Source organism: Psychromonas algicola (genome assembly GCF_004378355.1).
Classification (GTDB): Bacteria; Pseudomonadota; Gammaproteobacteria; order Enterobacterales; family Psychromonadaceae; genus Psychromonas.
On sequence record NZ_SNUB01000002.1, the window covers coordinates 1 to 57671 of the forward strand.

Here is a 57671-nt window from a genome sequence, read left to right on the forward strand (position 1 = left end):
AATATTGTTGATGAAGTATGTAAGGCATGGAATGACTTTGTCAGCATCCCTCTAAGAGTAAAAAGCATGTGCTTTAGAGACTGGATGAAACTGACCAGTTAATTTTACAGATTGGTATTAAACAATCCCTGTTGACTAATGTCGACAGGGATTTTTTCGTTTTAATATTTCAAATTTTAAATATTTTTATGAATCCTAAGCTTGTTTTTGGTAGCATCATTACTCCCTTTGTTAGAGAAATAATCATGTCTAAAAAAATAATCCGTATTGCAACTCGTCATAGCCCTTTAGCAATGTGGCAAGCTAATTTTGTAAAAGCAGAGCTCCTAAAACATCATCAAGATTTAACGGTTGAATTATTACCTATGAAGACTAAAGGAGACATTATTTTAGATACTCCTTTAGCAAAGGTCGGAGGTAAGGGGTTATTTGTTAAAGAGTTAGAAGTAGCGATTCTAGAAGATCGTGCTGATATTGCAGTACATTCAATGAAAGATGTACCTGTTGATTTCCCTGAAGGCTTAGGTTTGAGTGTTATTTGTGAAAGAGAAGATCCTCGTGATGCCTTTGTATCAAATAACTTTAAAGAACTCTCCGAGCTACCTCAAGGTGCCGTTGTCGGCACATCTAGTTTAAGACGCCAGTGTCAAATTCGTTCATTACGACCTGATCTCACTATTAAAGATTTACGTGGTAACGTAAACACTCGTTTACGCAAGCTTGACGACGGCGAATACGATGCCATTATTCTTGCTGCTGCAGGGTTAATGCGCTTAGAAATGCATCAACGTATTGCGAGTTATATCGAACCAGAAGTAAGCCTCCCAGCGGTTGGACAAGGTGCTGTCGGTATTGAGTGTCGTTTAGATGATCAACAGACTGTGGATTTATTAGCGCCGTTAAATCACGATATTACCCGTTTAAGAGTCACTGCTGAAAGAGCGATGAATCTTGCTCTTGAAGGTGGCTGTCAGGTACCTATTGGTAGCTTTGCATTAATAGATGGCGATCAATTGTTCTTACGTGGATTAGTAGGTAGCGTAGATGGTAAAGAGATTATTAGAAAAGAGATCACTGGCCATGTGGATCAAGCTCATGAATTAGGTGAAACACTAGCTCATCAATTATTGGATGCTGGGGCTAAAGCCATTTTAAGTGAAGTTTATAAGTGAAAACTGAATCACGCCTGCTGATCACTCGTTTTTCTCCTAAAGCAGAATTATTGGCGCTGGAGTTGAATAAGGTTGGTTGTTTTTCAATTGCTCAACCCTTATTAAGGATTGAAGCTTTAGAAGACGCATTAACTACTGAGAAATTTGTTAATGGGTATTATGATGTTGTTATCGCTGTTAGTGGTAACGCTGTAGAATGTACTAAACGATTGATAAATAAAGAATGGCCCAAAGCCACTTATATTGCTGTAGGTGTTTCGACACAAGCTTTATTGAATGGCGTAATTGAAAACGAAGCTTTAGTACCAGAAGATAGTGCTGATAGTGAGGGCTTATTAAACCTTGAATTATTACAATCTATACAGGGAAAACGTATTTTAATATTACGAGGCCAAGGAGGACGTGATCTTTTAGATAAAACCTTGGCTGCGCGTGGTGCAGAGGTGACATTTTTAGAATCCTATAAACGCGTTAAACTTGATCTAAATGGCATAGAGTTAGTTAATAATTGGCAACAAGCGTCAATAAATGGTGCTATTATCAGCAGTACTGAAATTTTAAATCAATTATTTACATTAGTACCGAATAAATATAAAGATTGGTTGTCGAAGTTAATTCTTTATGTGCCAAGTAGTCGTGTTGCTCAGCAGGCATCATTATTAGGTGCAAGGCAAGTTGTCATTCTACCTAGTCTACGGACAGAGAGAATAGTGGAATTTTTTAAAGAAAATAATGGGAAATGTAAGTAACCCATTCGTTTTAAATAGGAAAGTTATGACTGATACTAATATAGATACTCAAGATATTTCGACTGAGCCTGAAGTCGAGATGACATCTAAAAAACCTTCTCGTTTACTTGCTGTTATTACTTTATTGTCTATTGTGCTTTCTGTTTGTGCGATAGCTGGGGCTTATTATCTTTATACAATAAATGCGTCTAACAATATTGCTTATCAACAACAAGCTCAACAACTTACTTCTAAAATTGAGTCTCAAGCTGCTTTACAAAATACACTACTTGAACAATCTCAATCAATGACAGCAGATTTTAAAAGCAAAGTTGAACAATTGAATCTACAACTTTTAGATGTTCAAAATAAAAACAAATTATACAGTTCAGATGTGCAATCATTACAGCGTAGTCTTGCTGAAACTAATGTACGTCACCCTAATGATTGGATCTTGTCTGAAGTTGAATACTTAATTAATTTATCAAGTCGTAAACTCTGGTTGGAGCACGATTTAATTTCAACAATTGCGTTATTAAAAGCTGCTGATCAGCGTGTTATAGAAATGCGTGACCCAAGCTTAAATCCCTTACGTAGAGCATTGCTTGAAGATATTAATATGCTTGACGAATTACCAGAGCATGACGTAGATAGTACGGTGTTAAAATTATCTAGTTTAGAGCGCCGCATCGATAAGTTATTAATTTCTGGCCTAGAAATGCCTGAGATTAAAAGCAAGAAAACCGATGAACTGTCACAAGATGTAGGTGATTGGAAAGCAAACCTAAATAAATCATGGCACGCCTTTATTGAAAGTTTCATTATTATTTCTCATCGTGATGTGTCTGTGGAAGCGTTACTTTCACCAGAGCAAGCTTGGTATTTAAAAGAAAACCTTAGAAATAATCTTGCTAAAGCTGAATTTGCAATTTATAGAGAACAGCAAGCGCTTTACGATTTTTCATTACAAAATGCACTGCAGCTTGTTGATCAGTATTTTGATATGACTGATAAAAGTAACCAGTCTTTTTATGCTCAAATTGAAGCGCTTAGCCAGCAAAAAATTACTTTTACTTACCCTGATCAATTCAAAAGTGCCCCTGTACTGGCACGTATTATTGAGCAGCGTTTGACTAAATCCCTTATGCTTCAAGAAGCGGAGTAACTCATATGATTAGATTGTTAATTATTATCGTTGCTTTATTGGCAGGCCTTATCTTTGCGCCAGAATTAAGTGCTAACAGAGGTTACTTACTTGTTTCTTTCGATCGCTATACCACCTATGAAACCACTATCATTAATGCTGGTTTTATTGTCCTATTACTTTATGTCGTATTACTTGTTTTAGAATGGATTTTACGAAAGTTATTATCGATGAGCAGTATTACTCGTGGTTGGCTTGGAGAGCGTAAAATACGTCAAGCACAACGCGACAGTTTACTAGGAATGCTAGCTTTATTAGAAGGTAATACAAAACAAGCTGAAAAATTACTATCCAAATCTGCGGCTCGTAGCGATGCGCCTGCATTAACATATATTGGTGCTGCTCGTGCTTCCCATCAAAATGGTGACTTTGTAAAGCGTGACAAATATTTAGACTTAGCGAATAAAGCACCGGGTTGTAAATTAGCGGTGGGTTTAGTCTCTGTTGAGCTTCAACTAGATGCGAAACAATTTGGTGAAGCACATCTTACATTAAAAGAGTTAGATGAAAACTTCCCTAAAAATAAGCAAATCTGTCAGTATTATTTATCTATCTATCCAGGATTAAATGAATGGCAAAAACTGATCACGTTAATTAGTACACAACGCAAACTACTTGGTTTGAATGATCAAGAATTTCTTGAGTTGGAGCTACATGCTCATCAACAATTATTCCAACAGCTAGCTTCAGAAAGTGGCTCTGCATTATCCGATTATTGGAATAAAAATGTTTCAAGAGCAATGCGTAAAGAATTATCTTATCAAAAAGCAATATTATCGGCTTATATTGATCACGGTTGTGGAAAGTTAGCACAGGAGTTTTTATTAGATAAACTTCAACATCACTTCTCTTTACCGCTTTTAAGTTACTTGCCTCAAATCCAAGTAACTGATCATTACGCTTTAATTACTTTCCTTGAGAAACAGTTAAAACGCAGTGAGTACGCGGGATATACTCATCAAGCATTGGCGCATTTGAAGCTTAAAGAAAATCGTCCTGAAGCGGCAGTTACTCATTTTGTGGAAAGTGTTAAAACATTGCCCAATGTTGCAGACTACCAATTATTAGCTTCTTTATTAGCAGATCAAGGCAAGCCTGATGACGCTAACTTATATTATCGCCAAGGTTTAGAATATGCAGCCAAGCCGGCAGGTTTAGTTGAGTTAAACCAAGAAAACTAGTCCTAAGCAACTCGTTTAAATAGAACGAACCCACAAAGATATTTATGATTGAAGATATTTTATTCTTTAATCATAAATATGTCATAGCGAGCGGGTATAATAAGTATTTATTTACTTTTTATTTAAACAGGTTACCCAATGAGTTTACATCCCACTTTTCCGCTTCGTCTTGAACAAGGCTCAGCACAACTAATCCTAACGCCTTGTCCTGGTACGAAAGATATTTCCTTAACGTCTTCATTAAAACAGCTAAAAGATAGTGGTGTGAGTGCTGTTGTGACATTAATGACTTCTGCTGAGCTTAGTGCATTATCTTTATCTGACATTTCAACTATTACCCGTTCATTAGGTATGCAGTGGTTTCATTTAGCTATAGAAGATGATTGTGCGCCTGATGCGAGTTTTAGTGAATCATGGAAAACAGCTGGTCCTGCTATTCATGAGTTATTAAATCGAGATGAGCATATAGCGGTTCACTGTAAAGGAGGTTCAGGACGCACAGGTTTAGTTTCTGGACAGATATTAATAGAGCGCGGTGAGGAACTCTCCCAGGTTATCGAGAAAATACAAAAGCTAAGACCTAATGCTTTTAAGTTAGAGAAACATATCGACTATATTAAATCGGTAGAGAAAAACGTCATAAATAGTTAAAAATATCTCATCTAGAGTGGCGAGAATGTTTGTGATGTTATAATATAACAAGACTATTTCAATTGGTTTTAACTATGTTACTCATTTTAAGCATTTTTGCCTTGTTCTTGGGCCCTATCACTTACCGTTTATTACAGCGACAACCTGGATGGGTAGATCTTTTAGATGCCTTCATTTTTGTCAGTATCTCTGGTTTAGTTCTATTTCATATCTTGCCTGAATTATTACATGAAGGTGGTTTGTTTGTTTTAGTGTTAACGGCTTTAGGCTTGTTAGCGCCTTCTTTAATCGAAAAATACTTCCATCAAGCAGCCAATAAAGCACATAACACGACTTTATTTTTAGGTGTGTTAGGGTTGGTTTTACATGCAAGTATAGATGGCACTGTGCTTTTAGCGGATCAAGCAAATCATACTGAGTGGTTATTGGCATTAGGCGTTTTATTGCATCGTTTCCCTGTTGGTTTAACCATTTGGTGGTTATTACGTCCTCAATATGGTGTTGTTTTACCTTTTGTAGTGATCATTAGTATGTCGATAGCCACTTTACTTGGCGCTTCTTACACAGAATTCTCGGTCGCACAATTAGATGGTGAACTATTGGCTTGGTTCCAAGCATTTGTAATGGGATCAATCATGCATGTTGTCTTGCATAGACCATATCTCCATAACCATAAAAAACATCATGATAAAGAAGCTAAAGAGCATAAATATGCGGCGGGTGTGGGTAGCTTCTTAGGATTAGTCGCTTTAGGTTTTGTTTTGTTACCGCATTGGTTGGGCTATGTACAACATGTTCATGGTGCTGAAGAATCTCCTGTTGAAATCACTTCGGTGTATCAAGATCATGCCGCACATGAAGGCCATGAGCACGAAGCCGATGAACATGACGCGCAAGGCCATGAGCACGAAGCCGATGAACATGCTGCACATGAGGGTCATGATCACGAAGCCGATGAGCATCCTGCCCACGAGGGTCATGAGCACGAAGCTGATGAGCATCCTGCCCATGAAGGACATGATCACGAAGCTGATGAGCATGCTGCCCATGAAGGACATGATCACGAAGCTGATGAGCATGACGCCCATGAAGGTCATGATCATGAAGCCGAACAACATAACACTGCGTTAACCTTAAAAAACTTTGCAAAATTAGCTTTATACAGTGCTCCAATGCTGCTTTTTGCTTATTTATTAAGTGGTTTAATGCATTACTTTAAGCCAGACTTAAATGTTTTACCTGAAGAGAAAAAGAAAGGGTACTTTAAAGATGCAGTGAAAGGTGCGCTTTATGGTTTACCTTTACCTATTTGCTCTCCTGCCGCGAGTAAAATGCATCAACAATTATTAGGCTTAGGTGTTAATCAAACTTTTGCGACGGCCTTTTTAATTGCAACGCCAATTATTGGTTTTGATGCGCTTTTAATTTCAATACCTTTATTGGGAGAACAATTGGTCTTATTACGTTTTGTTTTTGCCATTATCTTTGCGGTCTTTATTGCATGGCTATTAGGTAGACATTTTAAAAAGCCAATTTCTAATGTGGTTGTACAAACCTGCGCAGGCGCAAAACCTAATTCTCGGTTTATTACGGCTATTAAACAAGGTTATCAACACCAGTTAGATCATACCGCTCCTTGGGTTATTTTTGGTTGGGCATTAGCGGCAACACTGTCCGCGACACCTGCTTGGGCTTTCTTTGAGCAAGCATTGTGGTTACAGGTATTAGTGATGGTTGCTATCGCCTTTCCATTTGCATTATGTGCAACAGGTATGACGCCTGTTATTGCTGTGATGTTAATTGCAGGTTTATCACCGGGGGCAGCCATTGCTTGTTTATTAATTGGTCCAAGCATTAGTTTAGATCTATTGAAGCAATTAAAGCATCAGCAAGGTTTCTTTGCTGCTTTTGCTTTTGCTATGTTGATGCTAGTGGGATCATTCTTAATCGGGTTATCGCTAAATCAATATATTGATGCATTCCCATTACCTTGGTTAGGTGAGCTTGTTGCAGATTTCTCTTGGTGGAATTACGCGAGTTTATCAATTATTTTAGTGTTGTATTTTGCATCGCTATTGCGTCGAGGTGCACGTGCATTTATTGCTGAGTTATTACCGAAAGGATTGCTAGAGCACAATCATCATCACCATCATTAAAAACACTCCCCTCATCATATTTGGTGAGGGGAATGTTTATTGATTAGGCAAATCTAGTTTCTAAATAGCTAATAATATCTGAAGACTCATACATCCAAGTTACTTCATTATTTTCTTCAATGCGTAAGCAAGGTACTTTAATTTGCCCACCTTGTTCTGCAAGCTTTTGTTTATTTTCTGCTTTTTTTGCATCAATTAACGTAATATTAAGTGCTTTTCTACGCATAGCGCGACGGACTTTTACGCAAAAAGGGCAAGCTTGATATTGAAATAATTGTAAATGTTGAGTTTCTTGATCAACTTTTTGTTGTTCAGCCACTGGTCGTTTTAGTTTTTTAGGTGCAAAAATAAAATTTAAAATTAAAATTAAACGGCCTAATAGCCAACGAATTATTTTCATTTTTTTCTCTTTGTAGTGATATTGTTAAAACAAAAGTGTAACCGATCCCTTTAGGGTATAAAAGAAGTGTGTATAAAAGAAATTTAGGTTCAAATAATAAACAACTTAATCTGCTATTAAGGAATTAAATGACGACTCCAGCATCTCCTTGTGTTTCTCGCTGCTGTTTAACAGAAGAAAAAATTTGTTCAGGTTGTTACCGTAGCCTTTCAGAAATAATGGAATGGTCGAAAGCTTCCAACAAACGTAAACAAATAATCGTTGTTAACGCAGAACAACGTCAGCATCAACAAAATTAATTAATAAACTTTATTGAAAATGGAAAAATAATGAAACAAGAAAATACGATAAGTATTTTAGGTAGTGGTTGGCTAGGGCAACCATTAGCTGAACATTTTAAAAAATCCGAGTATTGTGTCCATTTATCAACGCGCTCGTTAGATAAAGCAAAGCAACTAGAGGCGTTAAATGTTGAACCCTATATTGTTGATATTGAAAGTCTGACTGATACTATTCAGCCATTCTTAAACGCAGAAATATTAATCATCAATATCACTTGCAAAGCTTTGTCTGCTTATCAACATTTATTGAGCGAAATAGAAAAAAGCCCGATCAAAAAGGTGCTGTTCATTAGTTCGACTTCTGTTTATCCAAGCCACTACGGACTTTGTAAAGAAGATGAACCATTATCCGAAGAAACAAACTTAAGATGCATTGAGAAGCTGTTTACTGAGAGTACTCATTTCGAATGTACTGTGATTCGTTTTGCTGGCTTAATTGGCGCTAAACGCCATCCAGGGCGTTTCTTTGCATCAGGTAAAAGTGTTACAGATGGCAATGGGAAAGTAAATTTAATTCATCAAGATGATTGTCTTAAATTAATCGACACAATTATTGCGCAAAAAGCATGGGGAGAAATTTTCAATGGGTGTGCAGATAACCATCCAACTAAAAAAGATTATTACTGCAGCATGGCTAGATCATTAGGCTACCCTGAGCCGGAATGTGTGATCCTAGAAAACAGCGCAACTAAAGTAGTGTGTAATCAAAAGATAAAAGACCAATTGGGTTATGAATTTATATATCCCGACACTTCAAAGATAGTTTGGTAAATTAATTTTTTCTCCTATTAAAAACTCCCTCACTTTTGTTAAAGGTGCTAATTTTACAATTATGGATTGGCTAGCTTGGAACCAACTTCCCGTCACTTTGGGTAATATTGTGGGAGGTTTAGGTTTTACTGCAGTGACTTTGTATGTAACGCACGCTAAAACCAAACCTGCACGTAATGCTTAGCTTATACCGACTGTTTAATATCGACTGCTTAATAGCGAATAAGGAATATAACACTTCAATAAATACTAAAAAGGCGCTGAGATAGTTATATCTCAGCGCCTTTTTTATCATTAAATAGAAGCCTAATGAAACAGCGTTGCTATGTAATGAAAATTAAATAACGCTTGCTGTCATATCTTGGTATAACCAGAACATGTAACCGATATAACCTGCTAATAATAATAGACCTTCAAAGCGACCTAAAATGCCACCTTTACCTTTACGCCAAGCGATAGAGAAGATCATTAATGCGACCGTTAGGGCAACCATAACAGGGTAATCTCGAGTTAATACTGCAGGATCAAATTTATCCGCATGAATTAATCCAGGTAATGCCATTACACCTAGAATATTAAACATATTTGAACCGATGATATTACCTACGGCCAAATCAAATTCTTTTTTACGAGCTGCGGCTAGTGTTGTTGCTAATTCAGGTAAGCTTGTACCAATTGCAACCACTGTTAACCCAATAATCAAATCACTTACTTGGAAGAATTCAGCAACTTCAACTGCACCCCACACTAATAAACGAGAAGAGCCAATAAGAACGGCAATACCAATGATTAGCCATTTTAAAGCAACACCTTTACTTACTTCTTCAGGTAACTCGTCTAAAATTTCTTGTGGTAAGTTATCTTCACCGTGACTTTTTGCTTCTTTGATTGTAATACCTAACATAACAAACAACATTGCAAGTAATAACATGCCATCTATGGTGCTAAGAAATTGATCTAGTAATAAGTAATAGCTTAATCCCATGATCAGCAGTAATACTGGCATTTCACGTTTAAGCAGTTTTGAATTGATATGTAGTGGATAAAATAAAGCGGTTAAACCTAACATTAAACCAACGTTAGTGACATTAGAGCCAATTGCATTACCAATTGAAAGTCCTGTGTTGCCATCCATTGCCGCCATTGCTGACACTAACATTTCCGGTGCTGAGGTGCCTAAACCTACAATAACAACACCTACAATAAGTGGTGAAATTGAAAAGCTGCGGGCTGTATTAGATGCGCCTAAAACGAATTTATCTGCACTCCAGATAAGTAGTGCAAAGCCAGCTAGGATAGCCAACACGGGATATAATAAAGTAATCAAAATTTCCTCCTGAATTTTTTGAGAGATGCATACTCATTATCCCCTTTATTGGTAATGAGTATATAAAAAAACGCTGAGCACTTTCATGCTCAGCGTTTTTTTAAATTTATTAAGTCAATTGGTATTTAACCACGACCTTCTGCAATAGCAGCAACAGCAGCTAATTCAGCTGCTTGTTTTTCATGTTTTTCTTGACGGTCTTGAATATCCATTAATTCATTAGTGATCAAGTTTTCTTCGATTTCACGTAATGCGATCACGGTTGGCTTGTCATTCTCAGGGTCAACTAAAGGTGTTTTACCTTGTGTTGCAAGCTGACGAGCTCTACGAGAAGCCATTAAGATTAAATCAAAACGGTTGCCTACTACATTTACTGCATCTTCAACGGTTACTCGTGCCATTGTTGAACTCCAAAAGTTAATTACATAAAAACGGGCGCTTATTATATGTGCTAAACAGTAATTGATCCAGCACCTTGATACAGAGATTTTACTTTTCTACCTATGTTAAATCAATATATCGGCTAACTTTGTGCTTTAAACATTACGGACACAATAATTCTTTAATGGTTTGGCGATGTTTAATTGCTTGTTTTGCTTGCTCACTTCTTAGTGAAAGTACAATGGCAGAGAATTCTTGCATCGCAATATCAAAATCATCATTGACGATTAAATAATCGTATTCATCATAATGCGACATTTCTGATTGCGCTTCTTGCATACGCTTAGCAATAATCTCTGCACTATCTTGACCACGTTTGTTTAAACGCGCTTCTAATTCTGCTCTGCTTGGTGGCAAAATAAAAATACCTTTAGCATTTGGCATCACTTCACGTACTTGACGGGCACCTTGCCAATCAATATCTAAAAGTATATCAATGCCCTTTGCTAAAGATTGTTCAATAGTGACACGAGATGTGCCGTAATAATTGCCAAAGACTTCAGCCCATTCAAAGAAAGCATTTTCTTCAATTAATTGTTTAAACTCAGCTTCACTCACAAAGTGATAATGTTCGCCATCAACTTCACCAGGACGTGGAGCGCGAGTTGTATGAGAAACTGAAACTTGTGCTTCGTAACTACGTTTTTCTGCTAATAGTGCTTTTATTAAGCTAGATTTACCTGCACCACTTGGCGCAGAGACAATATAAAGAGTACCAACCTGAGACATAATTAAATTTCCTAAAGCAGTTTATTTCGAGTTAATTGCTATTTTGTTGTTTGATTTTTGAACACGTAAATTTTTGTGTGCGCGATTATCGCTTATTTTGCGAATGAAGTCTTTTTAATCGGAAAATATTTTGTGGAAAGAGAATTAAAGTAGTGAGAAATACCACTTCTAGAATAAGAAGTGGTATGAATTGATTATTTTGTACGTTGTTGGGCTTTGAGCGCTTGTTTCTTCGCTCTATTTTCTTCTAATTGCGTTAAAGCATCAGATCCAATATGCGCTTGACCACGTTCTTTTGATAAACGAATTTGTTTTTCACGCTCTAAAAAACGTGCTTTCTGTTCTTCAGATAAACTATCGTGACAATGATGACAACTTACACCTTGCATATATTTATCTGATTTTTTGTCTTCTTCCGTGATTGGTAAACGACAGCCATGACATTGGTCGTATTGACCTTTTTCAAGCTGGTGGTTTACAGAAACACGATTATCAAACACAAAACACTCACCTTGCCACATTGTTTCTTCTTCTGGCACTTCTTCAAGGTATTTAAGCACGCCACCTTCAAGATGATAAACCTCATCAAATCCTTGCTCTTTTAAATAAGCAGTTGATTTTTCACAGCGAATACCGCCAGTACAAAACATCGCTACTTTTTTGTGTTTAGCGGGATTGAGGTTCTCTTTAACGTACTCAGGAAACTCTCGGAAATTAGTGGTTTTAGGATCCACTGCATTTTCAAAAGTACCAATACTGATTTCATAATCGTTACGTGTATCAACCAATAAAACGTCTGGATCGCTGATCAAAGCATTCCAATCTTTTGGTTTAACGTAAGTGCCCACTGTACGATTAGGATCAATACCTTCAACGCCCATGGTCACGATTTCTTTCTTAAGTTTCACCTTAGTACGGTAAAATGGGTTTTGAGTATCAAACGAAAGCTTAACGGTTAAATTAACCAATCTTGGATCAGACTTTAACCAATTAAGTACATTATCAATACCTTCTTGCTCACCAGCTATGGTGCCGTTAATACCTTCACTTGCGAGTAATAACGTACCTTTAACTTGGTTGGTATTCATTATGTTTAGTAGGGGAGTTTGCAGTTCTTCAAAGTTTTCTAAAGAGACAAAACGGTATAATGCACAAACAACAATATTTGACATACTTCTTTTCCTTATCTTGCTAACTGAAACGTAAATTCAGCGCAGTAAATGAGCTCGGCATTATACGAATAGAAAATTGTTAATCAATTGTTATCTGCTTTAGTCTTTTATCTTTTTGTTTGAGGGCCTTGTGTTGATTGAGATTGTTAACCCTCGGAGCCAGTTGTTAACGTTTGAAACGTAACAAGTTTTCAATATAACGCATCGCTTGTTGCGCGCTATTTTTTTGTCCTAGTACATGCGAGTTGGTTAATGCTCCTTCATGTAATAAAATTAACAAATCAATTAATAGCTTTTGTTTTTCTGGATTCGTTTCAAAGTCGTTTACTTGTTCTGTGAAAATAGCTTGAAAAGCTTTTTTATGGTTTAAGCAAAGTGAAGCGATATCTGGATTGATTGTTGAAAATTCAGAGATGGCTTGAGTAAAGTAACAGCCATTAAAGTCTGGTAATTCGGTTTGTTCGCCTTGGATCCATGCATCGAGTGTTTCAAAGACAATTAATAAACTGTCTTTACCCGGAACGGCAAATTTCAAACGAGCTTGAAGCTGTTGCATGATCTGCTCGTGATGCTGAGTGAGAGTCGCAATAATCAGCTCATCTTTACTTTGAAAATGGTTATAAAGTGTTTTTTTAGCCACATTCGCAGCTTTAATAATTTCGTTAATACCAACAGCATGAAAGCCTCGAGAATAAAAAAGCGCAAAGGCCGCATCTAGGATTTGTTTCTGTTTGATATTCATTATGTAAACTCCTAACCATTTTTGTTTGATATGTTTAACAATGCTACATGAAGTACGATCTGTCTAGTTGTTCTTATGATCTAACCGACACATTTCGATTTATTTTTCTGATTCAGCTTTTAGATCCCTTAAAACATCATGCAACGAAGCTTTAACTTGATGGCCTAACGCAATGATATTGTGATCTGGACTTACTAGATCAGGCACTTGATAAACCTGCATTTTTGCAGCAACAGCAGCAAGTACACCGTTATTTGAATCTTCAAAAGCAAGACAATGTTGTGGTGAAACATGTAACCGTTGTGCTGCTAATAAGAATATTTCTGGGTGAGGTTTACCGTGAGTGACTTCGCATCCACTACTGATATGTTCAAAGTAAGGTGCTAAGCCTGATAGCTTTAATTTGGTCGCTGCGAGTTCTTGATGCGTCGATGTTGCAACGGCAATAGGAATGTCTTTTTCCTTAAGCCAGTCTAACAATTCAATCACACCTTCTTTTACTGGAATCGCTTGGTTTTCAACAATAGGCCAATAGCCATCCATCCACGCTTTACGTAAAGTTGGGTAATCAATATATTGTGCATAATGATCCATGATCGCAATTTCAATGCCTTTAGCGTTACAACCAATAATTTTGACATAAGCACTTTGGACAAAAGGAAGGGATAGTTTTTTACAAGCTTTTTCAAAGGCTTGCATACAAACACGTTCGGTATCTAATAAAAGACCATCCATATCAAAAATGGCAGCTTGGTAAGGCATAAAAAATCTCAGCAATGAAAAATCTAATTATACCTGTGTAGACAATTTGTTTCACCTTTAGCTTGAAAATGTAAAAGGTACCTTAATTTTTATGATTAATGCACCTTATTTTCTAATAAAGTTTATTTTGCTGTTTTGAATTTCTCAAGGTTAATAAAACCAATAAAAATACCGGAAATAACACATAGACTCGCTGCAAGTTTAATTAAGCCGATCTCTTCTTGATAGAATAAAACCCCGCCTAATAAACCAAAAATCGGTACTAATAAAGTTAATGGTGCGACTGTGGTTAATGGATAAGTCACTAATAAACGGTTCCATATCCAATAGCCTAATAAGGTAACTGGATAAGCTTGAAATAATACTGAAAAAGCCACGCGGCCATTAAGCTGCTCAGGAAGTTGCATAAAAACATCAATGCCCGACTGTAAATAAACAATCACAAACAATGGAACTGGTGCACAAGCCATTGCCCATAAACTAAATGCAAAGATCTGTTTAGTGCCTGCTTTTTTAATAATGATGCTGGCAAGGCTCCAAGATAAAGCGGCAAACAGAATTAATAGTAAACCAGTGTTAGTCACTGAACCATCGGTCACGGTTAAACTAAGTAATAAACCACTTAGCGCCAAGGCCGAGCCTATTATTTTATTTAACGGTAATGCTTCTTTTAATAAGAAATAACCTAAGAATAAACCAAAGGCGACGTTCATTTGCAATAAAACCGATGCCATACCGGCACTCAATCCGGCTTCAATGGACCAAGTGGCCATTCCCCAAACGCCAATCGAAAAAATCCAACCGTAAGCAATTAAATACAACCATGAAACGTTAGGTCTTTTTACAAAGAAGATTGCAGGTAAGGCGACTAGGCTGAATCGAAAAGCAGTTAATAACAAAGGGTCAATTTCATTAACACCTAACTTGATCACTGAGAAATTCAGTCCCCATACAATCATGACGAGAATACCTAATATTAAATCGTTTCTTTTCATTACTATTCCTTTGATGACTACTTTTAAATGTTTTATTGCAAGCGTGTTGGCGCTTGACCTTAATGGCATTATCCAACAAACTGAAAAAGATAACAGATACAAAAATTAACTTTAAAAGCGGTACAGTTATGAGATATACCCAATTAGCAGAACAATGTGTGCAACAAATAGAAGCTGGGCAATTAGCTTTACACAGTAAAATGCCGTCACTGCGCAAGTTTAAACAACTTCATGGTGTCAGTATGACCACAGCATTAAATTGTTATCAGCATTTAGAGTCTTTAGGTTGGTTAATTGCAAAGCCGCAATCAGGCTATTATGTCGCACAAAAATCATTGTTAGCGGATAACATAAAATCACCTACGTTAGTGTCCTTTCAAAGTTCAACAACAGAGCCGAAAAAGGCAGCGTTATATAATCCTTTTATTGACCCTTGTCCACTGGGTATTGCACGTTATGACTCGGAATTAATTCCAGTAGAAAAGCTACAACAAAGCTTTAAACGCGCCATGAAACAACAAGGTAAACAAATAAGTCATTATCCTGATCCACAAGGCGAATTGCTATTACGAGGGTGCTTGAGTGAGCATTTTAAAGGAATGAATTTTCATTTCTCTGCCGCGGAATCAGTGATCACTCATGGTTGCTTAGATGCGATTCGTACCGCTATCGAAATCACCACACAGGTAGGTGATGCAGTTGCGATTAGTTCGCCTTGTTTTAGCGGGTTATTGGACTTGTTAGCGAGTATGGGACGACGCGTTGTTGAAATTCCTTCAGTGCAAGAGGGCATTGACCTTGAACAGTTACAATATCAAATGCAACAAGGAGCCATTAAAGCTGGCTTATTTTGTACGTCGCATATGAATCCACAAGGGTTGTCCATGAGTGCATTACAAAAACAAAAATTGGTTGAACTCGCAACGCAATACCAAATTCCTATTATTGAAGATGATGTATACCTTGAACTAGGTTATCAGGACGTTATTCCTTTACCTGCAAAACATTGGGATCGCGAAGGTTATATATTATGGTGTGGCTCTTTTTCTAAAACCCTTGCCGCAGGTTATCGGTTAGGTTGGTGTTTGCCGGGGCGATACTTACAGGCTTACTTGCAGCATCGCCTGTTTGCGAATCAAGGAGTGACGTCTCCACTGCAATTAGGGATCGCTGATTTTATTCGCCGTGGTGATTATCTAAAGCATTTGAAAAAAATACGTTTACACTTACAACAACAGAGCTTGCAATTTATTGCCTATTTACAAAAAAACTTACCTAACAATAGCAAAATTAGTCAACCTGCTGGTGGGTTTGTATTGTGGATAGAAGTACCAGACTTAAATACCCTGCAATTAAGAAAGTTGGCCTTAATTAACAAATTGGATATTCGTATCGGGGAAAGCTTTAGCACCCTAGATCTTTATCCTCATTGTTTTCGTTTAAATATAGGGTTTAATATCATTGAACCACAAGTAGAATGCCAACTAACTGTTTTAATGAAACTAATTAAAGACTGTGTAAAGGACAAAACATGTTAGATAACCCTAAAGCATTAAGTGATGCAATTAACCAAGTCATGCCATTTGGTAAATATGCAGGTAGAAAGTTGATCCATTTACCTGAGCCTTATTTAGTGTGGTTTCATGGCAAGGGCTTCCCAGAAGGGAAATTAGGCGAACAACTTGCTTTAATGTATGAAGTGAAATTAAATGGCTTAGAGAAAATGCTTGAGCCATTAATAAAATAAATCGATTGGGATAAATTATGTTTAAAAAATTAAGTTGTTCATTATTGGTACTATGCGTTAGCCAATCAAGCATAGCTCGCCCTCTTAGTGAGCAAGCTGGATGGGACTCGACTTTGAGTTTAAATGCGCTTTACATTAGCGGTCATTCTCAATTAAGTACAAGTAGCGAAAATCGCACCACAAATAGTTTAACTAATAGTGGGAAATCAACTTCTGAAACTTTAGTTATCCCTTTAAATAAAATCTTTTACACATTTGATAGTTTAAAGACGCAACTCTATTTTGATGCGAATAATGCTGATCAAATTACAACTAATGGTTTTCAATATGAGTTCGGTATGAAACATCAGTTTTATGACGATAGTAAATTAACCTTTGCTGTTTTTCCTAAGTTATCCGTTTATAACGAAGTATGGGAAGACCCTTTTTTAGTCGGTAGTGACAGAGAAGAAACCAAACAAAAAGTAGGTGGTGGGCGTATTGCCATTGAACAAATCTTTGCAAGTCCCTTTACCGTTAAATACGCCATCGCGAGCAGTAGTATTGAAGATGAATTAAGTGGTCAAACGAATAGCTTAACCAGCGATGAGATTACATTATTAAATCGTGACAGTATTTATCAGCGATTTAGCATCGAAACCATGTTCCCTATACAAAAAAGAATCTTTTTAAAACCGACGCTAGAAAAGAACCAAAGAGATGCTGATGGTGCTGCAAATAGTTATGAAGATTATGCGCTTAAATTGGGAGTTCTTATTTTTAGAGAGCGTTCATTTTGGGCGACAACGCTTTCAATGGGAGTACAAAACTATGAAGCGACAAACCCTATTTTTGATAAGAAACAAGATCTTGTTTATGGCAGTCTATCTTCTATATTTAGTTACAAAGAGCCATTAAATTTAAGAAACTGGAATTGGAACTTGTTAGGCGCATATACGCAGAAAAAGTCGGATATTAGTTTTTATGATAGTCGTTCAATCTTTATTTCTACAGGGATGAGTTACCAGTTTTAGCTTGGCGTTTTTTGTTCTAAATAAAGAGATTTAACAGATATTTTAAATTTTTTATAAATTCAGGGAATAAATTACAGATTAGTAAGGTCTTGTTAATTGATTCGTTTAAATTCATTTAAAAAAGGAACCTAATATGAAAAAAATAATCTTAATGCTACAAATGGTAGCTTTAATGACTTTCTCAGTTTTTCAGACGGCAAATGCTGCTGATGCTGTTTATACAAGCTACTTTAGCAGCAAGGCCGTTTCAGGCTATGACGTTGTTTCTTACTTCACTGAGTCAAAGCAAGTAAAAGGAAGCAGTAAATATACGTTTGAATATCAAGGTGCTGATTGGTATTTCTCAAGCGCTGAAAATTTAGCATTATTTAAAACTAACCCTGTGAAATACGCGCCTCAATATGGCGGTCACTGTGCATGGGCGATGGCAAACAAACAAATTGCGCCAGGAAACGCACCTTTTTGGACTGTTTATAATGATAAGCTTTATTTGAACTATGATAAGAGTGTTATGGATACATGGGTTACAGATAAAGACGCATTTATCAAACAAGCAGATCTTCATTGGGCTAATTTAGAAAAGGAATTTTAATGAAAATATTACCAATTTTTAGCTGGGCAGTTGTGTTATGGACTGCCAAAGTTTTTTTATTCTCACTACCGTATAAGTTTACTTTACATCCAGATACACAACATATTTTTGGTGTGATTGGCGCTTGGATGCAAGGCTTTTTAGGTGAAACCATTGGTACTGGCTTTGCAAACTATGGCTCTTATGCTGTTGGTTCTGTTGAGCTTATTACTTCTTTAGTTTTACTTTCACCAGCTGTTTTCTGGTTGTTACTGAAAGCAAAAGTAATAAAGTCAGCGCCATCACGCAGTGCAGTACATGCACTAGGTGGTTTAATGGCTGCTGCGGTAATGGGTGGGGCTGTGTTCTTCCATCTATTTACACCGTTAGGTATTGTTGTTATCCATGAAGGCCAAAGCGATGGCGGTAGTTTATTCTATGCTGCAACGTCGATTTTAGTATTAGGTCTAGTGTTATTTATGACTAACTACCGTGCTTACAAAAGCAACCTTGGTTTATAAGGAATAGATTTTGCTGATTCGTATACTGTTAGTACTTTCTTACATTGGATGGTGTTTTAGATTTCGCATCGGGCCATGGAAGTACTTCCAATTAAACGCCAATTATTTTAACGAAGATCTTGAGCTCTTTTCTAAATTAGATATGGATGCATTGATACCTTCGCAATGGCGTTTAACACAATTCGCAGATCGTGCTGATTTGCTACCAGAGAGTTACCCTGTTTTTATTAAACCAGAATGGGGTCAGAACTCACAAGGTATTGTGCGAGCAGATAACGAACAGCAATTGATTAAACATAGACAAGCGCGACGAGAAGATGGGCCGCGCTATTTAATTCAAGCTGCTGCAAAAGGGCAGCGTGAATTTGAAATATTTTATATTCCGGGTGCACAAACAGATCTGTCATCCGCAATCATCTCGATCACTGAAACCTGTAATAGTAGCGGCGACAAAATGCCAATCAACGGCATTAATAATACAGATACATCATATCAATCCTGTATGTCGCAATTAAATGAACAACAAATTGAAAAGATAGAACATATTTTTGGCAGTATTGGTGACTTTAAAATTGCACGTTATTGTGCTCGCGCAGACTCATTACAAGCATTGCTTGATGAACAATTTTCAATTGTTGAAATTAATGTCTACGTACCTATGCCATTAACCTTATTAGTTAAAAGCATCAGCTTTAAAAGCAAGTTAAAGTTTGTGTTTTCGAGTATGAAACAACTGGCTTTAGTGACAAAGGATATTCCTGACTCTCAAGTAGTTAAATCGATTTTCTTTAAAAAATTACAATCTGCACACGTGCTAAAAGCCAGTGCAAAAAAATAGGCAAAATTCATGAAAATTAAAAAAGCAATATACGCATGGATCAGTAAAAAATTCATGGATGGCTGCAGTAACTACAACAGTTTAGAAGTACGTAAAAGTTGTCGTAGTAAAGAGCAAGCGCGTGACAAGTTTAAAGAAGGTGGTATTCCACACGCACAAGGGCTTATCTTTTTTAACCCTTTTACAGCGGTTAAATTTGCTCAAAAATTTGGTTTTCCTTTAGTGATCAAACCTAATGTGAGTGGTTTTTCTCGTGGTAGTCATTTTCCAATTAGAAATTACAAAGAATTATGGAAAGCGATATTCCTAGCAAAATGCTGGTGGCCATTTACCGTAGTTGAACAATATCTTGAAGGTAAAAACTACCGTGTTGTTGTTGCTAATGGTGAAGTCGTTTCAGTATTACAGCGTTATGCACCTGCAGTTAAAGGAAATGGCAGCTCAACGATTCGTGAATTGATGAAAATAGAAAATGCAATTCGAGAAGAAATGAAGCTATATCCTGTTATTTCACCTTTAAAAGAAAGCGCGCAAACGAGTGCATTCTTAGCAAAACAAGGCTTAAACTTTGATTCAGTGCCTGAAGAAGGGCAGCGAGTGACTTTATTTTACCGTATCTCTTTAGCGCCAGGTGGCGTGGTGGAAGTGATTAATAAGCAACTATTACCTGAAGTGAATAATGCCTTATTTAAGAACGTATTAAACTTATTTGATGCCAATATTCTAGGTATTGATGTGATTTTAGAAAAAGGGATTGAGTTTGATTACCGCGATCAAAAATGTATTTTTCTTGAAGTAAACTCACGTCCATATTTAAAAATGCATGATTACCCTCGTTACGGTAAAGCCGAAGACTTAAGTGCTCAGTTTGAACAGCTAGACGCATTAGATGTTAAACAGTCTGATACTTTCTAAATGACAGGGTTAGCGCGTACCTTTTATTTATTCACAGGCTTTCATTCCTTTTTACTCGGTTTGTTGCCTATCTTTATCCCCGTTATTTTGTGGGATAAAGGGTTAAGCCTTAATGAAATCGCCTACTTTATTGCATTAACTGCAGTGGGTTTTTTGTTTGCTTTGTACTATTGGGATCGTCTTCGTGCACAACAGGCATGGAGTACATTGCTTAGTTTATCCTTTGTATTTCAAAGCTTATTTGTGATTCTATTGGTTTGGGATGAGCTCACTTTATTGGTAACCATTGGTGCATTAATTAATGGCGCGGCAGGTTGTTTTTATTGGTCAACGCAGCGTTTGTTGTTTCAAGCCATTACGGAAGATAAAAACACAGGCAATACCTTTGGTAACTTCCAAATATTAGTGGTTGCTGCATTAAAAACAGGCGTATTGGTGGGTAGTTACCTACTGGGTATGGAATATTTTATTGGTGTATTAAGTTTATCTTTTATCGTCTCATTATTTGGTTTTGCCGCGGTTAATAAAAGCCTGCAAAGTCTTAACATTAAAGATAATAACTCTTCAGCCGAACTATTAAAGCAAGTCCCCGCTTTTAGTTTCAAGCAAGTTGTTACTTTTAAGGATACCCACCATTCTAAGCTGATTTTTGCGATAGATGGCTTATTTCTTTTTCTAGAAAGCTATTTTTGGGTACTGACTATTTATATGTTAACCCAAGAAAATGTAATGCAACTTGGATTAATTATTGTTGGTTTGAGCGCGCTATTAGCGTTGATATTTTTGGTGATCAAAAAATACATTGATAGGGCGAATGTAAAACTCATTTATTTTGTTGCCGTGATTGGTTATGCCATCTCTTGGTGGTTACGTGGTCAATTTAATCAAGAAATGGATGGCCTCATTTTATATGCTGGACTATTACTTGTTGCGTTTTTAAGTAATTTCTTCCGATTAGCGTTTAATAAGCGTTTTTATGACATTGCGCGAGAAAATCAACCAACACGGTACATTATTTGCAAAAGCTATTATTCACAATTTATGTTGATCCTCTTTTTCTGTGCGATCGGATTATTAGGGTTAGCGAATACACAACCAATAGAACAGTTACAAATAGTCTATTATTTATCGATACCTTTTGTATTTGGTTATTTTTTATATGGCCAAAAAAGAAATAAGTAATTGTTTTTATTATTAAGTTTTAAGGAATTCCTATGCCCATTAAATATCGACTGATATTAAGTCACTCTACCATTCTTATCTTTATGTTAGGCATGATTGTATTTGCTGGGTTACGTTTTAAAAATACTGCCTATGAAGTGCGTAATATCGTCGAAGGTGATGTTATGCGTGCTGAAATTGCCGGTGAAATTAATATTAATGCGGAAAGTGTTGCCGGTGATTTGCTAACTTTGTTTATTTTAGAAGAGCAAACACAGCGAACAGCGGTATATCAAAGCATTGATGCAAAAAACAAGTTAATCGATGAAGAGCTTGAAAAAATAGGCACTCTATTAACCACTGATGAAGATAAAGCCGCATTAGAAATGCTTAATAAATTAAGAATGGATTACCATAAACAATTTTTCGCAACCATTGATGAAATTGAGTTTGGTGAGCCAGAAGATGCACGTCAACAAATGGTTGGGAATACGCGTAAAGCACTTGATGCTTTATTAGCAGGCGTTGCATCATTTAAGCAATTACAGCAAGACTCAATGAATAACCATCAAAATACTATTATCGCAATCACTGAAGAGGCATTATTCATCATGCTATTAGTGGGTGGCGCTGCATTATTATTTGGTGTGTTTATGACCTATGCCATTATTGCAAGTATTACTTCCCCTTTAAATCAATCAGTTAAAACGGTTAGTACAATTGCTAGCGGTGATCTTTCACAGGATATTCCTACGGGTAAAAACAACGAATTAGGGCGTTTATTATCAGGCATGTTAAATATGCGTGATCAATTAAAATCGATGATCACTGATGTAGATAAAGATGCTAAATCAGTTGGAGAATGTGCAACTGGTATTCAATTGCAAGCTGATGAAATGAAAGGTTCTTTAACAGAGCAATATCAGCGCTCTAATGATATCAGTAGCAGTATTTCTTCTTTATCTGAAGGTATTCAGCAAACTTCAGAAGATGTTAAAGAAATAGGCTTACAGGCGATAAAAACACAAAAACTTTCAGAGCAAGGCGTAAAATCGATTGTTGAAGCAAGTCATTCCATCAAAGAAGTTGCCGTCTCTGTTCGTGATTCATCTGAGTCAGTTGCTTATTTAACAGAAAGCACGGTGCAAGTTGGAAATGCAATTAATCAAATTCGAGAAATTGCTGATCAAACAAACTTACTTGCCTTGAATGCGTCAATTGAAGCCGCGAGAGCCGGTGAGAGTGGACGAGGGTTCTCAGTGGTTGCTGACGAAGTACGTGTGTTAGCAACGCGTACCGCTAAAGTGACTGAAAGTATTGACGATATTATTAAAACCATGAAAACTCAAACGGATAAAGTGGAGTTGGACATTGGTGAAAGTGAAAACAAAATAGAAAAAGGCGTGCAATTAATTGAAGATATTATCGTACCGCTAGAAGATATGAAACAAGAAGCTGCTGAATCTTGTCAAAGCTTAGAGTCGTTATCTGCATTGACAATTCAACAAGCACAAGAAAGTAATTTAGTTGCAAATAACGCCACTGAAATTATGAATATTGCTCAGACTAATCAACTAGCAAGTGATAGCTTAACAAGTAAAAGTGATCACCTGTTAATGACAGCAAAACAAGTGGCAGATAGGTTGGCGATTTTCCGCTTATAACCGAATACCAGTCACGGTAAATAGCTTATCTGTTTAACGTCATTTATTTTGAACTACAAAAAAAGTGCTTAGAGAATCATCTCTAAGCACTTTTTTTATGTAATACGTTTTTAATGGGTGATTAGCCCATCGTATTCGTTATAACAAAACCAACTAGCCCATCAGCTAATCCATCAAGTATTCTAAGCCGTAAACTAATTCAGAGCGTTTCACCACTTCTTTACAGGCTAAACAAATGCCTGGGATAAACGTTTCTCGATGTTGTGTGGGTTTTATATAGTTGTTCTATCTTTAATGGGTGATTAGCCCATCGTATTCGTTATAACAAAATCAACTAGCCCATTAAACTAATCCATCAAGTATTCTAAGCCGTAAACCAGCTCGTTACGCTTAACGACTTCTTTACAGGCTAAACAAATGCCTGGCATAAACGATTCTCGATGCTGTGTGGGTTTTATATAATTGTTCTATCTTTAATGGGTGATTAGCCCATCGTATTCGTTATAACAAAACCAACTAGCCCATCAGCTAATCCATCAAGTATTCTAAGCCGTAAACTAATTCAGAGCGTTTCACGACTTCTTTACAGGCTAAACAAATGCCTGGCATAAACGATTCTCTATGCTGTGTGGGTTTTATATAGTTGTTCTATCTTTAATGGGTGATTAGCCCATCGTATTCGTTATAACAAAACCAACTAGCCCATCAGCTAATCCATCAAGTATTCTAAGCCGTAAACTAATTCAGAGCGTTTCACCACTTCTTTACAGGCTAAACAAATGCCTGGCATAAACGATTCTCGATGTTGGGAGTTATGCTCGATCTTCAATGTTTCACTTAATCCACCAAAGAATACAGTTTGTTGTGCAACCACACCCGGTAAACGAATTGAATGTAATTTCACGCCATTTAATTCAGCGCCACGAGCACCTTCAATCAGCTCTTTATCGCTACAAGGTGTTGCCGCCTTTGTACGAGCTGCTGCAATCAATTCAGCAGTGCGAATACCAGTACCTGAAGGGCTTTCTTCTTTTTGTGGGCTATGTGCTTCAATTACTTCAACATCAGGTAAGTATTTTGCTGCTTGTACAGCAAACTTCATCATTAATACTGCGCCAACTGAAAAATTAGGTGCAATTAAACCACCTAGCTGCTTCTCTTTTGCTAACGCTTGTAACTCAGCAACCTGTTGTTCAAGGAAGCCACTTGTTCCGATAACTGGGCAAGCTCCTGCGTTAAGAATCGTTTGTGTGTTGTCAAAGCCTGCAGATGCCGCAGTTAAATCCACCACAACCTGTGCGCCAGTCTCTTTGATTAAAGCGGCTAAATCGTCACCAAAGTCACAGCTTGCTACTAACTCTAATTCACTGTCATTTGTTACTGCTTTAACAGCTTCGCTGCCCATACGACCTTTAGCGCCGTTTACAATTACCTTAACCATGGTTATTCCTTTACTTAATTTATTGATTTAAAAAATGGTAGCTAACAAACCCTATCCAACTTAACACTAATAAAGCCCAAGGTAAGATTGGTGTTGTTGATTTTGTCTCGATTGTTTCTGTTTGCAACTCAAGCTCATTCACTGGCGATTTCTTCTTTTTCGCTTTATCTGCTTCTCGCTGTTTGGCTTTCGCTTGCTTCTTGTATTCGGTAATGCCTTTTTGAATCCCTAATGCGATCAGCTTAGTTTGTTCTTTGGTTTGCCCTGGTTTTTTTACTTTTTTAGCCATTGCATTGGCTTCATCTTGAGTCTCTTGTGAAACAACTTCTTTATGCTTCTTAGCCATTAGCAGTTACCTTGTGCTAATTGTGCTTTAGAACGTTTGAGTGCTTTGGCTTTAATGTTATCCAAGAAATTTTCTGGATCGTCATAATTATATTTAACAAGGTGTGCCACTAATTGTTTAGTGATTGCCTGTGTTTCAGTGATTTCAACACGGCTTCTGCCACATCCTCCACAATGAGTGCCTTCACTCGTGCAGTCGCTTGTGCATGGACTAAATTTCATGATCTATCCTATCTGTAAATGTACCTAATCAACTAAAAAGTAGACCGAGTAGTGTAAATTATGATTTTGTTAATAGTACTAATAACATCTCAGTAAAAACATTAACAATTTGGTCAAGTATTCTAACAACTTTAGGAGACGTATTCATGAGTTTTAAAGTAATAATTATATCAAGTCCAGACCGTCGCTCATTTAGGCAAATAAGGCAGCTTACTTAAGCCTTATTAAGCAAGTTCGCATCTCCTTGGTCACCTTGTAATACTGTTAATGGTTTCTTATAGTGGAGAGCTAATGAGCTAGCTTTGGCAACTTCACCATAAACCAATAAATTATCGGCTTGCTTAATCAGCTCTAAATAACTTTCATGTTCAACTAATTCAGGATCATTTAAATGCTTAGCATTTAATAAACATTGCGTCTCAGCTAACTCAATAATCGGTAAGTAGAACTCACCCTGTAATAGCGTTTGGATATTATCTAAATGTCCGGCACCTGCTGGTTCAATAAAAATTCGGTCGGGTTTATGATCTTTAATCATATCGTTCAACGCAACGCGGAAAGGTAAACCTGCGGTGCAACATAAACATCCACCTAATACCGTTTTCACTGCGATATTTTGTGCTTTTAGCGATTCGACAGGGTAACTTTGTTGACCTACTTCATTGACTAAAATAACCCAACGCTCGTGCTCTGGTTTATAGCTTGCTAATTGTTGAATAAAGCTTGTTTTGCCTGCACCTAAAAAGCCAGCAACCAAGTGACAAATAATTTTTTCTGACATTAAATCTACTCCAAGTTGAACAGCATCGTAGCATGTTTAGTAATTAGTCAGTTATACTTCGGACTCAAATTGAAAGGGGAAAATATGATTTATAGTATGACTGCGTTTGCACGCAAACAATTAAAAGGTGATTGGGGTACAGCTGTTTGGGAAATTCGCTCCGTCAATCAACGCTACCTTGAAACATATTTTCGCTTACCTGAGCAATTTCGAGGTTTAGAAAGCAAACTAAAAGAAAGCTTCCGTAAACGTTTAGAGCGCGGAAAAATAGAATGTAGTTTACGTTTTGATGCAAACTCAGCAAGCAGCACTTCATTAAGCATGAACAAAGAGCTAGCAACACAATTGATGCAAAATGCACAATGGGTGGTTGAACAAATGGGCTCGGGTTCTGTAAACCCTGTTGATATTTTAAAATGGCCGGGTGTGATGCAAGCACCAGAGCAAGACGCTGATGCCGTGAGTGCAGAATTAATGGCAGGCTTTCAAACCACGTTGAACGAATTTGTTGAAGCGCGCGCCGCAGAAGGTGCAAACCTCGCCGTGTTTATTGACCAACGTTTAGTGAGCATTGGCGAACAAGCTGCGAAAGTGCGTCACTTTATGCCAGAAGTACATGCTTGGCAAAAAGCTCGTATCCTTAAAAAGTTTGAAGATGCCAAAGTCGATTTAGACAGTACACGTGTAGAACAAGAACTTGTTTTGTTAGCACAAAAATCCGACGTAGCAGAAGAATTAGACCGATTAGACTCCCACATTTCAGAAGCGCGTAACGTGCTTAAAAAAGGCGGAGCAGTAGGCCGCCGTTTAGATTTCATGATGCAAGAGTTTAACCGTGAAGCCAATACCTTAGGCTCAAAAGCCATTAATACTGACATCACTGCCGCAGCGGTGGAGTGCAAAGTGTTAATCGAGCAAATGAGGGAACAGGTACAGAATATCGAATAGTGTTTTGTTTTATTAATAAGTTTATTATAAGTCCCGAATATCGGGACTTTTTTATTAAAGCCCTTAAAAATAAGAGCTGGTGGCTTTGAAATGATCTTTTTTAATCAAAGTACGATTATTTAGCTCGCTCTGCGTGTTAATGCATAACAGCTATGCAAGATGAAGATAGTTTACAACAGATGAATTCTCACGAAGATAGTCGGAATTAGAAAGTAAAAAATTGAAGGCGTGTATGGGTTCTATACAGAAGCAAGATGATCAAGAGTCGGTAAAATGGAAAGAAGAAAAAGCGCAATTTGAGGCTAAAGTGAATGCTTATGATGCTGTTTTAAAAAATAAAAATATGTATATAAAAAGACTCATTAACGAGTTAGAGCTCAGACATGAACGGCTAAAGCAATTTCATAAATCATATAAAACCATGCAAGAGATAGCCAAGCGGTTAACGGTTGTGCGTGATGAAAAAGATCGTGAGTTAAAGGAACTATCACTATTAAATGAAGAATTATCTAGCGATCTTAATGAAGTAAATGATGTTTATTATGATGCAAATAGAAAAGTTGATAGCCTACAAGAAGAGCTTGATCACCTAGAAGAAGAACTTGGAGAAGTAAAAGAGAAGCTTAATGAAGCCATAGATGACTTCAATGATCAGCAAGATGAGCTTGATGAAGTGCAAAAAGAACTCGAAGAGGTAAAAGAGGAGCTTGAAGAAGCCAAAGAAGAGCTTCAAGAGTAATAAATGGTTAGATTGTTACTATACGGCAAATAATAAGAACTACGTTCAAAATTTAATCTGTTTCTATTTGCCGTGTAATAATACTTCATAGTAAGCAATATAAATTAAATAATATACACATGTTTGGTTATTTTATACTTCAAAAAGCCGCATTTTTTGCGGCTTTTTAACTATTTCCCTGTACTACCAGGTAATCCTGCCGCTACATCTTTAAATGAAGCTAAGGCCGCTTCTAAATGGTCGATGATTTGCTGTTGTAAAATATCTGGCGCAGGCAAGTTATCAAGATTATCTAAGCTATCGTCTTTAAGCCAAAATACGTCTAGGCTAGCTTTGTCACGATTAATAAGCTCATCATAGCTGTAGTACTTAAATCGTTCAGTTTCTTCTCGCTCATGACGATTGGTTGGGTTGTAACACGTAATAAAGTCTTTTAAGTCATTAAGTGTCATCGGGCGCTGTTTTAGCGTGAAGTGTTTGTTTGTTCTTAAATCATAAAACCAAATTCCTTTGGTATGTACTTTTTCATCACGGGCAGCATTGTCAAAAAACACGACATTAGCTTTCACACCATTTGCGTAAAAAATACCCGTAGGAAGTCTTAAAATAGTATGAACATCACAATTATTTAACCACTTGCGACGAATACGCTCTCCAGCTCCACCTTCAAACAAAACGTTGTCAGGTAAAACTACCGCAGCTTTACCAGTATCCTTCAAGCTAGAAATAATATGCTGTAAGAAGTTTAACTGTTTATTAGTAGTAGTTGTCCAAAAATCTTGACGCTCATAAGTTAATGCATCTTTGTCTTCACCACCTTCAGCATTAGTAATCGTCATGCTGCTTTTCTTTCCAAAAGGTGGATTGGCAAGAACGTAATCTACTTTATTTTCACCTTCAATTTTTGTGAGTAATGCGTCAGCTCTTTCAACCTCAGGCTCACCATCTATGCTGCCGATGTTGTGTAAGAATAAATTCATTAAACACATACGACGAGTAGACGGCACAATTTCGTTGCCACGAAAAGTTTCATCACGCAAAAACTTAACTTGGTCTTTGTTCAACTTTGATTTTGCTAAGGTGTTTTCATCATGCTTGGATGGATTCCAATGGCTCATGCCTTTTTCTATCCATTGCTCGTCACCATATGTAATCCAGTCACTTGCAGTTAAGAAAAAGCCACCTGTCCCACAAGCTGGGTCTGCAATTGTTTTTTTCGGTTCAGGTTGAACACAAGCAAGCATCGCATCAATTAATGCACGAGGCGTAAAATACTGGCCTGCACCGCTTTTGGTATCTTCAGCGTTCTTTTGCAACAAGCCCTCATACAAATCACCTTTTGCATCTGAATCTAAGCTGATCCAATTCTCGTCATTAATCATCTTAACGATACGTGCTAACTTTGCTGGATCAGGTATTTTATTTTCAGACTTATAAAAAATAGCGCCAATCATGCCACTTTCAGTTGCTAGGTTTTTCAGTACCTTACGGTATTGCTCTTCTAGCTTTTCGCCAGTTAAGCCTTGTAACGTTTCCCAGTTATAATCTGTTGGAACTTTAGTATCTCTTGAATATGGCGGTTGCGCATATTCATGTGCCATTTTTAAAAACAGTAGATAGGTTAGCTGCTCTAAATAGTCGCCATAGCCCACACCATCATCACGTAATGTATGACAATAATTCCAAACTTTTTGTACTAACGCTGGAGCGTTCATAATGTAACCTTATTTAACTTATGCTAATTGCTCTTCTAGCATTTTTGGTAAACTATCTCTGACTTGCCCAATAACAACAGGGTTTTCTTGTTCAAAATACTCAATTAACATTTTTGCTACTTTATCTTTGAGAAAGCCCAGTCCTTGTTCTGGCGCGATTCTTTTCAAATTTTCATATTCATTTAGCCCAGTCAGAATGTCTTCTTTGGAACTCTCTGAATTTAAGCCTAAGGACGATAAAAATGCGCCTATTTCACTTTTTACAGATTCATAATTTGACGATAAAACTGTATCTTTCAACCTATCTTTTATAGAAAACACCTCATTCCACGTCCGTGTTTCCTCAATATCAGGCGAAATAGTAATTATCCAATCAGGCTTTTCATCTAATAGATTTCTTGCTGGTGTTCTAAGTAAGCAAATTTCAGCCTTTGTATTTCCGTATGGGTTTAGCGCCTTTCTTCTTCTATTATTTTTGAAAAGAATATCTTGCTGAAGCTTATAACTTTTATTGCATTTTCCGCCCATAGGAACCAAGTTCATCAGATTTGCAGCAGACGCTATATACTGGTCTTTCAATAAGTAATGATCTTCATCTTCTCTTTTTAGGCCGGGGGCTTCGAAAGGTTCATATCCACAAAATGGGCAAGTCTTACTAGATAAAGATTCGTATATATCTTCATAGTGTTTATCTCTAGACTTAGTTCCTGTTAACAGCCTGAACCCCTCAAGAAAAATTCGTTCAAAACAGTCAGTAAACAACTCTATATCAGCATCAGGCGTAATTAAATTTGTAGTTCCATCTAGTAGACCATTAATTTCATTTTGATTATCAATAAAAGCTAATGCTTTGTTGCGTTGTTGTTCTGAAAGTGGGGCCGCAATATCTTTGAGTTCAACTAATAAATCCCGAATAGTTCTACGACTTCTTAATTTAGCTCTATGCCTTGGTGGCAAAACATCTGGCCAAAGGGGAACTGCGACTCCATTATTCAAATTGTTAAAAATAAGGGTTATTGCTTCATAAATACTTTCATGAACAAAATTATTATCTTGAGCTGCATTGATCGGATAATTAACAAACATTAATTTTCCTCACTCAATATCAATGCTAATTTTCCTGCTAACCTCATTCGCTCGTTAGACTCACCTAAATTAGCTATAGCTTCTTGAATCTGCTCTTTTGTTCCAGTAGTCATTAATTCTTTAATTTGATCTCTTGGTAATCCAGATATTTGTGGCGAAATATCAAAGCATTCAGCAAGAATCGCATCAAATTTACTGCCAAAGGTTTGAATTCTGGGAGGTCTCGATTTAATTTCACCAGTTTCATTTTTACTAAAAATCAAGACATTCTTTCTGTCCATATCAGAAGGAACAAATGGAGAATGTGTAGTTATTAAGCAATCTTGTATAGATGCTGCGGAAGCTCCTGAACGCTTCCCTTCATTTTTACATTTCTTATCACTAATAGTCGGTAAGTCCATTAAATTTGAAATGAAATCTACTCGCCACTTGGGATTGAAGTGGCTTTCAGGCTCATCTAATAGAAATAAAACATTAGGAAACGATGCCATGCATAACGTTCCTAGTAGTTGTGCAAATTGATGTTCCCCATCTGAGAGTGAAACATAATCAACAGGCTTGTTACTTTTCTTTGAGATAAATTCTACTCTTTCGAAACGGAATACTTTTTGGCGCTCCATTGGTTCTGGTAACCTAGATGCAAATCTTCTTAATTCAACACCTTTTTCATAAGCTGCTCTGTCTTTTGCAGGAATTATAAGATCGTTCAACATAGCCAATTTGTGAAAGCAAGAATAAAGCTCTAATGCGCCACCTTTCCAGTAATGCTCACATGCCGAATTTGTTGCATTTTGTACATAAAAATCAAATGTCCAAGTCCACGTCTGCTCATCGTAATTGAAACATGTAGCACAGCTCTTCAGATAATCGATATAACATTCGAGTTCGTCAGTTAATTTCACTCCATCGCTAGGCGCAGCAGTGTGTTTTCTTTGAATTACGCACCTAAATGACCTAAGTTTTTTTAAGTTCGATTTTTCAAGTAAACTTTGTCGCACGTTTTCAGGATTGAGGAGTAAATTTGCTACTAGAACTTCCAAGTTGGTACTGTAGTCAATTAACAGCATTCTAGAGTCTAAAATTAGCCTTGATTTTAGATCTTCTTTAGTTGCATTAGTTCGTACCTGATTAGCGTAACCAGCCCTACTTACAAAAAAAGGTATACTTAAAGTTTCGTTATCACCTGATGTATAACCGATAACTTTTGAAGGCAATAAAAGTTTAATTTCTGATTTATTGCTAATAGACTTCCATTCATTATCAATAAAATTATCCACTAAAATATCAGGGGATTTTTTACCAACCTTTTTCCTAGATATTCTGACTGTTCTGCCTTTTTTGCTACTATCAGCAATGGAGTACTCCAGCTCAAATTGGATCTGATTGTTTGGAGTTCCTTGTTCTTCGTCAGGTAAATATTTAGCAAATACAGCTTGGAATATTTCGGCAATAATTTGTAAAACCTGCGACTTTCCCGTGCCATTAGGACCAATTAAACACAGAGGTGAAAAACTATCCATTTCTACATTTCCGTCACGAAATTGGACTTCTACACCGTTTAATAAACCACCGCAGGTTTCAGCATCAACTATGTGTAATCGAATAAGCTTCATTTATCTTCCTTAATAAACTTGATTGCACTAGTTTCTTGGTCAAAGACTTGTTTAATCAATGGTTTTTTTTCACTTAATATTTCAAATATGCATTCCTTTAATAGGTCATAATCACCCCGGAATTCTTTTTGAATTTGTTCAAATGTAAAGCTGTTTTCTTTTTTATTGCTCAACCACTTGGTTAGGTTATTCACAGTAATTTCATTCATAGTTGGCACTTTTTTGACTCGTTTAGGTTTAGCTATTTTGGCAAGTTGTTCTCGTTCTTTCTTAATTTTATCTAGTAATAACGAGGCTGGTTCATCACTGGAATCTTGAGGCACCAATTCACCAGAAAAAGCTGATTTCAAAATATTTTTTCGTTGAGCATTAAGTATTTTTAGAGTAGTGCTTGCTTCTGAAGCAGCATTAGCTGTGTTTTCAAAAGCGGATAGTAAGTTTCCTTGTATTTCTTCTACTTCATTTAGTGATGGGAGTGGTACAGCAAATTTAAGGAGTTTTCCTTGAGATACATTTTTCATAGAAGCTTGATTACCAGTCGCTGAAAACTCTATTTGCTTTCTACCTAACTCTCCTCGCATAAACTGGAGTATCCAATATTTCAAGCTATCTTCAACAAAACGCAGCCTTAAAATTTTATCACTTAACATGACTTTTTTAGTGATGTTTTTCGCGATAACACACGCACCGACTAATTCTGTTGTATTTGCTCTAGAAAATAAGAAATCCCCTTCTTTGATTAGTATTTTATCGTTTTCTAGTTCTGGGCGAGTACAAGTTTTGCTTTCTAATTCATTATACTCACCCCAAGTGACAGCACTTACTTTAACCACACCATATTCATCAAACACTGGTGGCCTTTCAAGGCATTTGAAGCTCTTACCAGCCTCTATGTTAGCGATGATCATATCTAAACTTGCCCACACCCAACCTTGAGGTAATTCAGGTAAATTAGATGTATCGGGTTTTACTGGTACAGGGTATTTTTCTTTCCAGTTTTTAGGTGGCGTTTTATCTTTCGCTTTAAATTCTTCTAGCTTTTGCTGTTCCCAGCGTTCTTTGCGTTCAATAAGAATACGTTCTAGTAGTTGCTTACCAGTTTCTTCAATGCTGTTTTTGTTCTCATTACGCCATTTTTGAGTTAATGCACCATCTATAGCACTTTTCAGCAATGAGTGGCGATATTGAGTTAGTTTAACTTGGGCTGCATTTAATTCCCCAATGCCTGAATCTAATTCAGAAAATAGCTCATCAATTTTGTCTGCTATTCTAATCTGCTCATTATATGAACACAGTAAAAAAGGCATTCTTGTTAAAGCAGTTTTAGTTAACTTTAAGCGCGTAGAGCCAGAGACATGATCGTGATAATCGACATAATTCATTTGGTGTAGAATAAATCGATTATTAACGAAATTCGTTATGCCTCGTAATATGTGTGCGTGGTTATTTACCCAAAACTTCCCTTTTACTAAATATGCTTTGTTCTTGATAGGGTCGAGAAAAGGGGCTGCATCTTCACCCACCAATACAGACTCTTGATTTGATAAAAAGTCATCAATCCAGCCGACTTGTCCAGTAGCACCATAGTATGGAAATAGAGATGATTGTTCTTTATTTCCTATACGGCTACTTCTCTCAGAGTTATTTATAGGCTTTCGCTCATTGTCATAGATCTCCACAACTTCGCCTAACTCATAACGCCCCCAGTTTTCCGGTAATGTTTCACTCACGCAATTAATTCCTGATTCATTTCAGCCATGAGGCTATCTAATTCGTTTTTGTTGTCGCTGCTAAATAAGCCCCACACCTTTTGTAATCCGCCATGGTCAGAAAAGGGGCTGTAATCAAAATCGTCTCGTTCAATAAAGCAACTGGCAGCGATGTGGTCTTTTATCAGCCTTAACCAATTTGTTTGGTCTTCGGTAAAAGCGGTTTTTCGTTGGGCGTTATGACGGAATATCCATTTTTTAAACTTACTATCAATATGTTCAGCAAAAGGTTTTAATTCTTCATCTAATCCAATGGCAAACTTAATAAGTGAGATTATATCGGTTAGTTGCCTCTGGGTGTTTGCCTTTTTATTTTTTTTACTAGTGTTTGTTGAATTAATGCGCTCATAGGCATTCCATAGTTTTTCTGTTGTCAGTAACAGTGGTGGTTTATTTAATGTTTCGTGAAGTTCTTCCAGCATAGAAAATGTTAATGGTCTACGTTGATAAGGTTGCTGGTAGAAAAAGCTTAATGCTTGAATATCTTCTTTGTGTTGCTCGATAAACTCTTTAAAGCTTTGTATGACTTTTTCAGCGTTTTCTTCTGCTTGGTTGCTGTAACCCGCATACGTTACGGTATCAAGATTTATATGGTCTATTAACTGCTCACGTTCTCGTCTTGCGGATTCAATTACCTCTCGCGCATCAGGGTTATCAAAACTTTCACATGCTTTGTCAATTAGCTGTTGCTTTGCCGTTTCACGATCATTATAGGTTAAAGAGTCTTCACTTCGAGTAATGCCTTGCTGTTTAGCATTAGCTAATGCTTGTTGGTTGATTGCGTCAGGGTCTAATGAAGTTAATAGTTCTCTAGCTAATTGAGCAACAGATTTTTTTGTTAGTTTTTCAATTTTATCGTGACCACGTTTATCAATTTGTTTTCCTAAACGTGTTAAACGATTTGCCAAGCTTTGAATGGTGTCATCGTCTCGGTGACCCATCGCAACGCCTTGAAGTAGGTCTTTCATTGAAAGGTTAGGGCTGCGTTCTAACGGGCGGCTTTCCGTTTTTTGAGACTTTTCCACTCCTACAGCATCAATAAGTACGAATCTATCTTTAGCGCTAGTCGCGCTTTTACTTACATTATGTAAGTCTTCAAAGCCTAAGCTTCGAACTCCCCTACCTTTCATTTGCTCGTAATAACCTTTGCTGCGAACATCTCGCATAAAGAGCAATACTTCTAATGGTTTTACGTCTGTTCCCGTGGCTATCATATCGACTGTAACGGTTATACGTGGATTAAAGTCATTGCGAAAATCATTAAGAATGCCGTCTGGGTCTTTGGCGTTATAGGTAACTTTTTTACAAAACTCATTACCTTGCCCATATTCTTCACGAACAATCTGGATAATATCGTCTGCATGGCTATCAGTTTTAGCAAATATGAGTGTTTTAGGGACTTCTTTTCGACTAGGAAATATTTCCGTTTCAACCGCTTTTTTCATCGCCTTAATAACTTGGCGAATTTGACTGGTATTTACCACAGAACGGTCTAGTTCTTTGCTGGTGTATGCACTTTCTTCTTCTGCTTGTGCCCAACGTTTTTTACGCGTTAATTTGTCACGATGATCTAGCCATTCTTTGGCTTTTAGTTCAGCACCCTTATTGCCTATTTCAGTTTCAATTTCATAAACGTCATAACCAACGTTTACGCCATCAAGCACAGAATCTTCATAGCTATATTCAGCAACGATATTTTCGTTGAAAAAACCAAGTGTGCGTTTATCTGGAGTAGCTGTTAAACCAATAATGAAAGCATCAAAATAATCGAGTACCTGTTTCCATAAGTTGTAAATTGAGCGGTGACATTCATCAACAATGATAAAATCAAACGTTTCTATCGGGACTGCTGGGATGTATTTGACTAATTTAGCTTGCTGTTTGTTTTGCTTAATTTCATGGAGTGATAGATCTTCTGCACTTTCATCAATAGGCTTACCACTTAATATTGAGTACATGCGCTGGATAGTACAAATACAAACTTCAGCGGCATTATCAATGGTGCTGCTGTTTAATCGCTGAACTATGTGGTTTTCATGAAAGAAGGTTTCTTTGCCTTGTGGCTTAAAGGCATGAAACTCTTGCTGTGCTTGTTTACCTAAGTTTCTGGTATCGACTAAGAATAATATACGCTTAGCACCACCATTATTTATTAAACGGTACACAGAATTAATGGCAGTGAACGTTTTACCTGCACCTGTCGCCATGTGGATTAGTGAACGAGGTCGGTTATCAGCTAAAGACTTTTCTAATCCAGTAATTGCGCTTACTTGGCATTCTCGAAGTTTGGCTTTAGGTAATTCTGGCATTTCATTTTTAAGACGATGACGAAGTGAATTACTTTGCTGCAAATACTCCTGCAATGTTTCTGGTTTAAAAAAGTGGAAAATTTCTCTCGCTCTGGGGGCGGGATCTCTTAAGTCGGTATAATGAATAACTTGGCTAGTTGCTTCGAATAAAAAAGAGAGGGGCTCTTTTTCGTTTCTAAATTTAATTTTTCCTGTTGCATAGCGAAGCGTCTGCTCTTCAACTTGAGACAGAATCGTTTCGTCTTTTTTTGCTTCAATGACACCTACGGCTTTACGATTAATGAATAACAGGTAATCTGCACTATCGGTATATTTACCTTTACCGCTATCAACTGGATATTCACGGATAGCAACGCCTACCCCTTCACTAAGGTTGGTGTTAGGCCAAGTTTGTATTTTCCATCCAGCGAGCTTTAACTTTTCATCTATCGTTATTCTCGCTTGGGCTTCTGGTTGTAAGCCTTCAATATCCATAGTTCAGTTCCAAGCTTTGCTTAGTTGGTTAATCTTCAAAAAAATCTTCGTCTATTTTTTTCAGGTGTAATACCTGTTCGTCTCTACTGCCGATGTTATATCGCAGCATGAGCTTAGCTAATTCTTTTCCGTTGATAAGTACAATGCGCATGCCTAAGTCTTTGGCGGTTTGTACTGCGGATGGTGTAAAATCAGAGGTGGTTATAAAAATACCTTTCTGCGCTTTTTTAAGGTTAAGTGCCCCAAAAAAATCTCTAATATCTCCGGACCCCACGTTATTACCTTGAGCGTTACGTTTTGCTTGTATGTATATTTGATCAACGCCAAGCGGGTCTTGGTTGATTACGCCATCTACACCATTATCTCCACTTTTACCTAAGGTATAAGCCATGCCTTCGTTGCTGTCACCGTAACCCATTGCTAATAATAACTCTATTAGTAATTGTTCAAAAAAAGCAGGAGTAACTTTACGAGTACGAGATAATATTTCTACTGATAAGGCATCATTTATTTGTTTGTAAGAAGCTCTAAGCAATTCATCGGGTGTTGCTATGTTATCTGGGATGTTAGTTTCTTTGATTTTATCATCATTGTTTTTTTGTTTAGTGAAAGCGTTAAAGTCGTCAAAGCGTTTTAGATAGTGATTATTAATCTTTTCACTACTTTTTAACGCTTTTAATCCCAAACTTGTGATTATGAAATGAGCTCGTTTTGTTGAATCCAATAGTCCTGCTTTAACTAGATAGGTTTTCGCCCATCCAACTCGATTGGTAAATACAGCTTGTCGTCCACTAGGTAAAAGTTGTGTTTTTTCTTCTTTGGTAAGGTTGAATTTTTCAGCTAACAGTTCCGTCACATCGCTAAGCTTTACTTCTTCATTTTTTGCTGCGTCTAAAACGGGTTTCATTAGCTCTTGATAACTTGGTATCACTTCACTTACCTTTTCAATTTATGCTTTTAGTTGTATTTAAAACTATAACTAGTTTATAGAGTGTATTGTAGAGCGCTTTAAGTTAAATGGTCATTTGTTTTCAGATTGCATTGAATTGTTTAATAGCACTTTTTATTTTTTACTCATTATAACGTATGAGAGTATGGGAAAAATGAGGAAGCTACAATGATTGCTTTAATTTTTGTTGTGAGTTGACTTTATAAGTTAGCATCGATCTTTAATTAATTTTCAGCCGCTGGTGTTTATTTATTTTCATGTAAGTATTTTCATAAAAAGTTTTTACTATTAATTTCTTATATGAAGATCTCGTCGCTACAATATTTAAAACGTATTACTTTAAGTTTTTATGTATTTCTTTGGATATTTTCATCATACCTGTTTGTATTGTATTACTCAGAACATGACTTTTTTTATAAATGGGTAATATTATATCTAATTTTTCAAATTCATGATGGCGAGATATTATTTCTAAATACCCTTTGAGTTTTTGTGGTGCAATGGTTTTACGAGATAAATCTTTTTTTATTTTTTCTTCAAATTTTTTAATCTCATCATCGTTATCGTCATCAAAAGTTGCGATATAAATTTCACGGCCAAGTCGTTTTTGTGACCAACCTAATTCACCTATTATTTTTTTTATCTCATTTTGCAATTCTAAAGTATTCATTGTCCCCATTTGTCCCTTTGGTTATTGATACATTATAAATGTACCCAGCAGGGTACGCATATTAACTTATTTAGGAGATACACAATGTCAAAAAATAAAACGCCTATGACGCCAACAGCTGCTGCTCGTATTCAATCTGCGAATGCTAAAGCTGGAAGTGGCCAAGTTGGAAAAGGTTCTTTCGCTGCTAAGGCACAATCTGCTGCTGCAAAAAATTCGCAACCACCTAAGAATAAATAGGATTATTTATGATTGATTCATCAGATATGTCAGATCAAGAGTTAGACGTTTGGTCTGACATGAATAACCCAAATAATGATGCCGATATGGATGATTGGGCTAATGCTCATAATCCTAATAACGATGATTATTTAGGTGATTAAATAAATGCCTTTAGCCTGAAGTTAACTTCAGGCTATTTACATTCCCTTGCATTATTAGTGAATGCCTTTAAAAAAACGTTTTCACTCACTAAATATCGAACGTGAGAAATTTCATTCATCGTATCTTCTAAAGCACATAAACATTTACTTTTTTTATTTCTGTATTGATTACCTGATAATGGCTTTTGGTATGAGCTAAGACAAGATTCTAATAAATCATATTCTGTTGCTAAAGGATAGCGATTATCTGTTATTGCATAATCAACAAATTGGCTCCCTGAATATGCAAGAAGAGTTGCAATAGCAGCAACTTTGAATGGTTTTGTTATGGAAAATTCTTTAGTTACATTTGAACATGTTTGACAATGAAACTCGATCGTTGCCCCTAATTTTTGGTTTTCTTCGCACTTACAAGACTCTGACATTAAATTTCCTAAGATGTTTTTTGTGTTAAATATTATATGTTTTTTTTATGAGCTTGCAACCTGAAGGTTACGCTTTTCACCGGTACGCGTAAACTACTTTAACTTCGCCAACTGCTTGATATGCTCTGGGGAAATCCCGCAACAACCACCGATAATTGATGCGCCTGCGTTTAGCCATGTTTCTGCGAATGCTTTGTATTGTGTTGGTGGGATATCTTCTCTTATGCTGTTTACTTGGTCATTGGCTGCATGCAGGTCTCCGATAGGGGGGAAGTTGTTTGCGTAAACGCCTAGTTGTACTTTGGTTTCAATACCTTGCTCTATAAGTGCTTGCTTGGCAATGAGCAGGCCGCTTTCCATGACTTCAATGCGGCTACAATTAAATAGAAGGGCGGTAATGTTTTGTCCGGCTATCTTTTTGACTGCATCATAAACTAACTCACCAGAGCGTAGTTTTGGGGTGTCATTGATATCGTCATTAATGGTGAAGGCCATCCATGTATCTTGTTTTGTGGTGCTTGTGCGTTGTTTGATCATGTCTGCTTCTGCGATAGATGAAATAGTTTCTGCTATCCAAATATCTATGTGATCTTGTTGATTGGTGATTAATACTTCAAGTAATGGCAATGCTTTTTCTAATGCGAAAAGGTCTGGTCGATAAGATCCTAAAACTGGCGGAATACAACCTGCTACTAATAGATTGGCGTCTTTTATCTTTGCTGTTTGCGTTACTGCCTCTTTTGCTAATAGGGCAGCTTGTTTTACTAATGTCGCGCCTTCTTGTTTAAAACGTTTTTCGCCAATATGAAAGGGGACTAACGCATAGGTGTTAGTGGTGACCACTTCTGCACCAGCATCGATAAAGCTTTTATGCACTTGTGTAACAAGGTGAGGCGCTTCAATAAGCGCTTGAGCAGACCATTCTGGCTGTTGAAAAGGTGCGCCAATGCGCTGGAGTTCACGTCCCATTCCACCATCTAAAATAATGGGTGAGGTTAATTTTGCTTTCATATGTTGTTTACTGCAGCTATTAGGAAGATGCAGTGAGGGTAACTGTGCACTGTTCGCAAATCAAGTTTGTAAGTAGGCGAGTCCATTATTAATGAAATCTACTTTGAGTGGCGTAAAGCGTAAGGTTCGTTCCGCTTTGGTATTTTCTGTGGGATCGGTTTGTTCTTTATCATCCCATAATATTTCGCTGGATACCGTGAGTTGTAAGATATGCCCATTTTGCCAATCAAAAAATAATAAGCTGGCAATGGGGTTATGCAGGAGATTTCCCATGGTATTAAAAAAGCCATTGCCGTAATAGTCTTCTACTAACAATTGCTCTTTAGCATTCATTTTTACAAAGCCTGCTTCACCGCCTCGATGGGACATATCCACACCACGATTACGCAGTGCTTCACCATCATCAAAACTGCTGGCGATGAAAAAGGTATCGGCTTGAACAATGAGTTGTTTATCCGTCGCATCTAATGCTGAACGCGTAGACGTAGAAAATGCCCCGTAAGCGTGATGGGTTTTAAATGTTTTGTCTTGGATATATTTAGGACAATTACCAAAGCTTTGTAACACGTTAATGGTGATATTTTTTTGGCTGATATCGGTGACTATCGCATTTAAACGATTACGTCGTTTAGTATCAAACTCAACGCCTACCAAACCAATTTTATCACCCACTTTGAGCTGCTGATGGATAAAATCACCCATGCTATTTTGTGTGTTGATCACCAAGGTGGTTTCAGTTGGCGACTCGATAAAGCCTGGATCGCCAAATAAAACACTCGCGCGAGGTTGTGAATAATGATCAGTAAAACCAATAAACAACATGCAGAGGTTTTGAAAATATTCTCTATGTTGCTCTGGCATAAATTCACGAATGAACTTAGGACCAATTTGCGCCATGCGTTCTGCGGTGCCTACTCGCTTTTGAATAGTTAGCTCACCTTCATGCCAGCTTGGTGTTTGTTCATTATTCATTATGGATCTCTATGCGTTGATCAATTCAAGTCTAATGCCGCCTGGTATTAAACACATCATATGGTGGAAAGGTGAATCACCTAATGGCTCTGGTGCAAATTCAATTTCTACATTATCTAGTTTAGCTAGCTTCTTGTGAAGTGCTTGTAATTGTTCAAGATCAGTGACTTTTAATGCAAAGTGATGCAACCCAATATTTTGTTGGCGGTTAAATGCAACGGCATTATTTGCGTCTTTTGCTTGCCATAGTGTCAACATGATTGAGCCATCAGAAACGAAAATAGCGGGATAAGCTGGTTTTTCGCCTACTTTTTCAAAGTTAAGTTGCTCAATAAAAAAATCTACAGTGTCTTGTAGATTAGGGACGGTTAAACCTAGATGATGAATACCTAGTGTATTAATTGATTTTGTCTCTAAATCTGTTGTTGTACTGCACATAGTTAGTTTCCTTATTTAGTTGTTATTTATCAAATGAGGTGAACAGTTCTGTTCGCTTTTTGTAACTATAGGTGAACAGAACTGTTTACGTCAAGTGAAAAGTTGTTATAATTATTTTCTACAAAAATCTCTTTTATTTAATTAGTCATAGATGAAGGCACATTAATGCAACCAAGAAAGCAACATTTAATCGAAACCGCTTTAACTCTGTTTAATGAAAAGGGGTATCACGCGACGGGTATTGATTTGATTTTGGCTGAGTCTAAAGTGTCTAAAGCGACTTTATATAAACACTTTCGTAGTAAAGATGAGCTGATTCTCGCTGCGTTAGCATTACAGCATGAGCATGTGTTAGAGATGATTAGCAATAAAATAAGAAATGCAAAGGAAGAAGGTTCTTCACGCGTTTTAGCGATGTTTGATGGCTTGCATGCCTGGTTTAATAGCGAAAGCTTTTACGGGTGTAATTTTATTAATGCGAGTGCTGAGTATGCCGATGCTAATGATCCTATTCATGCCTATGCCGCTGAGCATAAACAATCGATTGTTGATCTTGTACAAACTGAATTAGCACCAGATGATAAACATAAAGCTGAGCAAATCGATTTATTAGTTGGTGGAGCCATTGTGATGGCGCATACTCGTGGTATTAAAGATGCGGCATTAATGGCAAAAGAAATGGCGCGGGTACTCTTAAAATAGTGATCTATTGATGGTTGATTTTCATCATTACTAATAACTGTCATCTTCGATACAGAAGCATTGAGTGTTTTAAAATCCTTATGTTATGATTTTGAAATTGCTGGGTGTTCATGTTCTTTTATATTCAATGCAGCATATTATTTTAAATAATAAATGATGTATTTCTACTCTTACTTTGAGTAGAACCCTACTGTCTTTTAGCAAGCTAAAATCATGACTAAATAAGAGAATTGCCCTGTGCTAATAACTATTAAACCTTTTTTATTACTGCTGATTAGCTGTTTTTTGTTAATGACGGGTTATGGCTTAAGTAATATTTTATTGCCTGTACGAATGCAAGCTGATGGAATTAGTGTCGATAGCATTGGTTTGGTTTTATCTATGCTGTCCGTTGGTTTTCTTGTTGGTGCCATTTATAGCCGTAAGTTATTGCAACGTGTTGGTCATATTAGAATCTTTGCGATGTGTGGGAGCTTAACTTCTGTCGCAATCTTATTATCTGGTCTTTACCCTGAACCTATTGTGTTAGCTTGTATGAGAGTTGTGACCGGTTTTTGTATTGCCTGTGCTAATGCGACGTTAGATAGTTGGTTAAGTTATAGCGCGACTGAAAAAAATAGAGCGCGTATTTTGTCTATTAATCAAATGGTCTTGATGAGTGCTTTGTTTTTTGGTCAGTTCTTACTTAGTTTTGCACCAGTGCAAGGTATGACTTTATTTGTAGTTTCTGGCATCTTATTAAGTTTAGCGATCACACCTATTGTTATCAGTAAGCAGCAAGGACCGTATATTGAAGATAGCCAAGCTATGTCTTTGCTCACCATTGCTCGATTATCTCCATTAGGTGTAGTGAGCTGTTTTTATTGTGGTTTACTTTATGCTGGTTTATTGAATATGCTACCGGTTTTTGCGAGCCAAAATGGTATACAAGATTTAAACCTATCTATTTTTATGGGCGCCGCGATTTCAGGGGCGATCATTTTCCAATTCCCTATTGCTTATTTATCCGATTACTTTGATCGTCGTAAAATCATGTTAGGTATGGTGTTGACCATTATTGCATTTTCTTTCTCTATTCCTGTTTTAATTTCTTTGGACTTGTTTTATGTGAGTTTATTTGCGATTGCAGTGATCACTGGCATGGCGGCTTGTCTTTACCCGATGAGTATGTCTGAAACCTTTGATAAAGTCCTAAAAGAACAAATCTTAACGGCGATGTCATCGTTATTAGTAATTTATGCAATTGGAAGTATTTTAGGCCCTTATGTGGCTTCTGTTGTGATGAAGTTATTTGGAAGCAATGCGTTATTTACATTTATGATTGTTGCTGCCAGTACATTGCTCACTTTTATTCTTATTCGTATGCAACAACGTACTGCGTTACCTTATGACGAACAGGAAAGCTTTGTAATGCAAACGCCTTCTGGTGCGGTTTCTGAACTTGATCCGCGAACTGATTATGTTGAGCCTGCCTTTGAGCAAAGTGCAGAAGTGGAAGTGGCGATTAGTTTAGCGACGAAAAACCCTTCTGCAGCTGTTAATATGGCTAAAGCTTTAGCGCTACGCGATCCTGAGCATGCGGCAAATCTAGCGGCCGCATTAAGTACTATCGATGAAATTAATATTGGCCCTTTATATGCGGCGATCACTGCTGCTGCGCCTGAAATGGCGGTACATATTGCTGAAGCATTAACAACGGCTTCGCCTGAACAAGCTGAAGAGCTGGTGGATTGGATCACAACAGATAATCCTGATCAGTTTACTAATATCATTGTTGCGATTGCGAACTCGATGCCAGATAACGGTATTCGAGTGATGGAATTAGCGGCAGAAGGAATGTCGACTGATGATTCTAAAGAGTTATTGGAAATGACTGAACAGTATATGACTGATTTCTCTGAATCATTAGAAGAAATGCGTCCTGTTGATAGAAGCGCGGCTGAATCTGAGCAAACGGCAACCGACTTATATAATCGTTTAAGTGATGTGTCTCCTGAGCATTCTGCAGAATTAGCACTAACGGTTTCTGAAGCCTTGCCTGAATCTTCTAATATGGTTGCAGAAGCGTATTTACAAAACTTGATTGAAAGTGAAAATCAACAACAGACTGAAGCTGAAACCGTAGAAAATATTGAAACAGCTGTGAGTGAATATCTAACTCAAGTTGTTGAAAATATTCCTGAGTACGCAGTAGATGTCGCAAGTACGATTGTTGATTCTGTCCCTGAAGTGGCATCGGAAGTTGTTGAATTATTGCAAGACGCGGATGCTGTTGGTAGCGAAGATTTAAGAGCTTCAGTCGATGATAAACCCGAAGAAGATATTTTGGAAAAACAATTATCTGACGCAGTGCAAACGCAAACTGAGTCACTTAATCAGGATTGATTTTTATAATGATAAAGACTGACTACGTTAAGTCAGTCTTTATCGATTTAACGACTGTTTAAGCATTTTGTACGCGTGTTATTTGATTTTCAACATCAATCAAATGGCCTGTTTTTATCCATACTTTAGCGCCATTTTTACCTGCTTTAGCATTGATTTCTGAATTAACAGGCGTTCTTAACCAGCTGTGTTTGACCAATGTGTCAGCTTGCTCACTTAGCGATCCTTCTAACATCAATAACTCTGCACCACCTTGAGTTTCTATCGTCATTTCTGCATCAGGTTCAAAGTGTAATAGGCTTACTTCTTCTATTTCATCTTTATATAAAGGCGTGATACTCAAGCCCTTAAAATTGGCGTGTTTAACACTACCCATAAATCGTGTTTGTAAGCGGACATGGGTTCTATCTTCTGGTTGAAATTGCCATAGTTTAACCAACATAACGCAACCTGTTAGAGAGCTCGGTTGATGTTGAGATTGAGGAGGGTTTCTTATATAAGAACCTTCTGGGAAGCTGCCATGCTCATCTTGAAAAACACCTTCGAGTACAATAAATTCTTCACCTCCTGTATGTACATGAGGAGAAAACTCACTGCCTGGTGCATAACGTACAATCGTCGTTGCGCGTGCGACTTCTTCGCCTACACGATCTAATGGTCTCCTATCAACGCCGGGCATTGGGGATTTGATCCATTCAAGGGAGTCGCTATGTACAACAATACGTTGGCTAAAATTTGCAGCAATTTTCATCATTGATCCTCGGGTCTTTTGGTCATATTTTGTTGAAATATCAGAGAAGTATTAACTAGCTTATAACTAATATCGCAATAAAATAGGTTTTTATTTTTAAAAAGTAAAAAAGTGGCTGAATTAGTTCAGCCACTTTTTTGCATACTAACGATTAAGTCATGTGGAAGAAACAAAGTTTGTTACCATCTAGGTCATAAACATAAGAACCGTAGAAGAAATCAAAACGTTGACCCGGTGCGCCTGCATCCGTTGCACCTAGTTCAATGGCTTTATTGTAAAGTGCTTGTGCACCTTCAATTGACCCACCAGGAATGGCAATTTGTTGGCCATTACCACAGCTTTGCGCTTCATTGTTGTGTGGTGTACAAACCGCTAACATTGCGCCGCCTGCGTCTGTGCCGTAGAACTTAATTCTATCCATTTCCATTACGCGTTTACCACCTACTAAATCAAGTAGCGCGTCGTAAAATGAAACTGCTTTGTTTAGATCTTTTGAACCAATTGTAGTGTATCCAATCATTGTTAAACCCTTTTTTATAAATTAAATATTAAGCCTATTTGTAAGTCTGGAGTGTAGATATATACCTCAAGATCTTACAAATAGGTTTTGCTTCGGACGTGATAAATACTGCCTACCTATCAGAAGGTAGTCAATTGTTTTTTTGGAATTTTTTTTAAATAAGTAATTTAGCCTGTTAGAAGTTCATGTAACGCTTTGATTTTAAATTGTTTTTGTTTTTTTATTTTTAAAAATTATTTTTTACTTATAAATATTCTCTTTTAAAAAATTGACATACTATTAAATAATGCTCAAGATATCTATCAATAGATAGGCTTTGTGAGCCTTAATAAAAATAAGTTAATGGAAGAGAATATGATCAGATTCTATGTAGAAAAAACAAAGCTTCACTTTATTAAAGATGAGTCTAACGCAGTACCTGTCATTAGTTATTCAGGACACGATGAATCACAGAATTATAGTGATGATTATATTTTCCAAGAGACTGAGGTCCTTAACGCTAGGCTATTAGGAGAGGATCGCGTATTTAGTTTGGATAAAGAAGCTTTTAAATTAACGCAATTCAATCCAACAGAAGTTGATTTTTTAGATTCTGAGCTTGTTAAATCATCTTATTATGCAGATGTTGAGGCTTTAGTAAAAAAAGAAACTGGCGCTACCGATGTGTTTGTTTTTGACCATACTGTACGTCGCGGTGTTAAAGATTCTAATCGTCATCCTGCTTATCATGTTCATAATGACTACACCTTTGAAACGGGAGCAAGTCGAGCAGTATCAGTACTAGGTGAAGAGGTTGTTGGACTTTTCGCTGGTAAACGAATGATCCAAATTAATGTTTGGCGATCAATTGCTGGTGTTGTTGAAAGAGATCCGTTGGCTTTAATGGATGCAACCACTTTAGACACTAATGATTTAGTGCGAGCTAAAATATCGTTTAATGATATGAAGACAAGCGAACAGCATCAAGGTGAGATATTTGCTTTGAAGAAAAATGCAAAGCAAAAGTGGTATTACTATCCTGAAATGGATGCAGGAGAGGCTATTTTAATTAAAGGATTTGACACTGATGAATCACGTTCACGTTTTGCAATGCATACTGCGTTTCCGTTATCCGCACAGGGTGAGCATCATCAGCCAAGGCAAAGTATAGAAACAAGAACCTATGCCTTTTTTGATGTTTAATACATGGAATGGCGAGCATTATTATTTGATCACTAATATAAATTGAGGTGACCAAATGTTATTTTTCAGAAAATGAAATGCCTTGTAATGGACTATCTACTGTTAGATAATTGCATGTCCACTAATAGGAATATGAACATGAGTAAAAAAGACGATCTGTTAAAAGTTGCTGAAGTTAAAGTTAGGCAAGGCGGTTATAACAATTTCAGTTTTAGAGAAATTGCCAATGAAGTGGGTATTAAAAGTGCGAGTGTGCATTACCATTTTCCGACTAAAGCTGACTTAGGTGCTGAACTTGCCCATCAATATACTGATGCTTTTTTAGCTGCGTTAGGTGATGTTGATGAGATTAAAGCAAGAGGTGAAAACCCAATTGATATTTATACTCAAATTTTTAGAGGCGCTTTGTTAACCGACGACAAAATGTGTTTATGCGGTTTATTAGGTGCGCAAAATGAAAGTTTACCAGAGAAAGTTCAGATTGAAGTAAAACGCTTTTTTGCTAAAAATCTAACATGGTTACAAGCAGCGCATAAAGCCAATGGTGAAGCGGATCCTGAATATGCAGCAATCACAACAGTTAGCTTACTTGAAGGTGCTATGATGATCAGTAAAGCGCTGAATGACCATAGTTATTTTAAACTTGCGACTCAATAAGTAAGATAAGTTTTAATATTCTTAAAAAGAATGCCATACAAAATCGGCGACTTTTCCTTTCATTCTATTTTTCTTTTTAGCGATATAAATAGGCGTCATATCGTCGTCCTCCAACCAATTTAGTTGAACTAACTTACCAGTGTTTAAATCATTTTGAATAAGCGGTAATGGCAGACGTCCCCAGCCTAAACCATGTGAAATAATGTCGTGCTTAGAGTTTGTATCAGACACTTTCCATTGCAGTGAGTCACTGTGTACGCCGATTTTATAGTCATCTTCTACAATCGTGCTACGTTGAATTATTTGTGGATATTTGTATAAATCACTAATAGATTGTTTTGATTTTGGAATGTTTAAAAAAGGGTGGTTGGCTGCAACGGTTAATACCATTTTGACTTCATCAATTTGTTTATAATCCAAATCTTTTTTGTTTCTAATATTTTCAAAAATAGCTAAGTCGACCCTATCTGCATTAAGCATACGTTCGCCACTTAAAATTTCTCGTTCTAATTGGATCTCTGTTTGAGGGAAAGCTTTCATTGCGTTTGCAATAACAGGGTGAACCATATCCATGCCGTAAATACCGGAAATACTTAACCGGAAAAAAGATTCAATATGGGATTCTAGATGCGAGCATTTAATTAACAGTTGTTCGTATTCGGTCAGTAATTTTTTTGAACTGTCTAAAAAATCACGACCTTTTGCGGTTAATTTGCTTTTATAACCGCTGCGCTCTATTACGCTAAATCCTAGTTGTTCTTCTAATCGTTTTATAGAGTAGATCATTGCGGACTTGGCTTTGCCTTGTTTTTCTGCAGCCATAGAAAAACTCCCTGCGTCCACAAGGGCTTTTAGGCATTGTATTTGTTCAATCGTAATATGATACATGGTCTAAATTTAGCACAAAAAAGTGTAAAATTAAGTCTTTTTTTGATTTTTAAAGTCGTTATTATTTCACCTGTCAAAGCAATAATGAATGAAAGATGAGTAAACTCATTGATTGATACATAGAAGGTGGAGTTTAAAAAAGTAGTAAGACTACAGCCTAAAAAACACAAAAGGAAAGAATGATGAAAGTATGGCATATTGATTCAAGTAGCAGAAATGAGCAATCTCATAGTAGAAGAATAACGCAGCAATTTATTGATAGCTTATCAAAAAAAACGGCAGTAGAAAGCAACCCGTTGAATGTGGCTGCAGGTTTACCGTTTTTAACAGACGCTATGATTGGGAGTTATTTTACGCCCGATGAACAAAGAACCGCAGAACAAAAATCAGTGATAAGCGTATCGAATGACATTGTGACGTCCGCAAAAGATGCCGATGTTTGGGTGATTGGCGTGCCTATTTATAACTTTTCAATGCCAGCGTCGTTTAAAGCATTTATCGACTTATTGTGTCGTTCAAAGGAAACCTTTACCTACACTGAAACTGGACCAGTTGGTCTGTTAGAAAACAAACAGGTGTTTGTGGTTGTAGCTTCTGGCGGTACAGAAATTGGTTCTGATGTCGATTTCTTAACGCCTTGGTTAAAACATTGTTTAGGTTTTATTGGCGTAGAGAATGTTCACTTTATCCATGCTGATAAATACAGCCCAGAAAAAGAGGAAGCGATTGCACAACAAATTGAAACAATGACCAATTCATTGGTTGCTGATTAACTTTAAGTAATGCAGCTTGAAATGCATATTAAAGTTATTTGATCACTTAGCTAAAACTCTTTCATATAAAAGGCTACACCACACTGTTGGTCTAGCCTTTTCTTTTTCTAAAACGTCTTTGCATTTAGCGTTAATAACCTTTTAATTCTATTGTTTAACAATGCTCCTTTATCACTTTTGCTAAACGTTGAACGGCTTCCGCTAATTCTTCTTCGTTTGCGTTGGTGAAATTTAAGCGTAACGCTGAAGTAGTACAGTTGGTCTCTTGGTAAAATACAGAGCTTGGTACAACAGCTACGCCTGATGTTAAGGCTGCTTTTGCTAACGCATCTATATTACAGTCCGGTAGTAACAACCAAAGAAACATGCCTCCTTCGACTTTATTAATTCGACAATACGAAGGTAATTGATGAGTTATATTGTCGATTAATGTTTGGCATCGTTCACGATAAAGTTTGCGTAACCTTTCTAAGTGATCGGGAAATTCTTTGTGTTGTAATAAATCTAATAATACCGCCTGCATTGGGATACTTGAATGTAAATCCGCGGCTTGCTTAACTGTATTTAGTGGTGTTATCCAATCTGCTCTCCCTGTTACTAAGCCTAACCTTATACCCGGTGTCGCAATTTTAGAGAACGATCGTAATACTAAGGAATGATCGGGGCAAAAGTTTGAAACTAATGGGATCTCTTCGCCGCTAAATCTAAGTTCTCGATAAGGTACATCTTCAATTAATGTCACATCGTATTGTTGGCATAATTGAGCTACTTTTTGACGTACTGCTAATGACCAGCAAACACCCGTTGGGTTATGAAAATCGGGTACTGCGTAAAATAAAGTAATGCCTCCCTGCGCAAAACAAGCTTCTAATTCCTGTAAGTTTGGACCATCTGCTTGCTGTGAAACACTTTCGATTTTCGCTTGTGCCAAACCGAATACTTGTATTGCCCCTAAATAACTCGGCGCTTCCATAACGATTTTGTCGTTAGGGTTGATAAACGCACGCGCAATTAGGTCTAAGCCTTGTTGCGAGCCTGTACAAACGAGCCCTTCATGTGATGATGGCAATTGATAATGCTGTTTAAAATACTCAAGCAATGGCGCGTAGCCTGCTGTACTTCCGTATTGGAACAACGAAGGGTGATTAGTTAAATTGCTTAATGAGTCTTGCATTAAAGACAATGGGAAACTTGCTTGATCAGGTAAGCCGCCAGCTAAAGAAATAATACCTTGTGAATTCGCAGCGCTGAGAATTTCACGAATATAAGAGGGCTTTATATTTTGTAACGACTTGGCTAATTTCATTGTTTGTCTCCTTTATTACTTTCTTTAAATGACGGTTATAAAGAATACAAGTCCTTGTTATAAATTGTTTGTCCATTTATGCTAACTAATATGTCCGTTTATGCTAATTGAGTGTTTATGAATACTAATCAACATGTGTCTCGTATTAACGATGTGCTTTATTTTATTCATCAAGATATAAGCAATGCCTTACTCGCTAAAGATCTTGCAAATATTGCAGCTTATTCAGAACAGCATTTCCATCGACTTTTTAAGTTAGTGGTGGGTGAATCTGTGCATGTTTATATTCGCCGTATTCGTATGGAGTTCGCCGCGAATCAATTGATGTTTGATAATAAAGCTTCTGTATTGGAGATTGCTAATAAGTCGGGTTTCTCATCGCTCTCTTCATTTAGCCGCGCTTTTAAATCAACATTCAATATGTCACCGGGGCAATGGCGTAATCATGATTATCGATATCAACGTAAGTCATTATTGGCAGATCAAGAAATTGCAGCCAATTATCTGCGCTTACAAACCATGGACATACCTAAATATAAGCTAGTTGAGCTTCCTGCGCGTCACGTTGCTTATGTTAGGCATCAAGGTTATGACAGATCGATCGCTAATGCATGGCAAACATTAAAAGCTTGGGCCAATATGGAGGGGCGTGATTTCTCGGAACAGTTTGGTTTGCACCATTCTAATCCTGCTTGGGTTGAGCTTAAAAAGTGCCGTTATGTCGCTTGTGTAGAAATTGACTCTCCTATTTTACGTCGCGGTGTTGTGAATAGCATGACCATTCCTGCTGGGTTACATGCCGTTTTTCAATTAGAAGGAAAGTATGGGGAATTGTTACCGCAATTAAGTCATATTTTAGAACATTGGTTACCTGATTCTGGTTATAAGATGCAATCTACACCCGCTTATGTTCATTATAAGAAGAATCAGTTTTTAACTGAGGAAGAAGCATTTAGTTTACGCTTTTGCTTACCTATTTCGTTATTTGGTTAACTTTTGGATAAAAACGAAGGTAATGTCAATTTATCGAATCTGATTGTCGGTAATAAATGAGTTTAAAGTGGTTTGCGAAATGATTTAATAAAAGCCTGTTTTTAATATCGCCGATCTTCGTCACAATTCAAGCCTAAACTGAAACTGAATATTTATCATTAAACTCATCAAAAAACTATAGAGCTAAAATTTCTATCAAGCAATAAATGTATACTCACTACAATATTATTTTATTAATGACTGCATATAAATTTTCTTATTAAATTAGCTCAAAAATATTTAAAGAAATAATTTTTTAAAATGTTTAATTATTTATATTTTATTCGTTATCAAAAGTAATCTTAAACCCCAAACACTATACCTATAGTGTATTTTGGGGCTATAAATTATAGATAGAAGATACGAACGTTTTCAGAATGATATTTAACTTTAATATTTTTATTTAGATATAAAAATAAATTTTAAAATAGCAATAATTATATTTTATTATTGCCCATATAAAATGTTTTTTATTTGACTTGTTTTCGTGACTCCCTCTGTGTTTTAACCTTAATTAGATATTTTATTCAGCTTTACGGGTTTATATTTAGACTTAAAATGGGACTCAACTCTTATCTTTTTATATTACTTTGTTGTTATATTCTTCTCACACAAAGAGGCTGTTTTTAGATTAAATTTGGTAATTAACATTAGTCCCTTTTTTCATTGGGGGCCACTCGTATCTTGTTGCAATATCGTCATTATTGTTTTAGATATGAACTGTAAAATATACGTTTATTTTTTGAAATAAATAGACGTACAGAGCGAATGCTTTATTTATATAAGCATTCAACATCAAGGAAGAAAACTTATAACATGGGGTTAATTATGCGTTCTAATTTCACAAAAGGTTTAGCGTCGGCTTTATGTTTGGCGTGGGCATCTTCAGCATATTCTGCTGTTGAACTGAAACTGGGCCACTTTGGTTCAGACAAACATCCTTCTAATATTGCTGCTATGCAATTTGCAGAACAAGTTAAGGTACGAACTAACGGGGAAGTTACTGTTCAGCTTTATCCTAATAATGCTTTAGGTAGCCCGCCAGAAGTGCTTGAGCAGGTAATGTTAGGTGTGATCGATATGAGCCTTTCAGGGCAAGATCAGTTAGCAAAACATGTTCCTTTATTTGATACCGTGAGTATTCCTTTTTCACTAACGGATGCCGATCATGCCGATCGCGTTTTGGATGGTCCTTTTAAAGAATGGGCTGCTCCTGAACTTGATAAAATTGGTCTTGTTTATTTATCTAGTTGGGATTGGGGCTTTCGCCAGTTAACCAACTCGGTTCGTCCTATTTTATCTCCTGAAGATGTTAAAGGCTTAAAAATTAGAACTCCGCCTGCAATGACTTACCAAGCTGCAATGCAAGCGATTGGTGCAAATGTACAGACAATTTCATTTAGTGAGCTTGTTATGGCAATGCGTCAGGGAGTTGTTGATGGCCAAGAGAATCCAATTGGTGTGATTTATAACTTAAAACTTTATGAGTCTCAAAAATACATTTCAATTATTAACTACTTATATAGTTCAATGGTTCATATTGTTTCTAAAGATGCTTGGAGTCGTTTGACTAAAGAACAACAGAAAATTGTTCGTGAAGAATCGGATTCAGCACGTTTGCTAATGCGTAAACTATCTCGAGAAGAAGAGTTAAAGCAAATTGCAGATATGCGATCTAAAGGCATTGTTATCGATACTCCAGAGCTTCCACCTTTCCAGGCAATGATGGGACCTGCTTATAAGCAAATCAAAAATAAAGTTGGTGCAGCTAACTTTGATAAATGGATAGAAATGACTAAGTCTGTTAAGTAATTAAATTAGGATTTTTATGATTGTATTTCGCCTATTAAAAGGCGAAATATTCTCTTTTTTATCAATAAAATTAATAATTTTAATTTTTAAACGTGATCATCTTTTTCGCTCCTTTGATTTTACTAATAGGTAACCTCTGTATGCTGACTTTAGCTATTTTTGGCACTCTTATTTTTCTACTATTGATTAACGTTCCTGTGGTTGTTGCCATTGGTTTAACCTCTGTTGTCTTTTTTGTTGGGCTTGGTGATGCTCGTTTATTAGCAATGCTTCCTCATCGTATGTATTACGGTACAACAGGGTTTACTCTTTTAGCTATTCCGTTCTTTATTCTGGCCGGTAATTTAATGAATACAGGTGGGATAACCGACCGGATTTTCCGTTTTGCACAATCCATGGTGGGTCATATTTCCGGTGGTATTGGTCAAGTTAACATTGTTGCTAGTGTGATTTTTTCGGGCATGTCTGGTTCTGCGGTTGCAGATGCTGCTGGTTTGGGACAAATAGAGCATAAGGCAATGGTTGACCAAGGTTATGATCCTGCTGATTCTGCAACGCTTGTCGCAGCTTCTTCGGTGATTGGGCCTGTTATTCCTCCAAGTATTCCCTTTGTTCTTTATGGTTCGATCACAAGTGTGTCAGTCGCACGTCTATTTTTAGCGGGTTTTATTCCTGGTGTCATGATGGCGCTTGGTATGATGATCGCCTTGGGGATTATAGCAAAACGGAAAAACTATCCTCGTGCAGAGCATAGAGCACCATTTAAAGAACGTTTTGCTGCATTTAATGGGGCATTCTGGCCTCTTATGGCACCAGTTATTATTGTTGGTGGGATTATGAGTGGTTTTTTCACTCCGACTGAAGCATCCGTTGTAGTGTGTGTGTATGCTGCAATGCTTGGCTTTTTCTACAAAGATTTAAAGTTAAAAGAACTTCCAAGCATTATTTATAAATCAATTACTCAATCAGTGAGTTTATTATTTATTATATCTGCGGCAAATTTTTTCGGATGGTTAATTATTCATCAAAAGCTTCCTGATAGTATTATAGAAACCTTGGTTGGTTACGGTGCAACTCAGTCTATTGTTATGTGGATTGTTATCGGTATTGTATTAACTATGGGCTTATTCTTGGAAGGAAATGCCATTTTCCTTATTACACTTCCCTTATTTATGCCGATAGCAACGATGTTTGATATCGACCTTATCAATTTCGGTGTGGTAATGGTATTGCTGATCATGATTGGTAATTTGACGCCACCAGTAGGGATGTGTTTATTTGCTGTAGATAGTTTTGCAAAAGTAGGTATGCCCGCATTAGCTAAACGAGTCTGGCCATATTTATTAATGATATTCTTGATCACTGTATTAATTGCATTCGTACCAAGTATTTCATTATTTTTACCTAATCTTCTTATGGGAGAGATGTAATGATTACCCTATTAAAAACAATTGATATTTGGGTGCAAAGAATTCTACGTTATATTGCAATGATCATGTTCTCAGTACTTGGTGTTTTATTGATCGCAAATATAGGGTTACGCCTTATCAATGATTTTGTTGAATTTTTAAATACACATAATTTGGAAGCGGTAGGGAGTTTAATTCATAGTGTTGTAACTATTAATTCTTTCTATTGGTTTGATGAAATTATAGAGCTTAGTTTTGCGGCTTTAGTTTTTTATGGAGCCGCTGGATTATGGTGTTCAAAACTTCACTTTTCAGTAGGAGATTGGATAAGTCCCCGTATTAAAAACATACGTTTAAAGCATCTTTATACATTGATTATTTTGCTGATTTCAGCAATATTCATGGCTATCTTGTTTTGGTATTCACTAAAATTAACGTTAAGAACTCATCAAGTAACTACTGCATTTCAAATGAAACAATGGATTCTTTATTCCTGCGTTCCAATTTCTTCATTGATTATGATGATTTACTCAATTGCAGATGTCATTATAGAAGCAAAGCGTTTCGTTCTAGCTACTGAGGATGATTCATAATTAGTTATAGAGAGAATTATTCAGAACAAATGAAAACACTTAAAAAAAACAGTAAATAAAATAATTATTTACTGTTTTAAATTTAAATCAAAGGAAAATATGGTTTATTGATTAAAAAATTCACGCGTTGAGGTATGTAAGGTGAGTTATACATAACGGTTTATTTTGTAAATTAATATTACTTCTTCTGTGAATCTAGGAGTAGATAGTTAATCTTTTAGGACTGAGAGTTTAAATCCTGTTAACCATTCCAGTATTTTCTGATTATTTTTTTCAATCCATTTTTTAGCTTCATCTTGAGCAGAGTTGCCTTCCTCAATGCTTGCTAACATTGTAATTAAATCTTCATTGCTGATAGAGAAATTATCCAACAATGTTTTTAGTTCATGGTGCTCATTTAATAAACTACTACGATACGCCATTGTAATTTTGGTTTGTGGCCATGATGTACCTGTTTTTGGTAATTTATTTTTATAGTTGATTATTTGCTTCCACTGCTTTTCGTTATGTTCTAATGCATTAACAAAATGGACATTATCATTATTAAAAATACCATCTGGTTGGTAACAAAAGAATAAACTAGGTAACTTATTTTGTTTATTACGTTCAAACAACATTTTAAATGTTTCTGAGTCAAAAATATGGTAATTGTAGTAAGTATCTAATCCATAACTAGATAAACGCCGTTGTTCAATTTTTGTCGATTCCCAGCTATTGGCGCCAACCCAAATATCACCTTTCCCATTACCAGAAAGGTCGTACTTATTTGCCGTTTTTGATGTAGCAAGGTCTGACATTGAAAGTGTTTTTTTATCATATTCGGTATAACAAAGTCCTTGAGATCCTAATACTGATTTTTTACTTAAAGTTACCGCATTGAATGCCGTAACGTAGCGACGGATTAAAGAACGGCTATTCTCAACCCAAAGATCAGGATGAATATCAACAAGGCCTTTGTCTCGGCCCATTTCTTCGAAAACTTGATCATTAGAAAGTGAAATTGTTGAAGCATTTAGCCCTGTATGTTGATCAATTATTCCTGCTAAAATGTAACCTTTAATTTGAGCACTTGGCCAATCTAAAAGTGCAATATTAATAGACGCTTTTTTTGTTGTATAAGTCGATTTTAGCGGGGAAGTTTCTATTGAACGGTCGTTGTTTAAAGATGCATAAAGAAAAGCATATCCAAATCCTACAATAAGAAAAACAAAAACACCAAAAATCCAATAAGATCGAGAACGAGTTTCACGTGTTGTAGATCTTTCTGAAAGGACCGTTTTTATCTCATTTTCGACGTTGATTATTTCGTTACATGAGTTAATATTTTCAACTCGCTTACTAACATAATCAAGTAAATTGGAGCACAGTAGAGCGTGATCTTTTTTAATGTTAGAGTACTTATCTCTTTCAAAAATAATCAATAGAAGATAGATGATAGAGGTGCTGACAATTAATGCAAAGAGGCTTGAAGATAGTGTTTCTGGTCGAAAGATTAAAGAGAAAAATATATTCGCGCTACCAAGTAAAATCAGAATGACAAACTCTTCTGGTGGCAATCTATCGCTTTCCATTGTTTGTAGTTTATCGCCGATACGAAACAAACTGAGTAGGTGTTCTCGAGTCTCTTGTTTATCTTTTACAAAAGGTAAAATGGAATGTTTCAACTTTTCGACTTTACTTTGAGTTGCAGATAACTGTTCAAAATCTTTAAAAGCACGTATGAAATTATGTAAGTTATAAAAAATATAATGTTTAATTTTTCTTACATAATGTAAGGAATCTTCACGTTTGTCGGCTTCGGATAGATGTTCTAAAATGCCGATTGCTTGTTCATTAAATTCCCCTAATAAACTCTCTTTTTCGCTGTTTAAAGCTGTTATTCGCTCTAATGCAAAAGTTGCAAGTAATACAAAGAATATCGTTGAAACTGCCAATAAATCATAATAATGCGTACCTTCAGAAACGGGCACAAAAAGGATCCAAGTTCCAATACTACAGACAGCAACAAATAAGATAAGGAGAGACGAACGAAGAGGGTACTTAAGTACTAAGAAAATATTAGAGGTAACAATTAAAACGGAAGCGACAGCCTCATACTGGTTGAGTAATCTGCCCTGCATCAAAGCAAGTATCATAACCGCACCTACTGGCATCAAATACCATAAAGCG

59 protein-coding genes (1 of these 59 running past the window's edge) are annotated in these 57671 nt (G+C 36.7%); 31 read left to right on the forward strand and 28 right to left on the reverse strand.

The genetic code is table 11. The features are described 5' to 3' along the window. The first annotated feature begins 245 nt into the window (after window positions 1-245). From hemC to E2R67_RS00980, 6 genes are all read left to right on the forward strand, one after another. A complete protein-coding gene (gene hemC / locus E2R67_RS00955; protein WP_134289039.1) occupies window positions 246-1172 on the forward strand; it encodes a hydroxymethylbilane synthase in 927 nt (308 codons plus the stop codon). Beyond that, complete coding sequence (locus E2R67_RS00960) at window positions 1169-1921, forward strand: uroporphyrinogen-III synthase (RefSeq protein ID WP_134289040.1); 753 nt, start codon at window positions 1169-1171, stop codon at window positions 1919-1921. The genes hemC and E2R67_RS00960 overlap by 4 nt, the downstream gene beginning before the upstream one ends. Window positions 1922-1946: 25 nt before the next feature. Then, complete coding sequence (locus E2R67_RS00965; RefSeq protein WP_166739288.1) at window positions 1947-3065, forward strand: uroporphyrinogen-III C-methyltransferase; 1119 nt, start codon at window positions 1947-1949, stop codon at window positions 3063-3065. Between the two features lie 5 nt (window positions 3066-3070). Next, window positions 3071-4285, forward strand: coding sequence for a heme biosynthesis HemY N-terminal domain-containing protein (locus E2R67_RS00970; protein ID WP_134289042.1), 1215 nt, complete (start codon window positions 3071-3073; stop codon window positions 4283-4285). A gap of 138 nt (window positions 4286-4423) precedes the next feature. After that, entirely contained in the window at window positions 4424-4936 is a 513-nt protein-coding gene (locus tag E2R67_RS00975; RefSeq protein ID WP_134289043.1) for a phosphatase domain-containing putative toxin, read from the forward strand. A 74-nt stretch (window positions 4937-5010) separates the two neighbouring features. Next, window positions 5011-7092 (forward strand): permease, encoded by a 2082-nt coding sequence (locus E2R67_RS00980; protein ID WP_134289044.1) that lies wholly within the window; start codon window positions 5011-5013, stop codon window positions 7090-7092. A gap of 43 nt (window positions 7093-7135) precedes the next feature. On the opposite strand, the gene E2R67_RS00985 is transcribed toward E2R67_RS00980, so the two are convergent. Further along, the gene (locus E2R67_RS00985) at window positions 7136-7492 is read right to left on the reverse strand and encodes a glutathione S-transferase N-terminal domain-containing protein (RefSeq protein WP_134289045.1); all 357 of its coding nucleotides are present in this window, start codon (window positions 7490-7492) and stop codon (window positions 7136-7138) included. A 128-nt stretch (window positions 7493-7620) separates the two neighbouring features. Here E2R67_RS00985 and E2R67_RS00990 point away from each other — a divergent pair, with 128 nt between their 5' ends. From E2R67_RS00990 to E2R67_RS16800, 3 genes are read left to right on the forward strand one after another with little or no spacing between them, the layout of a single operon-like run. Then, window positions 7621-7791 (forward strand): DUF1289 domain-containing protein, encoded by a 171-nt coding sequence (locus tag E2R67_RS00990; protein ID WP_134289046.1) that lies wholly within the window; start codon window positions 7621-7623, stop codon window positions 7789-7791. Between the two features lie 30 nt (window positions 7792-7821). Then, window positions 7822-8604: a Rossmann-fold NAD(P)-binding domain-containing protein gene (locus E2R67_RS00995; protein ID WP_134289047.1), complete on the forward strand. Its 783-nt coding sequence runs from the start codon at window positions 7822-7824 to the stop codon at window positions 8602-8604. Window positions 8605-8620: 16 nt separating this feature from the next. Beyond that, a complete protein-coding gene (locus tag E2R67_RS16800; protein WP_508278620.1) occupies window positions 8621-8788 on the forward strand; it encodes a hypothetical protein in 168 nt (55 codons plus the stop codon). 153 nt (window positions 8789-8941) lie between these two features. On the opposite strand, the gene E2R67_RS01005 is transcribed toward E2R67_RS16800, so the two are convergent. The 7 genes from E2R67_RS01005 to E2R67_RS01035 all read right to left on the reverse strand — a co-directional run bounded on the left by E2R67_RS01005 (window position 8942) and on the right by E2R67_RS01035 (window position 14772). Then, the gene (locus E2R67_RS01005; RefSeq protein WP_134289048.1) at window positions 8942-9931 is read right to left on the reverse strand and encodes a calcium/sodium antiporter; all 990 of its coding nucleotides are present in this window, start codon (window positions 9929-9931) and stop codon (window positions 8942-8944) included. 125 nt (window positions 9932-10056) lie between these two features. Beyond that, window positions 10057-10332: a DNA-directed RNA polymerase subunit omega gene (rpoZ, locus tag E2R67_RS01010; RefSeq protein WP_134289049.1), complete on the reverse strand. Its 276-nt coding sequence runs from the start codon at window positions 10330-10332 to the stop codon at window positions 10057-10059. 142 nt (window positions 10333-10474) lie between these two features. Further along, window positions 10475-11101: a guanylate kinase gene (gene gmk, locus E2R67_RS01015; RefSeq protein ID WP_134289050.1), complete on the reverse strand. Its 627-nt coding sequence runs from the start codon at window positions 11099-11101 to the stop codon at window positions 10475-10477. 194 nt (window positions 11102-11295) lie between these two features. After that, window positions 11296-12273: an oxygen-dependent tRNA uridine(34) hydroxylase TrhO gene (gene trhO, locus E2R67_RS01020; protein WP_134289051.1), complete on the reverse strand. Its 978-nt coding sequence runs from the start codon at window positions 12271-12273 to the stop codon at window positions 11296-11298. Between the two features lie 166 nt (window positions 12274-12439). Beyond that, the gene (locus E2R67_RS01025) at window positions 12440-13015 is read right to left on the reverse strand and encodes a TetR/AcrR family transcriptional regulator (RefSeq protein WP_134289052.1); all 576 of its coding nucleotides are present in this window, start codon (window positions 13013-13015) and stop codon (window positions 12440-12442) included. A gap of 99 nt (window positions 13016-13114) precedes the next feature. Further along, window positions 13115-13777, reverse strand: coding sequence for an HAD family hydrolase (locus E2R67_RS01030; protein ID WP_134289053.1), 663 nt, complete (start codon window positions 13775-13777; stop codon window positions 13115-13117). A 122-nt stretch (window positions 13778-13899) separates the two neighbouring features. After that, the gene (locus E2R67_RS01035) at window positions 13900-14772 is read right to left on the reverse strand and encodes an EamA family transporter (RefSeq protein WP_134289054.1); all 873 of its coding nucleotides are present in this window, start codon (window positions 14770-14772) and stop codon (window positions 13900-13902) included. Between the two features lie 128 nt (window positions 14773-14900). Here E2R67_RS01035 and E2R67_RS01040 point away from each other — a divergent pair, with 128 nt between their 5' ends. The 9 genes from E2R67_RS01040 (at window position 14901) to E2R67_RS01080 (ending at window position 23202) form a co-directional block, all read left to right on the forward strand. Then, on the forward strand, window positions 14901-16310 hold the full coding sequence (locus E2R67_RS01040) for an aminotransferase-like domain-containing protein (RefSeq protein WP_134289055.1): 1410 nt from the start codon (window positions 14901-14903) through the stop codon (window positions 16308-16310). Next, on the forward strand, window positions 16304-16519 hold the full coding sequence (locus E2R67_RS01045; RefSeq protein ID WP_134289056.1) for a DUF3820 family protein: 216 nt from the start codon (window positions 16304-16306) through the stop codon (window positions 16517-16519). The genes E2R67_RS01040 and E2R67_RS01045 overlap by 7 nt, the downstream gene beginning before the upstream one ends. Before the next feature lie 17 nt (window positions 16520-16536). Then, window positions 16537-17532, forward strand: a complete 996-nt coding sequence (locus tag E2R67_RS01050) for a DUF2860 family protein (protein WP_134289057.1) — start codon at window positions 16537-16539, stop codon at window positions 17530-17532. Window positions 17533-17665: 133 nt separating this feature from the next. Further along, window positions 17666-18124, forward strand: a complete 459-nt coding sequence (locus tag E2R67_RS01055) for a YHS domain-containing (seleno)protein (RefSeq protein ID WP_134289058.1) — start codon at window positions 17666-17668, stop codon at window positions 18122-18124. Then, complete coding sequence (locus E2R67_RS01060; protein WP_134289059.1) at window positions 18124-18624, forward strand: hypothetical protein; 501 nt, start codon at window positions 18124-18126, stop codon at window positions 18622-18624. Before E2R67_RS01055 ends, E2R67_RS01060 begins: the two co-directional genes overlap by 1 nt. A 10-nt stretch (window positions 18625-18634) precedes the next feature. After that, window positions 18635-19462: a hypothetical protein gene (locus E2R67_RS01065; RefSeq protein ID WP_134289060.1), complete on the forward strand. Its 828-nt coding sequence runs from the start codon at window positions 18635-18637 to the stop codon at window positions 19460-19462. 9 nt (window positions 19463-19471) lie between these two features. Beyond that, window positions 19472-20377, forward strand: coding sequence for a cyanophycin synthetase (locus E2R67_RS01070; protein ID WP_134289061.1), 906 nt, complete (start codon window positions 19472-19474; stop codon window positions 20375-20377). Further along, on the forward strand, window positions 20378-21559 hold the full coding sequence (locus E2R67_RS01075) for an MFS transporter (protein ID WP_134289062.1): 1182 nt from the start codon (window positions 20378-20380) through the stop codon (window positions 21557-21559). 32 nt (window positions 21560-21591) lie between these two features. Further along, window positions 21592-23202 (forward strand): methyl-accepting chemotaxis protein, encoded by a 1611-nt coding sequence (locus tag E2R67_RS01080; RefSeq protein WP_134289063.1) that lies wholly within the window; start codon window positions 21592-21594, stop codon window positions 23200-23202. A 709-nt stretch (window positions 23203-23911) separates the two neighbouring features. On the opposite strand, the gene dapB is transcribed toward E2R67_RS01080, so the two are convergent. From dapB to E2R67_RS01115, 4 genes are all read right to left on the reverse strand, one after another. Further along, entirely contained in the window at window positions 23912-24643 is a 732-nt protein-coding gene (gene dapB / locus E2R67_RS01100; protein ID WP_134289064.1) for a 4-hydroxy-tetrahydrodipicolinate reductase, read from the reverse strand. Between the two features lie 19 nt (window positions 24644-24662). Beyond that, window positions 24663-24989 carry a DUF2956 domain-containing protein gene (locus tag E2R67_RS01105; RefSeq protein ID WP_134289065.1) on the reverse strand — a complete coding sequence of 109 codons (327 nt, stop codon included), beginning with the start codon at window positions 24987-24989 and terminating at the stop codon, window positions 24663-24665. Then, window positions 24989-25210: a DUF1289 domain-containing protein gene (locus E2R67_RS01110; RefSeq protein ID WP_134289066.1), complete on the reverse strand. Its 222-nt coding sequence runs from the start codon at window positions 25208-25210 to the stop codon at window positions 24989-24991. Before E2R67_RS01110 ends, E2R67_RS01105 begins: the two co-directional genes overlap by 1 nt. Window positions 25211-25424: 214 nt before the next feature. Further along, the gene (locus E2R67_RS01115; RefSeq protein WP_134289067.1) at window positions 25425-25991 is read right to left on the reverse strand and encodes a GTP-binding protein; all 567 of its coding nucleotides are present in this window, start codon (window positions 25989-25991) and stop codon (window positions 25425-25427) included. A gap of 84 nt (window positions 25992-26075) precedes the next feature. Between E2R67_RS01115 and E2R67_RS01120 the strand changes: the two genes are divergently transcribed. Further along, window positions 26076-26939: a YicC/YloC family endoribonuclease gene (locus E2R67_RS01120; RefSeq protein WP_134289068.1), complete on the forward strand. Its 864-nt coding sequence runs from the start codon at window positions 26076-26078 to the stop codon at window positions 26937-26939. A 232-nt stretch (window positions 26940-27171) separates the two neighbouring features. Next, window positions 27172-27678, forward strand: a complete 507-nt coding sequence (locus E2R67_RS01125) for a DUF745 domain-containing protein (protein WP_134289069.1) — start codon at window positions 27172-27174, stop codon at window positions 27676-27678. A 170-nt stretch (window positions 27679-27848) separates the two neighbouring features. Here E2R67_RS01125 and E2R67_RS01130 read toward each other — a convergent pair whose 3' ends face one another. The 7 genes from E2R67_RS01130 to E2R67_RS01160 form a co-directional block, all read right to left on the reverse strand. Continuing rightward, window positions 27849-29393, reverse strand: a complete 1545-nt coding sequence (locus tag E2R67_RS01130) for a class I SAM-dependent DNA methyltransferase (RefSeq protein ID WP_134289070.1) — start codon at window positions 29391-29393, stop codon at window positions 27849-27851. 18 nt (window positions 29394-29411) lie between these two features. Then, complete coding sequence (locus tag E2R67_RS01135) at window positions 29412-30479, reverse strand: hypothetical protein (RefSeq protein WP_134289071.1); 1068 nt, start codon at window positions 30477-30479, stop codon at window positions 29412-29414. Further along, complete coding sequence (locus tag E2R67_RS01140; protein ID WP_134289072.1) at window positions 30479-32092, reverse strand: restriction system-associated AAA family ATPase; 1614 nt, start codon at window positions 32090-32092, stop codon at window positions 30479-30481. The genes E2R67_RS01135 and E2R67_RS01140 overlap by 1 nt, the downstream gene beginning before the upstream one ends. After that, complete coding sequence (locus E2R67_RS01145) at window positions 32089-33822, reverse strand: restriction endonuclease subunit S (RefSeq protein ID WP_134289073.1); 1734 nt, start codon at window positions 33820-33822, stop codon at window positions 32089-32091. The genes E2R67_RS01140 and E2R67_RS01145 overlap by 4 nt, the downstream gene beginning before the upstream one ends. Then, window positions 33819-36644: a type I restriction endonuclease subunit R gene (locus E2R67_RS01150; protein WP_134289074.1), complete on the reverse strand. Its 2826-nt coding sequence runs from the start codon at window positions 36642-36644 to the stop codon at window positions 33819-33821. The genes E2R67_RS01145 and E2R67_RS01150 overlap by 4 nt, the downstream gene beginning before the upstream one ends. Before the next feature lie 28 nt (window positions 36645-36672). Next, complete coding sequence (locus E2R67_RS01155; protein ID WP_208379429.1) at window positions 36673-37575, reverse strand: restriction endonuclease; 903 nt, start codon at window positions 37573-37575, stop codon at window positions 36673-36675. Window positions 37576-37927: 352 nt separating this feature from the next. After that, window positions 37928-38263 carry a hypothetical protein gene (locus E2R67_RS01160; RefSeq protein WP_134289075.1) on the reverse strand — a complete coding sequence of 112 codons (336 nt, stop codon included), beginning with the start codon at window positions 38261-38263 and terminating at the stop codon, window positions 37928-37930. 84 nt (window positions 38264-38347) lie between these two features. On the opposite strand from E2R67_RS01160, the gene E2R67_RS01165 reads away from it, so the two are divergent. Both E2R67_RS01165 and E2R67_RS16910 read left to right on the forward strand, forming a co-directional pair. Then, the gene (locus E2R67_RS01165; protein ID WP_134289076.1) at window positions 38348-38503 is read left to right on the forward strand and encodes a hypothetical protein; all 156 of its coding nucleotides are present in this window, start codon (window positions 38348-38350) and stop codon (window positions 38501-38503) included. 8 nt (window positions 38504-38511) lie between these two features. After that, on the forward strand, window positions 38512-38646 hold the full coding sequence (locus tag E2R67_RS16910) for a hypothetical protein (RefSeq protein ID WP_279587483.1): 135 nt from the start codon (window positions 38512-38514) through the stop codon (window positions 38644-38646). Window positions 38647-38678: 32 nt separating this feature from the next. On the opposite strand, the gene E2R67_RS01170 is transcribed toward E2R67_RS16910, so the two are convergent. The 4 genes from E2R67_RS01170 to E2R67_RS01185 form a co-directional block, all read right to left on the reverse strand. Beyond that, window positions 38679-39071, reverse strand: a complete 393-nt coding sequence (locus E2R67_RS01170; protein ID WP_134289077.1) for a hypothetical protein — start codon at window positions 39069-39071, stop codon at window positions 38679-38681. Window positions 39072-39164: 93 nt separating this feature from the next. Continuing rightward, the gene (locus E2R67_RS01175; protein WP_134289078.1) at window positions 39165-40082 is read right to left on the reverse strand and encodes a homocysteine S-methyltransferase family protein; all 918 of its coding nucleotides are present in this window, start codon (window positions 40080-40082) and stop codon (window positions 39165-39167) included. Window positions 40083-40142: 60 nt separating this feature from the next. Continuing rightward, entirely contained in the window at window positions 40143-41054 is a 912-nt protein-coding gene (locus E2R67_RS01180) for a pyridoxamine 5'-phosphate oxidase family protein (protein WP_134289079.1), read from the reverse strand. A gap of 9 nt (window positions 41055-41063) precedes the next feature. After that, a complete protein-coding gene (locus E2R67_RS01185) occupies window positions 41064-41492 on the reverse strand; it encodes a VOC family protein (protein WP_134289080.1) in 429 nt (142 codons plus the stop codon). A 165-nt stretch (window positions 41493-41657) separates the two neighbouring features. Here E2R67_RS01185 and E2R67_RS01190 point away from each other — a divergent pair, with 165 nt between their 5' ends. Then, on the forward strand, window positions 41658-42194 hold the full coding sequence (locus tag E2R67_RS01190) for a TetR/AcrR family transcriptional regulator (protein WP_134289081.1): 537 nt from the start codon (window positions 41658-41660) through the stop codon (window positions 42192-42194). A gap of 237 nt (window positions 42195-42431) precedes the next feature. After that, a complete protein-coding gene (locus E2R67_RS01195; protein ID WP_134289082.1) occupies window positions 42432-44579 on the forward strand; it encodes an MFS transporter in 2148 nt (715 codons plus the stop codon). A 58-nt stretch (window positions 44580-44637) separates the two neighbouring features. On the opposite strand, the gene E2R67_RS01200 is transcribed toward E2R67_RS01195, so the two are convergent. Further along, window positions 44638-45330 (reverse strand): cupin domain-containing protein, encoded by a 693-nt coding sequence (locus E2R67_RS01200; protein ID WP_134289083.1) that lies wholly within the window; start codon window positions 45328-45330, stop codon window positions 44638-44640. A 151-nt stretch (window positions 45331-45481) separates the two neighbouring features. Then, complete coding sequence (locus E2R67_RS01205) at window positions 45482-45850, reverse strand: VOC family protein (protein ID WP_134289084.1); 369 nt, start codon at window positions 45848-45850, stop codon at window positions 45482-45484. Between the two features lie 354 nt (window positions 45851-46204). Here E2R67_RS01205 and E2R67_RS01210 point away from each other — a divergent pair, with 354 nt between their 5' ends. Together E2R67_RS01210 and E2R67_RS01215 are read left to right on the forward strand one after the other, a co-directional pair. Continuing rightward, window positions 46205-47032 carry a CmcJ/NvfI family oxidoreductase gene (locus tag E2R67_RS01210; RefSeq protein WP_134289085.1) on the forward strand — a complete coding sequence of 276 codons (828 nt, stop codon included), beginning with the start codon at window positions 46205-46207 and terminating at the stop codon, window positions 47030-47032. A gap of 138 nt (window positions 47033-47170) precedes the next feature. Next, window positions 47171-47689 (forward strand): TetR/AcrR family transcriptional regulator, encoded by a 519-nt coding sequence (locus tag E2R67_RS01215; protein ID WP_134289086.1) that lies wholly within the window; start codon window positions 47171-47173, stop codon window positions 47687-47689. Window positions 47690-47710: 21 nt separating this feature from the next. Here E2R67_RS01215 and E2R67_RS01220 read toward each other — a convergent pair whose 3' ends face one another. Next, window positions 47711-48577 carry a LysR family transcriptional regulator gene (locus E2R67_RS01220; protein ID WP_134289087.1) on the reverse strand — a complete coding sequence of 289 codons (867 nt, stop codon included), beginning with the start codon at window positions 48575-48577 and terminating at the stop codon, window positions 47711-47713. A 179-nt stretch (window positions 48578-48756) separates the two neighbouring features. Here E2R67_RS01220 and E2R67_RS01225 point away from each other — a divergent pair, with 179 nt between their 5' ends. After that, entirely contained in the window at window positions 48757-49350 is a 594-nt protein-coding gene (locus E2R67_RS01225; protein WP_134289088.1) for an FMN-dependent NADH-azoreductase, read from the forward strand. Between the two features lie 154 nt (window positions 49351-49504). Here E2R67_RS01225 and E2R67_RS01230 read toward each other — a convergent pair whose 3' ends face one another. Then, a complete protein-coding gene (locus tag E2R67_RS01230) occupies window positions 49505-50656 on the reverse strand; it encodes an aminotransferase-like domain-containing protein (protein ID WP_134289089.1) in 1152 nt (383 codons plus the stop codon). 117 nt (window positions 50657-50773) lie between these two features. Here E2R67_RS01230 and E2R67_RS01235 point away from each other — a divergent pair, with 117 nt between their 5' ends. The 4 genes from E2R67_RS01235 (at window position 50774) to E2R67_RS01250 (ending at window position 55502) form a co-directional block, all read left to right on the forward strand. Continuing rightward, the gene (locus E2R67_RS01235; RefSeq protein ID WP_134289090.1) at window positions 50774-51649 is read left to right on the forward strand and encodes an AraC family transcriptional regulator; all 876 of its coding nucleotides are present in this window, start codon (window positions 50774-50776) and stop codon (window positions 51647-51649) included. 867 nt (window positions 51650-52516) lie between these two features. Beyond that, window positions 52517-53500, forward strand: a complete 984-nt coding sequence (locus tag E2R67_RS01240) for a TRAP transporter substrate-binding protein (protein WP_166739289.1) — start codon at window positions 52517-52519, stop codon at window positions 53498-53500. A gap of 140 nt (window positions 53501-53640) precedes the next feature. Beyond that, the gene (locus E2R67_RS01245) at window positions 53641-54930 is read left to right on the forward strand and encodes a TRAP transporter large permease (RefSeq protein WP_134289092.1); all 1290 of its coding nucleotides are present in this window, start codon (window positions 53641-53643) and stop codon (window positions 54928-54930) included. Then, a complete protein-coding gene (locus E2R67_RS01250) occupies window positions 54930-55502 on the forward strand; it encodes a TRAP transporter small permease (RefSeq protein WP_134289093.1) in 573 nt (190 codons plus the stop codon). Before E2R67_RS01245 ends, E2R67_RS01250 begins: the two co-directional genes overlap by 1 nt. Window positions 55503-55711: 209 nt before the next feature. On the opposite strand, the gene E2R67_RS01255 is transcribed toward E2R67_RS01250, so the two are convergent. Continuing rightward, window positions 55712-57671, reverse strand: partial view of a glycine betaine ABC transporter substrate-binding protein gene (locus E2R67_RS01255; RefSeq protein ID WP_134289094.1) — the 3' portion only. 806 nt of this gene lie beyond the right edge of the window; only the last 1960 of its 2766 coding nucleotides appear in the window; its start codon lies off the right edge, out of view — the gene reads right to left on this strand; it ends in the stop codon at window positions 55712-55714.

What these genes read in the sequence shown, in the direction of transcription:
- hemC (WP_134289039.1), top strand. Translation starts at nt 246, where the DNA reads ATGTCTAAAAAAATAATCCGTATTGCAACTCGTCATAGCCCTTTAGCA.
- E2R67_RS00965 (WP_166739288.1), top strand. Translation starts at nt 1,947, where the DNA reads ATGACTGATACTAATATAGATACTCAAGATATTTCGACTGAGCCTGAA.
- E2R67_RS00970 (WP_134289042.1), top strand. Translation starts at nt 3,071, where the DNA reads ATGATTAGATTGTTAATTATTATCGTTGCTTTATTGGCAGGCCTTATC.
- E2R67_RS00975 (WP_134289043.1), top strand. Translation starts at nt 4,424, where the DNA reads ATGAGTTTACATCCCACTTTTCCGCTTCGTCTTGAACAAGGCTCAGCA.
- E2R67_RS00980 (WP_134289044.1), top strand. Translation starts at nt 5,011, where the DNA reads ATGTTACTCATTTTAAGCATTTTTGCCTTGTTCTTGGGCCCTATCACT.
- E2R67_RS00985 (WP_134289045.1), bottom strand. Translation starts at nt 7,492, where the DNA reads ATGAAAATAATTCGTTGGCTATTAGGCCGTTTAATTTTAATTTTAAAT.
- E2R67_RS00990 (WP_134289046.1), top strand. Translation starts at nt 7,621, where the DNA reads ATGACGACTCCAGCATCTCCTTGTGTTTCTCGCTGCTGTTTAACAGAA.
- E2R67_RS00995 (WP_134289047.1), top strand. Translation starts at nt 7,822, where the DNA reads ATGAAACAAGAAAATACGATAAGTATTTTAGGTAGTGGTTGGCTAGGG.
- rpoZ (WP_134289049.1), bottom strand. Translation starts at nt 10,332, where the DNA reads ATGGCACGAGTAACCGTTGAAGATGCAGTAAATGTAGTAGGCAACCGT.
- gmk (WP_134289050.1), bottom strand. Translation starts at nt 11,101, where the DNA reads ATGTCTCAGGTTGGTACTCTTTATATTGTCTCTGCGCCAAGTGGTGCA.
- trhO (WP_134289051.1), bottom strand. Translation starts at nt 12,273, where the DNA reads ATGTCAAATATTGTTGTTTGTGCATTATACCGTTTTGTCTCTTTAGAA.
- E2R67_RS01025 (WP_134289052.1), bottom strand. Translation starts at nt 13,015, where the DNA reads ATGAATATCAAACAGAAACAAATCCTAGATGCGGCCTTTGCGCTTTTT.
- E2R67_RS01030 (WP_134289053.1), bottom strand. Translation starts at nt 13,777, where the DNA reads ATGCCTTACCAAGCTGCCATTTTTGATATGGATGGTCTTTTATTAGAT.
- E2R67_RS01035 (WP_134289054.1), bottom strand. Translation starts at nt 14,772, where the DNA reads ATGAAAAGAAACGATTTAATATTAGGTATTCTCGTCATGATTGTATGG.
- E2R67_RS01040 (WP_134289055.1), top strand. Translation starts at nt 14,901, where the DNA reads ATGAGATATACCCAATTAGCAGAACAATGTGTGCAACAAATAGAAGCT.
- E2R67_RS01045 (WP_134289056.1), top strand. Translation starts at nt 16,304, where the DNA reads ATGTTAGATAACCCTAAAGCATTAAGTGATGCAATTAACCAAGTCATG.
- E2R67_RS01050 (WP_134289057.1), top strand. Translation starts at nt 16,537, where the DNA reads ATGTTTAAAAAATTAAGTTGTTCATTATTGGTACTATGCGTTAGCCAA.
- E2R67_RS01055 (WP_134289058.1), top strand. Translation starts at nt 17,666, where the DNA reads ATGAAAAAAATAATCTTAATGCTACAAATGGTAGCTTTAATGACTTTC.
- E2R67_RS01060 (WP_134289059.1), top strand. Translation starts at nt 18,124, where the DNA reads ATGAAAATATTACCAATTTTTAGCTGGGCAGTTGTGTTATGGACTGCC.
- E2R67_RS01070 (WP_134289061.1), top strand. Translation starts at nt 19,472, where the DNA reads ATGAAAATTAAAAAAGCAATATACGCATGGATCAGTAAAAAATTCATG.
- E2R67_RS01075 (WP_134289062.1), top strand. Translation starts at nt 20,378, where the DNA reads ATGACAGGGTTAGCGCGTACCTTTTATTTATTCACAGGCTTTCATTCC.
- E2R67_RS01080 (WP_134289063.1), top strand. Translation starts at nt 21,592, where the DNA reads ATGCCCATTAAATATCGACTGATATTAAGTCACTCTACCATTCTTATC.
- dapB (WP_134289064.1), bottom strand. Translation starts at nt 24,643, where the DNA reads ATGGTTAAGGTAATTGTAAACGGCGCTAAAGGTCGTATGGGCAGCGAA.
- E2R67_RS01105 (WP_134289065.1), bottom strand. Translation starts at nt 24,989, where the DNA reads ATGGCTAAGAAGCATAAAGAAGTTGTTTCACAAGAGACTCAAGATGAA.
- E2R67_RS01110 (WP_134289066.1), bottom strand. Translation starts at nt 25,210, where the DNA reads ATGAAATTTAGTCCATGCACAAGCGACTGCACGAGTGAAGGCACTCAT.
- E2R67_RS01115 (WP_134289067.1), bottom strand. Translation starts at nt 25,991, where the DNA reads ATGTCAGAAAAAATTATTTGTCACTTGGTTGCTGGCTTTTTAGGTGCA.
- E2R67_RS01120 (WP_134289068.1), top strand. Translation starts at nt 26,076, where the DNA reads ATGATTTATAGTATGACTGCGTTTGCACGCAAACAATTAAAAGGTGAT.
- E2R67_RS01125 (WP_134289069.1), top strand. Translation starts at nt 27,172, where the DNA reads ATGGGTTCTATACAGAAGCAAGATGATCAAGAGTCGGTAAAATGGAAA.
- E2R67_RS01130 (WP_134289070.1), bottom strand. Translation starts at nt 29,393, where the DNA reads ATGAACGCTCCAGCGTTAGTACAAAAAGTTTGGAATTATTGTCATACA.
- E2R67_RS01135 (WP_134289071.1), bottom strand. Translation starts at nt 30,479, where the DNA reads ATGTTTGTTAATTATCCGATCAATGCAGCTCAAGATAATAATTTTGTT.
- E2R67_RS01140 (WP_134289072.1), bottom strand. Translation starts at nt 32,092, where the DNA reads ATGAAGCTTATTCGATTACACATAGTTGATGCTGAAACCTGCGGTGGT.
- E2R67_RS01150 (WP_134289074.1), bottom strand. Translation starts at nt 36,644, where the DNA reads ATGGATATTGAAGGCTTACAACCAGAAGCCCAAGCGAGAATAACGATA.
- E2R67_RS01160 (WP_134289075.1), bottom strand. Translation starts at nt 38,263, where the DNA reads ATGAATACTTTAGAATTGCAAAATGAGATAAAAAAAATAATAGGTGAA.
- E2R67_RS01165 (WP_134289076.1), top strand. Translation starts at nt 38,348, where the DNA reads ATGTCAAAAAATAAAACGCCTATGACGCCAACAGCTGCTGCTCGTATT.
- E2R67_RS16910 (WP_279587483.1), top strand. Translation starts at nt 38,512, where the DNA reads ATGATTGATTCATCAGATATGTCAGATCAAGAGTTAGACGTTTGGTCT.
- E2R67_RS01170 (WP_134289077.1), bottom strand. Translation starts at nt 39,071, where the DNA reads ATGTCAGAGTCTTGTAAGTGCGAAGAAAACCAAAAATTAGGGGCAACG.
- E2R67_RS01175 (WP_134289078.1), bottom strand. Translation starts at nt 40,082, where the DNA reads ATGAAAGCAAAATTAACCTCACCCATTATTTTAGATGGTGGAATGGGA.
- E2R67_RS01180 (WP_134289079.1), bottom strand. Translation starts at nt 41,054, where the DNA reads ATGAATAATGAACAAACACCAAGCTGGCATGAAGGTGAGCTAACTATT.
- E2R67_RS01185 (WP_134289080.1), bottom strand. Translation starts at nt 41,492, where the DNA reads ATGTGCAGTACAACAACAGATTTAGAGACAAAATCAATTAATACACTA.
- E2R67_RS01190 (WP_134289081.1), top strand. Translation starts at nt 41,658, where the DNA reads ATGCAACCAAGAAAGCAACATTTAATCGAAACCGCTTTAACTCTGTTT.
- E2R67_RS01200 (WP_134289083.1), bottom strand. Translation starts at nt 45,330, where the DNA reads ATGAAAATTGCTGCAAATTTTAGCCAACGTATTGTTGTACATAGCGAC.
- E2R67_RS01205 (WP_134289084.1), bottom strand. Translation starts at nt 45,850, where the DNA reads ATGATTGGATACACTACAATTGGTTCAAAAGATCTAAACAAAGCAGTT.
- E2R67_RS01210 (WP_134289085.1), top strand. Translation starts at nt 46,205, where the DNA reads ATGATCAGATTCTATGTAGAAAAAACAAAGCTTCACTTTATTAAAGAT.
- E2R67_RS01215 (WP_134289086.1), top strand. Translation starts at nt 47,171, where the DNA reads ATGAGTAAAAAAGACGATCTGTTAAAAGTTGCTGAAGTTAAAGTTAGG.
- E2R67_RS01220 (WP_134289087.1), bottom strand. Translation starts at nt 48,577, where the DNA reads ATGTATCATATTACGATTGAACAAATACAATGCCTAAAAGCCCTTGTG.
- E2R67_RS01225 (WP_134289088.1), top strand. Translation starts at nt 48,757, where the DNA reads ATGATGAAAGTATGGCATATTGATTCAAGTAGCAGAAATGAGCAATCT.
- E2R67_RS01230 (WP_134289089.1), bottom strand. Translation starts at nt 50,656, where the DNA reads ATGAAATTAGCCAAGTCGTTACAAAATATAAAGCCCTCTTATATTCGT.
- E2R67_RS01235 (WP_134289090.1), top strand. Translation starts at nt 50,774, where the DNA reads ATGAATACTAATCAACATGTGTCTCGTATTAACGATGTGCTTTATTTT.
- E2R67_RS01240 (WP_166739289.1), top strand. Translation starts at nt 52,517, where the DNA reads ATGCGTTCTAATTTCACAAAAGGTTTAGCGTCGGCTTTATGTTTGGCG.
- E2R67_RS01245 (WP_134289092.1), top strand. Translation starts at nt 53,641, where the DNA reads ATGCTGACTTTAGCTATTTTTGGCACTCTTATTTTTCTACTATTGATT.
- E2R67_RS01250 (WP_134289093.1), top strand. Translation starts at nt 54,930, where the DNA reads ATGATTACCCTATTAAAAACAATTGATATTTGGGTGCAAAGAATTCTA.